We start from the raw sequence: 57,671 nt of genomic DNA, 5'->3' as shown, positions 1-57,671 counted from the left end.
TCCCCAAAAGCAAGCTTTTTTAGCCCTGTTTGATCGCCGTTCCTTTGGCGAAAAGCTGGAATGTTTGCAAGAACTGGTGTCTTATCAACCGATGAATCCCAGCGATCGCCTGCGACGATTGATTGAGTTCCGTCATTTTCTCTCGGATTGGACGCTGGCTTGTTGTTTCCATTTAGCGCGGGGGAGTCATATCAGTTTGACACCAGCAGCAACGTTAGTCTGTCTGCGTCATCCCACGGGTTTTGTCCGAGAAGCGGTTTTAACCTATTTGAAAGCCGCATCGCCCCGTTCTTGTATCGAATTACTACCGATGCTCAAGCATGATTCCGATCGGTTGGTGGCGGCGGTAGCTCAACAGATGAGTAACGAATTTGGTCTGGTGAGCTGATGGAGCAGACAGAAAAGGGTTTATTGGCTTAATTTTCAGGGATATCAAGCAAATTGGTGTGTTTATGGTTCCCCAATTCCTCTATTATCAGTCAAAGTGGGATAAAGTAAACTAGACCTTTGTTCGGCTATACTTAGCACCAATCCCCAGCAGCTACCCGCTAACCCCATGTTAACCAGCGTTGAGCGTTTACTTTTTGTCAGGGGCGTCCCTATTTTTCAGGAATTACGGGACGATTTTCTGGTGCGCGTTGCTTCGGTTATGGATGAGCTATCATTTCCGAGTGATCATACGATTGTTACCCAAGGGGAAGAAGGGCGATCGCTGTATATTGTGGTGTCCGGTTCCGTGCGGGTTCACATTGGCGATCGCGATTTGGCTTATCTGAAGCAAGGTGCTTGTTTTGGCGAGATGTCACTGTTTGATGCTGAACCGCGTTCGGCTTCGGTGACGACATTGGAAACCTGCGAATGTCTGATGCTGACTCAACTGCAATTGTATGACGCTATTGATGAGACGCCAGGAATTGCGATTAATATTATCCGCTTACTCTCCCGCCGCATTCGAGAACTAAATAATAAGTTGAATGCTTACGAAGTGAAACATCCGGCGTCTGATTTCAGCAAAACCAGCAGTAATTTTACGAGGTAGTTGAGGACGAATGGTATTACAAGCTTGTCGCTTGGTGGTTATAGTGGTTCTAAGCTCGGCTCTTCGGTACTGATGGTGAAAACTTGATGGGGTGACAAGAGACTTGAGGGTACTACTGGGTGTCGGGTGTCGGGTTTCTTACTTTTGGTCGGGATCTGGAAAACCTCTCTCCAAACCTCTCTCCTACAAGGAGAGAGGCTTTGAATTCTCCCCCTTCCGTGCAATAAAAGCGAAGCATCCTGTGACTTAGCTTGTCACCCCTTCAGGGTGAAAACCCTAGTTTTTGGGAACAGGGTAGAGGAAATGCCTTATCCAGCAAGCTTTTGTTCCTATTCAATATCTTTTCCTGATTACCATAAATACAGGAGAATCTCTTTTCAGGAGGTTAAGATGGCTTTCAGTCGTTATAAAGATATCAGTTCAGTTCTCCAAGAATTTCAAATTACTTACACAGAAGCCAATTTCATGGGTGAACTTGAGTTTGCCATATCTGACTATTTCCGAGACGATTTAGAAACTGTACTCCAAGACGGAGTACCTAATGCTTCAGAATTTTCAATTTGTGAGAATCTAATTTATCCCGTTCTGAAAGAGGTTTGGAAATGCTATCGAAGTAACTTTGTTTTATGGGGTCATCATTCACTGATCTACGATGAAAACCTATCGGGTTTTCCTGAGTATATTTTGGCGAAACGTTCTCTTTTGGGAAAAATTGTGTTTGATCAGCCTTATTTTTTATTGGTTGAAGCCAAACAAGATAAGTTTACTGAGGGGTGGGGGCAGTGTCTTGCGGAAATGGTGGCGGCGCAAAAACTGAATGATGAATTAGGATTTACGGTTTTTGGCATTGTCTCGAATGGAAAGTATTGGGAATTTGGTAAGTTAGAAAATATGTCATTTACGCAAAATATTAACCGCTATCTCCTTCAGGATTTGGATCAGCTATTTGCGGCGGTTAACTATGTTTTTAAAGAATGTGAATTACAACTTGATGCAAAATTAACCGTTTAATTTCAACGTGTATTCAGCCTCTGGAGTGATAGGGAAACTGATAAATCCTCGCAAGACAGGCAGGTTTAACAACGTTATTGGTAAAACCCGCCCCTACCCCTGCCCTCGCGATCGCGTGAATAAATTACCGGGAATTCATGCCAGGAATGCGACCATTGACATAGTAGTCTCGGGTTCCTTTAGCATTAAGGGCTTCCCCTAAGCGATTCAACGCATGAACATAAGCGGCGGTTCGCAGGGAAACCGCTAACTCTTTGGCAATTGACCAAATATATTGGCTTTCTTCCACCATTTTCTGCTTCAGATTTTCATTCACTTTTGCCATTTTCCAATAGAGTCCACTGCGGTTTTGTACCCATTCAAAATAGCTCACTGTCACCCCACCCGCATTAACCAAAATATCGGGAAATACGAGAATTCCTTTGCTGTCTAAAACCTTATCCGCCTCTGAAGTAATCGGACCATTGGCGACTTCAAAAATATAGCGGGCGCGGACATCGTTAACATTCTCGTGGGTAATTTGATTCTCCAACGCCGCCGGAATTAGAATGTCTACATCTAAGGCTAAGAGTTCGGCATTGGTTAACTGTTCATGTTCAACAATATTACAAACCGTGTCTTGACAGTAAACCGCTTGCAGACTTTGACTTGACATTTTATACTGGCGAATACTGGGAATATCTAAGCCTTTTTTGGCATAAATTCCACCTTGAGAATCACTGATGGCAACAACTTTATACCCCGCTTTCGCCAGCAATTCTGCCAATACCGCCCCGGCTTTACCAAATCCCTGAATCGCGATTGTCGTATATTGGGGAATTAAATCCAGTTTAGGTGCCATGGATTCAATCACAAAGTAAGCCCCCGTACCGGTTGCGCCATCGCGCCCCACGCTTCCACCCATGGTGATAGGTTTACCCGTAACGACAGCGGGACTAATTTGACGCCGAATGATGCTATATTGATCCATCATCCACCCCATAATCATGGCATTGGTGTAAACATCAGGGGCGAGAATATCTACATCGGGTCCAATAAAATCGGCGATCGCGTCAATGTAGCCTCGACTGAGGCGTTCGAGTTCCAGTTTGGATAAGCCTTTGGGATTAACCGTGACTCCCCCCTTCGCACCACCAAACGGTAAATTTAATACCGCACATTTAAATGTCATCCAAAAGGCGAGGGATTGAACTTCATCCAGGGTAACGTTGGGATGATAGCGTACACCGCCTTTTCCGGGTCCCCTGGTGTCATCATATCGAACTCGATATCCTTGTAGCATGGTTAATGAGCCATCATCCATGCGAACCGGGATGGACACACTCAGGCTCATTTTAGGATGCTTTAAGCGTGCGATCGCATCTTCGGAAATCGAGACATGTTTCATCGCCGCTTGCAATCGGGTGCCAGCATCCGCTAATAATGAATCAGACATTCCATTGTTCCTCATAAAGATAAGGGATTAAACTAAAATTAGAGAGAATTTCATCGCAAGACAAATCGCCCCCTGGGATTGGGATTGAACCAGGAAACTCAATCACCAGCACAGCTTGCTTGGCGATTCAAGTCCCTAATGTCCAGACTCCAGCGCCAGTTGAGTAATTTTTGGTTCAAATTAAGCAAAACTTATATATAGGCGCGATCGCGCTTGTCGATGAACAAAACAACGGCTTAATCTCTCCTTGCTCTAGAAAAGATTAAAGTCGGTGCGATTTGTCCTTACTACGATTATTTCACGAGATTTGATTAAATTGCCAATAACGTGTAGTTTTCGTTACTTTTTTAACATAAAGTTTACATTTCGCTTGTAGTTGCGCTTTAGCGCCGGTATAACGTTGAGGTTAGTTCCTACGTTGAAGCGCTTATAGGCTCGCATCCCTGACTACAAACTCTAACCTTGCACAGTTAAATTATACAACTGTTAGTTCCTACGTTGAAGTGATGATAGGCTAAAGCCCTTACTACAAACTACAAACAGGACGACTAAACACTGGTGAATAGTCGCCCGGTGAACTTTTTAACTGGGGAACTTCAGTTGCGTTTAATCGTTGTTTGTTAGCCCTTCAATCATATCTTTCGCTTTTTCTAACACATTCTTGTCGGGCTGAGATTCTTCATACTTTTTCTTTTCCTCCTCGTAAAGTTTTTCCACCCCTTTTTTCGGATCTTTCGACAGTGCTTCTTTGGCTTCTTCGTAGGCTTTTTCTTTCTCTTGCTGTGGCAATCCTAATTCGGTCTTTTCTGTTTTTGGTGGAGTCGTCAAGGGTGTATCAGAGTCAGCTAATGCGGCTTGATTGCTCAGGAGTAATAAACCCCCTAGATTGATTAAAGTAATTAAACTTAAAGCCCAAAGCATTTTGCCAATCCGTCGCTGAAAATTGATTAAAAATTGTAACATTGCCATCTCCTTTAAAGTGTCAAACCGAAATTGGCTTGAAATGCTAATCATAGCGGCTAATGATAACCTTATCTTCTGCCCATGGATAGATATACTAATTTTATAATTGCTGCCAATCCTCAGGTCAAGCAATTATTACTAGCTAGGCTTGATTGAATAGCTAAACCCATCCTACCCATTGAATTATTACTTATTATTTATGAATCTTTACTAATCCAGCCAAGAGCATTTTTTTTAACTCCTGATTGAGCGCCTGATACCCCCTAGGATTGATATGTAACGTATCGTAAACGTACTGGCTTTTAACCTGCTGCTCCTTTACCAAAAGTGAATAGGCATCTAAAATTAAGACATTTTTGGCTTTTAGCGAGTAGAGGTAAGCATTGACATCCTCAACTGCTTTGGCGACATCAGGTGACCAAAACGGTTGACGAATCAGGGGAACCGGACCAATGGGAAAAATGGTGGTTAAAATAACGGTGGCATCCTGTTTGACTGCACGAGCGACAATCTTGTGAATATTAGTCTTACAGTTACTGATAATGGTGGCTTTTTGCTTAGGGAATAGCGGGATTGTTTTCAAGTCGTTAATTCCAACTTGCACAACGATAATATCGGGATGTAAGGGTAAAATATGTTGATCAAAACGTCCCCATACCTGAGTGGATGTTTGACTACCAATGCCACGATTAATAAAAGAAACATCGTTGATATTGTCTGGCTCAACCCACATTGCTGCTCGCGAGTCACCAAAGAAGACAACGGTTACTGGAGAGTCACTCGATGAACGATCAGCTAACGAATCCCCACTAAAGGTTTGTAGTCCGAGGGGATCGAGATTGGTTTTATTCAGTTGCAGGTAGTACGATTTGGCTTGGGAGAAGAGGAAGATATTGACAACCAGTGACACAGCTAATGCGATCAGAGATAAGAATAATGCCAACTGAAATAAACGTTTTTGTTTCTGCATTTTGTAAATGTATTTGTTTCGAGTATGCTCCTGTAACACGCCAAAATTTAATTACTTCGCTTGCGAAATCTACCTCAATGCGACCTTATACTGAATGGATAATAATTTCAGTCTGGTTTAATTCTTAACCTTAAGCTTAATTAATACATTAAGCTTAAGTGAGTGGGATTAAAATTAAGTGCATGACAGCTCATCAGAGGGTTGGATTGACTCGAAAGTCGTCAGAATCTCTTTAGGAATTCCCCGTGGGCGCATCGTAACCCCATCCACCCACACCCAGATTGCTTCGGCAATGACTAAGGGTTGCACTTCTCCCAATCGATGAATTTCATAGCGTCTAATCGCCCGGGTTCCTTTCATTTGCTGTAGCCAAGTGGTGATTTCGAGGGTATCATCTGCCATTGCTGGACGCAGATAGTCAATTTCAATCCGACGCATGACAAACACACCTCCTAGATTTCGGCATTGTGCCAAAGAGTAACCCAGCAGTTGGGCGTGTTCCACGGCGGCTTGTTCAAGATAATTCTGGTAAACACCATTGTTGACATGTCCGAGGACATCAATTTCATAATGCCGCACCCGCAATTGCCTGGTATAGATTTGCATGGGCTTTCACTGTCGTCGAGGATTCTCAGGGTTGAGGATACGCGCTTTTGCGAATCCCTAGCTAAGTTAGCATACTGAAAACTCTGGCACAGCCACGTCTATGACTGTCTTGATTTAGCCCAGATAGCGCCGCCGAGTATTTCAATAGCGTGCTTGATCGTTTATTATAGAAATTAAGCTGTTCTATTTTTTCTCACCTTGCCATTAACCTGGAGGAATCATTAATAAACGAATTCTGAAGTGGGTAGCGGCAAAATAGCTGAATGTCTAGAACCCGACTAATCGCTTTCAGTCAGATTAGGCACAATCAAGAGACGGCTTGCCACTCTCGATTTTTGTTGCTGCATTGAGTGGTAAATTCCTCTAGAAAAACTACAAACTATTTGACTTTTTTGCCATTTAATGCTGGTATTAGAATTTATTGATTTGCTAATCAATACGTAAATTTTTTTTAATTTTTTTTGCAGTTTAGCCCGACAAATCAGGAAAAGCTACACAGAGCTTTGCAGTCTAGTTGTGGGTAGATAAACTAATTAAGTGTTCAACTCTATGCATGGCAGATATAACCGACCCGCTTTTGCAACAGGGATGTTTCTAAAGTCAGAAAAAATCGTAACTTTGACTCTGGGATATGGGGAGGGAAACTGTCACTGCATTACCCTAGTACCGCACGATCTTGGACATCAAACGTCAAAAGCATTTTGCCATGACTAGATTCACTGATTTGAATAGTCGGTTTTCCTGACGTCCGCGTGTGCTACCCTGAATCCTTATGTTCAGTCCCTTTATCGTTATCGCTGACTGAAATAAGTCCAAGTTTCTCCGCTCGGTAGAGTTTGTATGTTTCCCTTTTTCAATCGACTGTTAATCGATGGGTTGATTCATTGGTGTAATTTAACGGGTTGGCTTTTGGATTCCAGCCCAATTCCCCCAGTGCTAATGTATGGCGGTGTCTTCGCTGTCATGGGGTTACTGGCTATAGGTTTAGTCGGCTTAAGACAAACTCAACGAAAAATAAATGCTACCGCTTTTGCCAATTCCCCAGAACAGTTGACTAAAACAATACCAATCGACTTCGCCCTATTGTTTCAAGCGATTCCTCAGGCAGTAGTTGTTACGGATACAGACGGTTTTATTGTTAAGGTTAACTCCGCTTTTAATCAGCTTTTTGGGTATCAACCCGAATCCTTAGGGGGACAACCCTTATCGCAGTTGTATGCGAATCCTGAGGAGTTTGATTCACAGACAATGAATCCGGATTCGGCGGATTTTAATCAGTCCAAAGTGATAAACTATCAAAGCCAAACGGGGAATAGTTTCAGCAGCGAAACCCTCAATAGTGTGGTTAAAGATAGGGAAGGAAACGTTGTGGGAATTCTCTGGCTGATTCGCGATATTAGCGATCGCCAGCAAACCGAACTCGCCCTGCAAGCCAGTGATGAACGCTTAAACCTGCTGATTGACGGGATCAAAGACTATGCGATTTACCTGCTCGATACTGAGGGTCAGATTGTTAGCTGGAATGCAGGCGCTCAACGTCTGAAAGGGTATTCAGCATCAGAGATCATTGGTCAATCTTATCAGTGTTTTTTCCTCAAGGACGATCAAGAAAATGGTAAACCCGAACAATCCTTAAAAATTGCCGCCGAAACGGGTCGATTTGAGGATGAAGGGTGGCGCGTGCGGCGCGATGGTTCCCAGTTTTGGTGTACAACGATTATTACAGCGCTGCGCGATGAAACAGGATACCTGCGGGGGTTTGCCAAAGTCACCCGCGACATTACTGAATCCAAGCAGACTGAGGTGCGCTTACAACTTTTAGAACGGGCGATCGCAGCCAGTAGTAATGGTATCCTGATTACTGCTCCAAATGTACCCGATAACCCGATTATTTTCGTCAATCCCGGCTTTGAGCGAATTACTGGTTATTCAGCTCAAGAGGTTTTGGGAAAAAACTGTCGCTTCTTACAAGGAGATAATCAGCAACAACCTGGCTTAGATAAACTAAAAGCGGCGCTAAAAAACGAACAAGACTGTCACGTCATCCTGCAAAACACTCGCAAAGACGGGACACGCTTCTGGAATGAATTGTCCATTTCCCCCATCCGCGATCGCAATGGCAAACTTACCCACTATATTGGCATTCAAACTGATATTAGTGAACGTCGCCAAGCCGAACAAGAACGCGATCGCATCTTTGACTTGTCCGTTGATATGCTTTGTATTGCGGGGTTTGATGGCTATTTTAGACGCCTGAATCCCGCCTGGGAAAAAACTCTGGGGTGGAGTGAAGCCGAACTTTTAGCCCAACCTTATCTAGAATTGGTTCATCCCGATGATCGCGCCGTGACTCTGGCGGAAGCTGAACGACTGACAACCGGGAACGACTCTATTGCTTTTGAAAATCGCTATCGCTGTTCCGACGGTTCCTATCGCTGGCTGTTGTGGAATGCTAAAGCCTTAGTGGAAGAAGGATTAATTTATTGTGTCGCTCACGACGTAACTGAACGCAAGCAAGCCGAAGCCGCCTTACGGGAAAGTGAAGCTCGTTTCCGTACCATGGCAGATAGTGCGCCTGTACTGTTGTGGGTGGCTGGAACCGATGGACGCTGTACGTTTTTCAATCGCCCTTGGTTAGAATTTACCGGACGCCGTTTAGAAGATGAACTGGGCGAGGGATGGCTAGAGGCGGTACATCCAGAGGACAAGGAGAATTGTTTACAGATTTATAGTCATTCCTTTCACCAGCGCCAAACCTTTCGCATGGAGTACCGAATGCGACGCGCTGATGGGGAATATCGTTGGATTTTAGATACAGGTGTGCCGCGATTTGACACGAATCGGGGGTTTCTGGGATATATCGGTTCCTGTATAGATATCACGGATGTGAAAGAAAGTCAAGCGGCACTCGAATATTCCCAATCCCTGCTATCGGGGGTATTAAATAGTTCCCTGGATGGGGTAATGGCATTTGAAGCGGTTCGCGATCGCCAGGGCATAATTACTGATTTTAAATGGCTCCTGGTTAATCCGGCGGCGGAACGCATGGTGGGACGAACCCGTGAGCAACTCATGGGTCAGTATTTGCTCATGGAAATGCCAGGAAATCGCCAAGACGGACTCTTTGATTTCTATGTTCAGGTAACTGAAACCGGGATTCCGATTGAGCGAGAATTTCATTACCACCACGAAGGGATTCAGGCTTGGTTTCAAATCGCCGCCGTCAAATTAGGAGACGGATTTGCCGTTACCTTTGGTGATATTACTCATCGCAAACAAGCCGAGGAAGCCTTATATCAGAAAAACTCAGAACTGCAAGCGATTTTTAACGCCCTTCCCGATTTATATTTTCGCTTGAGTCAAGAGGGAACGATTCTCGACTATAAAGCCTCAAATGTGGGTGAATTATACGTTGAGCCAGAACAGTTTCTGGGAGAACCTGTACACAATGTTCTCCCTGCTGATGTGAGTGATAAAATTCAGGGGGCGATCGCGCAGGTAATTCAGAGCCAATCCCCAGTTAGTCTGGACTATTCCTTATCCTTAGAGACAGGGGAGCAAAACTATGAAGCCCGACTCGTGCCATTTTTGGACAATCAGATTATTGGGATTATCCGTAATATTACCGAGCGCAAACAGATTGAACAACAACAGCGCCAAGACGAAGCCGCGATTCGGGCTTTATATCGAGTGGCTGCTGCACCCAAACTCACGTTTGAGCAACGCCTACAAGGACTCTTAGCCTTAGGGCGGCGTCATTTTGGTCACGATGTCGGTATTGTGTCTCGGATTGAACAAGGGCGCTGTATGGTGATTGCGGCTCAAGTTCCGCCTAAATCACCTCGACAGGTGCAGGCGGGAGATACGTTTGAATTAGGACAGACGATTTGCAGCGAAACGATTCACGCCCAGGAACCGATCGCGTTCGAGTCGGCTGAAGATACAGAATGGGCAAATCATCAAGCCTGTCTTACATTTGGGATTAAATCCTATCTGGGTACGAGTGTCAAGGTAGCGGGGACTGTTTATGGGGCGCTGTGCTTCTTAAGTCTCCATCCACGTCGCACCACCCTCACCGCCAACAATCGCTCGGCGTCTCCTCAACTGCTCAAACTCATGGCACAGTGGGTGGGTCATGAGATCGAACGTCAACAAGCCAGAACCTTATTAGAGCGGCAATTGCAACGGATGTTGCTGCTCAAACAAATTACCCAAGAAATTCGCCAAAGCTTAGACAGTAAGCATATCTTTCAGACGGCGGCGACGCAAGTGGGTCAGGTTTTCGGTGTAAATCGTTGTCTGATTCATACCTATTTGGCAAAGCCTTGTCCGCAAATTCCGTTGGTGGCTGAGTATCTAGAACCCGGTTATGAGTCAACCCGACAGCAAACGATTCCCGTTGTAGGCAATCCTCACGCCCAAGCGGTGCTGGCGCAAGACCAAGCGGTGAGTTCCGAGAATGTTTATACTGATCCACAACTAGAGGGGGCGAATCAGCTTTGCCGTCAGATGGATCTCAAATCCATGCTTTCGGTGCGGACTTCGTATCAGGAGCAGACCAATGGTATTATTTGCCTGCATCAATGCGATCGCTTCCGTCAGTGGAGTGACGATGAAATTGAACTGTTAGAAGCGGTGGCGGCGCAAGTTGGGATTGCGTTAGCTCAAGCTCAACTCTTAGAACAGGAAAAGCAACGGCGGGAAGAATTGACGCTGAAGAATCTCGCCTTACATAAAGCGAAACGGGAAGCCGAAGTCGCTAATCGGGCAAAAAGTGAGTTTCTGGCAATGATGAGCCATGAAATCCGCACGCCGATGAATGCGGTAATTGGTATGGCTGGATTGTTGTTGGATACTGAGTTGACGCCCCAACAGCAAGACTTTGCCAATACGATTAGTAGCAGTGGTGAAGCGTTACTGACGATTATTAATGATATTCTGGACTTCTCGAAAATAGAATCCGGAAAATTGGAGTTAGAGGAACACCCCTTTGATGTGCATGTTTGTATTGAGGAAGCGTTGGATTTAGTTGCCTCTCAAACGGCGGCGAAGGGATTGGAACTCGCTTATTTAATTGAACCCTTCGGCTTCGCTCAGGGTCAACCCCAAACACCGACCACAGTTGTGGGTGATATTACCCGCCTGCGACAGATTCTGGTGAATTTGCTGAGTAATGCGGTGAAGTTTACGGAACAGGGGGAAGTGGTGGTATCGGTGATGAGTCGGGCAGTGTCTGGGGGAGCAGAGGGAGCAGAGGGAGCTGGGGAAGCAGAGGGAGCTGGGGGAGATGTTCCGGTGGAACGTCTGGAAGTCGAAGAAACCTACGAACTGCAATTTATGGTCAGAGATACGGGAATTGGCATTCCGCGCGATCGCATGAATCGGTTGTTTAAACCGTTCTCTCAGGTGGATGCGTCGATGACGCGCAATTATGGGGGGACAGGTTTGGGTTTAGCGATTAGTAAGCGCTTGAGTGAACGAATGGGCGGGCGCTTGTGGGCGGAAAGTGAGGTAGGGAAAGGTTCGACGTTTTATTTCACGATTGTAGTGAAATCAGACCCCAATTCGGTCACGGCGGAGTTGGATACACCCCAACCGGAGTTACGGGGAAAACGGTTACTGGTAGTGGATGATAATGCGACGAATCGGCAGATTATCACCCTACAGGCGCAGTCGTGGGGAATGGATGTGACAACAGCCGCATCAGGAGAGCAAGCGCTAAATTGGTTAGCCGACTCAGAACCCTTTGATCTGGTGGTTTTGGATTGGCAAATGCCAGAAATGGATGGTTTGACCTTAGCGTTACAAATCCAGGCGTTACCGAACAGTGAACAACTCCCCTTGGTCATGCTCAGTTCTGTGGGTCGGCAAACCCCCTATCAACCCCATGATATGCCAAACTTTGCGGCATTTCTGACCAAGCCGATTAAGCAATCCCAGCTTTATAATATTTTTGTGACAATTTTAGGACGTAGGCGGATTTCGGTGCGTCCAGGCGATCGCTCATCGGGACTGATTGAGGCTCAGTTTGCCCAGAGGCTACCGTTAAGTATTCTGCTAGTCGAAGATGTGGCGGTTAATCAAAAGGTGGCTCGCCAGATGTTGCAGCGCTTAGGATATCGCGCCGATGTGGCGAACAATGGACAAGAGGCGCTGGAATCCCTGCGTCGTAAGTCCTATCAGGTTGTTTTCATGGATGTGCAGATGCCAGAAATGGACGGATTGGAGGCAACTCGCCGCATCCGGGCTGAATGGTCGTCAGCTTGCCAACCCTGGATTATTGCCATGACGGCTCATGCGATGCAGGGAGACCGAGAACAATGTTTGCAAGTGGGCATGAATGACTATATCAGTAAACCGATTCGACCGGAAGCCCTGGTTCAAGTCTTAACCACTTATGCTCAAGTGCTGGATCAAGAAGGCAGAGATAGTATAACGGATTATTCAGAGGACGTATCTGTGCCAGAAATAACCTCAGACTCCAGTGCTACCCCTGCTTTGGATCAGCAAGTGCTGCAAGATTTAAGAGAAATTGCCGGAGACGATTATGAGGGGTTAATCGCGGAAGTGATTGACAGTTATCTGGAAGACTCCCCACCTAGGGTACAAGCAATTCGGAGTGCGATCGCTCATGATGATGCTAATGCTTTGCACCAATCTGCCCATGCATTGAAATCATCGAGTCTAACGATTGGAGCAACGGGTTTGGCGAAACTGTGTGCTGAGTTAGAAGCGTTGGGTCGCACGGGAAACCTAGAGGGTGCAGCCACTCTGATTTCCCAGTTTGATGCGGAGTATGAGCGAGTTGTCACTGCGTTGCAACAAGAGCATCCGAGGAAACTATAATGAATCAGCCTGACTTTCACCGTGACCCGCCCCTGATTTTGATTGTGGATGATGAAAAGACCCTACGCCTGGTGCTGCGTCGGGCGATGGAACAGGAGGGATATCGGGTGTCAGAAGTGGGGGATGGGCATCAATGTCTGGCGTTTTGCACCGAACAGTTACCGGATATTATTTTGTTGGATGCGATGATGCCTGTGATGGATGGGTTTACCTGTTGCGCTCAGTTGCAGGAACGATTTGGTCAGGAATGCCCACCTGTGTTGATGATTACGGGACTGAATAATCAGGAATCTGTAGACCGCGCTTTTGAAGCAGGCGCTACAGATTATATCACTAAACCGATTCATTGGGCGGTGCTGCGGCAACGAGTGCGGCGGTTACTGCACACCCATTGGGTGATGGCGGAGTTACACCGCAAAATTGAGCAAGAACGGGTGCTGAAGGCGAAGTTAGAGGAAATGAATCAGGAGTTGCAACGGTTGGTTGATTTGGATGGGTTGACTCAGATTGCCAATCGTCGGGCGTTTGATGAGGCGTTGCAGCAGGAGTGGAAACGATTGGCGCGGGAGCAAGCGCCTCTGTCGTTAATTTTGTGTGATATTGATTTTTTTAAGGCATATAACGACACGTATGGACATCAAGCGGGAGATGAGTGTCTTAAACAAGTTGCTGATATTTTGCGTAAAGCGGCAAAGCGTCCAGCGGATGTGGTAGCTCGATATGGGGGTGAGGAATTTGTGGTGATTTTACCGAATACATCTCTCAGAGGTGCCATGCAGGTGGCAGAATCGATTCGCTCGAAACTGAAGTCGCGGGCGATTGTGCATGAGGGGTCTAGGGTGAGTAAATTTGTCACCTTAAGTTGTGGTGTCGCTGGGGTGATTCCGCCGCCAAAAACGACTCCAGATCGGCTAATTGCGGAGGCAGATCAAGCGCTTTATAAAGCTAAGGTAGAAGGGCGCGATCGCGTGGTGGGAAATTTGGTTGAGGTTTGATTTTTATTTGTCATTGGTCATTTGTCATTTGTCATATTAAATTCGTTAGCATTGGAATTAGGCACTGCCCATCCGTATCAACTTAAACCACAAACCCCTCACCCCCAGCCCCTCTCCCACTCTGGGGAGAGGGGAGCAAGAAGGAAACGGTGTTCTTTTGCGTGATGCTAGAAGTGTCTTTATACAGCAAATTGCAGGTAAATGAAGTACACCTATATAGTGATAAGCTGTTCGGCATTTAAACCATAATGTCAAGAATTGCGAAATCCTTGTAGTGCGAGCATCTTGCTCGCTACCCATTCCCAATTTAAATGCGTGACAGCTTACTAATTGATCAGGGGGAAAATACTTTACCTCACGAACTTGTAATACGCTGTATGATGGTTTCCCAACTCCGTTTCCCTTTATTCCTCTCAATATTTACCCCCTTTCAAAGGGGGGTAGGGGGGATTTAAATATCTTAAACTAAAATTAACTTTACTCCCTTTCCAGAACTTATAATGTCAAAATACCCTTTCGTTTCTTTACGATTAGTTCCATACTATCTAACCACTGAGAACCGATTAAAATATCAGGTAGTCTTTCTCCAACGTGAACGAAAATGGTAAACTCTTGGTTATCGATCATTACCGTTCCTGCGTAGAGGTCAAAAAGCTCATTACCTCGCGCCGTTTTCATATCGATTTCATAGGCGATCGCAGACCACTGTAACGCCTCGATATCCTGAGCGTTAAGCGCTAGCCAACCTGTCGTAAAACCCGTATCGGGAAGTGCTTCAACGGCAAAACGTTCGCCATTTGCGGCTATCAGTTCAATCTCAAAGAACAACTCCCCATTTTCACCAAACCTGCCTACAATCATATCGTACCGCAGGTTCCGGTTTCATTGAGTCGAAAGATTGTTAACTTAACATCAGTATTGACATAACGTTCTTATCCTTTTTGAATCACTCCTTCTAGTTTTGGGTCAATTAAATAGTCGCCACTATCGGGTTCTATGGCAATGAACCAATTGTAGTATGAGTAGCGAGCAAGATGCTCACCCTACAAGAATGCTCGCCATCATCATAAAATTACACCTAAATTCTAACAGCACGAGAAATCCACACAGCATTATCCAAAAGTGCGATCGCAGATCTTGTAGGGTGCGTTAATGAAATGTAACGCACCATGTATAGGTTGATTGAATCTATGTCTGTTGTCCTGAGTCGGGGTTGAGTCTCAAAGCGCAAGTCGTCTATCCCCTCCTCCAGGAAAACCTGCATCTGTTGGATGATAACTTTGCTCGGATATTACGCGACTGGGCAACTGCAAAACTGGCAGAGGTGGAAGCCGAACAAGCCCAAGCTATTGCCGCCGTTATTGGTAATTTCAGTAATCTGATCAAGCAGTTCCCTCTAGGGAGTCAAGCAAATAATCTGGAAATCGCGATTTGGACTAATACCAAATTCGGGGAACGTTATCCCCGTTATAACCCAGTAGCAGCGATTTCAATCGCCTCCTCTTGCTTCTCGCCTAAGACAGACAAAAAATAGGGATGATATTCACCATCCCTACTCAATCAATCAATTAAACTGTCCGAAATTACAGCACAGGAACATACTGCTCCTTCTCCGGTACATGAGTATATTCCGCCACAATCTGACGAAACTCCTCGCCGTCAATCGTTTCCCTCTCAATCAACAGATCCACCAAGCGGTCAATTACGACGCGATTGTCGCGCATAATCCGCTTAGCATCGTCGTGACAATGTTCCACAATCCGGCGCACTTGTTCATCAATGCGAGATGCGACTTCTTCGGAATACTCCGCCCGATTCGTCAAGCCGCCACCGAGGAATACTTCTCCCTGTTGACTTTCTAGAGACAAAGGACCTAAATCGGACATGCCGAAACGGGTAACCATTTGTCGCGCCATTCCCGTCACCTGCTGTAAATCACCGCCAGCACCTGTGGTAACTTCAGAATGACCAAAAATCTCTTCTTCGGCAGCACGACCCCCTAATGCCCCAGTAATCCGGGCTTTAAGCTGTGCGCGGGTAATTAAGCCTTGTTCTTCACTGGGCGTAAACCAGGTTAATCCTTGCGCTTGACCCCGAGGAATTAAGGTCACTTTCTGCACTGGATCATGATCTTTTAACACTGTCCCCACGATCGCATGACCGACTTCATGATAGGCAATTAACCGCTTACTCTTGCTATCTACTAACGGTGTGCCTTCCATACCAGCCACAACCCGGTCAACAGCGTCGTTGATTTCCAGCATGGTAATCGCTTCTTTGCGACGACGGGCTGTCAGAATTGCCGCTTCATTCAACAAGTTGGCTAAATCTGCCCCAGTAAATCCAGGAGTACGCCGCGCGATCGCTTCAATGGAGATTTCCGATGCAAGTTTCTTATTCCGCGCATGGACTTCCAGGATACCAATCCGCCCTTTCAGATCCGGCGCATCGACAATTACCTGACGGTCAAATCGTCCGGGACGCAATAGGGCGGAGTCTAACACATCAGGACGGTTGGTTGCAGCAATAATGATAATCCCAGTATTGCCTTCAAATCCATCCATCTCTGTCAGCAACTGGTTCAACGTCTGCTCACGCTCATCGTTACCGCCGCCGATACCAGCACCCCGTTGTCGTCCTACGGCGTCAATCTCATCGATAAAGATCAGACAAGGTGCATTTTCCTTGGCTTTCTTGAACAAGTCACGGACACGGGACGCACCCACACCGACAAACATTTCTACGAATTCACTACCAGAGATACTAAAGAACGGAACTCCAGCTTCACCCGCGATCGCTTTCGCCAATAATGTTTTACCTGTTCCCGGAGGTCCAACTAACAGCACCCCTTTCGGAATCCGTGCGCCAACTGCCGTAAACCGTTCGGGCTGCTTCAGGAACGTAACCACTTCCTGCAATTCTTCCTTGGCTTCCTGAATTCCCGCCACATCATCGAAAAGAATTCCCGTTTTCGCTTCCATCTGGAACCGGGCGCGAGACTTACCAAAGTTCATCGCTTGACCGGGACCTCCGCCCATATTGCTGGAACGACGGAATAGGAAAAATAACCCACCAATTAATAAAATCGGAAAAATTAAATTCCCTAAGATTCCCCAAATCGCCCCATCTTGGCGTGCGGGATGGGTATCTAAAGCAATATCAGCCTCTCTCAGCTTAGTGATTAGCTCCGGAGAATTAGCAGGCAAATCGACGCGCCAGCGATTCGTTTTATTTAGCTCCGGGTCAGTCGCTTCTACAATTGCCGTTTGACCCCCATCATAGAGGTCAACACTCGTGACTCTCCCTTTCTCAACGTATTCTAAAAAGCGACCATAATTCATCCGGGTGCTGGCGGTATTTTGACTTAAATCACCAACAGCCGGAGAAAACGCTCCCTGCCATAGGAAAAACCCAATGACAAGAGCGGGTATTGTCCAAAGTAGGAGAATTCTCCAGGAAAATTTCATTGCTTATGAGCCTCTAGATATTTGTTTTCTGCTTTGGCTTTTGCTCTTAAAGAGCCTCTTGTTTAGCACAAAGCCTAGCTTAAACGGTGGTTTCAATAGGAAACTTTACTTCTGCTTAATTAAATTTAACGTAATTCTCAGGATTTGGGCAACTATCTTATAGTCATTCGTCATTTGTCATTTGTCATTTGTCATACTCGCTATCGCGAGAAGCAAGCTACGTCATTCATCCTTTGTCCATTAGTAATCCGCTTCCCCAGCTTCCCCAGCTTCCCCAGCTTCCCCAGCTTCCCCAGCTTCCCCAGCTTCCCCAGCTTCCCCATCTCCCCATCACGACACCCTACATCACGACACCCTAACCAAGAACGCGCCTACACTGGAGGATTCAATCCTCAACCTGTAGACGCGCTAATCTAAGCTAGACAAAAAACGTTTGACGTTTAGCTACCAAGGGAGCCGTATTAGTAGGTTTCAACGTGCCAGCGATGGGCTTTCTTCATAGATTTCTGGAAATCAGCCCAGTTCATCCCTTGCCGTTCAGCAGCAGCCGAAAGTGCTTCATCAATGCCATCTTCCATTCCCTTGAGTCCGCAAATATAGGTGTGGGTATTATCCTTCTGCATTAACTCAAACAGTTCATCGGCATGTTCATCCACCCGATGCTGGATATACATCTTGCCACCCTCTTTGTTCTTCTGTTCGCGGCTGATGGCATAAGTGAGACGGAAATTATCGGGAAACTCGTGCTGGAGTTTTTCCAATTCCTCTTTGTACAGAATGTTTGCCGTATAAGGGATACCAAAAATCAGCCACGCAAACCCTTTGAAATTGTAGTCTTCGTGCTTTTCTTTCAACATCCGCCATAGGTAAGCCCGGAACGGAGCAATTCCTGTACCTGTTGCCATCATCAGGATGGTAGCATCTGGATCTTCGGGAAGTAACATTTCTTTCCCAACCGGTCCTGTGATCTTGACATCATCGCTGCCAACTGGCAGATTGCACAAGTAGGTTGAGCAGACGCCATAGACGGTTTCCCCAGTTTCTGGGTGCTTGTACTCCAGTTGTCTAACACAAAGGGAAACTGTCTTATCATCCTCGTGATCTCCATGACGAGTGGAGGCAATGGAGTAGAGTCTGAGTTTATGCGGTTTACCCCTTTCGTCTTCCCCCGGTGGGATAATGCCGATACTCTGACCTTCCAAGTACCACATATCCCCGTCAGAGATGTCAAAGGTGACATGGCGAACTGTCCCTGATCCCCCTTCTGCAACCAGTTCGTAGTTTTCAATACATTTGCCTAGATAGGGTTTTTTGGGCTTGTACAGATTGACAGGAACACCCTCTTTTGAGGATTTTTTATGAACGATAGTTTCCGGCGACGGCGCTGCATGAGCTTCAGTGGCTTTGCCATTCATTCCATTCTTGGCATTCATCACACCATCAAGAGGTTGAATGCTGACGATTTTGCCACCCATGCGGGTGATTCGTTGCATTTCTTGATTCATTCGACTGTATGGCACCGTAATATACGTATTACCACTGCGACGAATGGGATAATCCATTTTGTCGGTTTCGGTGTTCTGACTTAGACCTGTCACTTCGTAAAGAAACAGACGATTCTTGGGTGTGGTGTTACTAGACATTGCGTTATTTCTCTCTAAACCAATCGATTACGATATATTGCTCAGTAAAACATTTCATCAATTCGCAACGAATGAAGCAACCTCCCAATCAGGGTTTCAGTCGCTTCATCCCGTAGAGTTGATGGCAGGTCGTTGACCTTGATACCTGGCTGTGGACTCCCGTTATTTCCCCGTTAGCTAATCCGGCAATAGATGTCCCACGCTGTAACTTTTATTCAGTGTGGGATGAATTCCCAGTAATGCAAATCCGAGTGGCATTGTATCCAATCGCTGTTTGGGCAACAGACTTGGCTTCCAGCCCACACGCTCACGACAAAGCGGAGCGTGTACAGTCGTTAACTCGGCTCAACTGGGTGGGGAATGAAGTAGGTTCAATGTATACTCTAGAATACGTCTAATTGATTGAGTTGGCAAAGTTCCGACTCTTATGACTCCTGTGGGCATCTGGTAGGAGGCAATTCTCAGCAGGTGGCTCCGGTGGAGAACTCGGTCATTGACCGACAAACAGTCAAAATCGAGTCAATTTGAAATTTTTTGATCCAATTTGCACAACTCACTTTAGGATTATGTTAAGGAATTGAGGAGAAACGTTAAGACTTGTAGACATAATCTCATTTTGGTAGAATCCACAAACAGCCGTTAGTATTAAATACTTACCCCGTGTCTGGTTGGAGTCTTATCCGCTGGGGAAGACTCACACCTGTCGCCAATCTGTGACGGGTTAAAGGCACGCGATCAACAAACGGGTTGACCCTAGACTTAGGACTTGGATTGCTGGAAACTCTATTTGAAACTATTTTTTGCGTTAGAGGGAAACTATGACCACTCAGTTAGACCGCGTGGTACTAATAGCCGTTGCTGGAGACTCTGGATGCGGGAAGTCCACATTTCTGCATCGCTTAGCCGACTTGTTTGGTGAAGAGTTTATGACGGTCATCTGCTTAGATGACTATCACAGCTTAGACCGTAAAGGGCGTAAAGCGGCAGGGGTAACAGCACTTAACCCCAAGGCGAATAATTTTGACCTGATGTATGAGCAAATCAAAGCGCTCAAAAATGGTCAGGCAATTGATAAGCCAATTTATAACCACGAGACTGGTGAACTTGATCCACCGGAACGGGTAGAACCCAATAAAGTCGTGGTAATCGAAGGATTGCACCCGTTGTACGATGAGCGCGTGCGATCGCTGGTTGATTTCGGTGTTTATCTCGATATCAGTGATGAGGTCAAGATTAACTGGAAAATCCAGCGGGACATGGCAGAACGGGGACATACCTACGAAGATATTCTAGCGTCGATTAACGCTAGACGCCCTGACTTCAGTGCTTACATCGAACCCCAAAAAGAGTTTGCTGATGTCGTGATTCAGATATTACCGACTCAGTTGCTCAAAGACGACAAGGAATGCAAGATCCTGCGGGTGCGCTTGGTTCAGAAGGAAGGTGTAGAAGGATTTGAGCCAGTCTATCTGTTTGATGAAGGGTCTACCATTGACTGGAGACCTTGTGGTCGTAAGTTGACCTGTGCTTATCCTGGGATCAAGCTGTACTATGGTCCGGATAGTTACTTCGGTCATGATGTTTCCGTCTTGGAAGTGGATGGTCAATTTGACAATCTAGAGGAGATGATTTACATCGAAAGTCACCTCAGCAACACCTCCACGAAATACTATGGTGAGATGACCGAACTGTTGCTCAAGCATAAGGACTATCCCGGTTCTAACAATGGTTCTGGGTTGTTCCAGATTCTGGTGGGGCTGAAGATGCGATCCACTTACGAACGGTTAACATCTAAGGCGCAAGTACCCGCGAATGTGTAACTGATGGAAACCGCGTCTACGTTGAAACCTGTAGTTTTTCCCGAAGATAATCTCCAGTTTTCAACTTGGACGCGATAGGGGTGGTTGTATATTGCCGATGCCATACTCTTTGATGTGGCGTGGGTTAACGATTAATCTAAGCAAGATCCCCGACTTCTTGGAGAAGTCGGGGATCTGTCTGTATGTGTCAAAATTGATAGGCGTGGCAAAATCACTCGATGGAAACCCAAACTAAAAGGAGTGCATAGCATAAATGTGTGGTATTGCTGGAATATGGGGGCAAATTGATCAAACCAGCGTTAAAAAGATGATGGATACTTTAATCCATCGAGGTCCAGACGCTGAAGGAATGTTTGTATCTCCGACTAAGGCAGGTGTTCTGGGACATCGACGGTTGAGTATTATGGACCCGCAAGGGGGAAACCAACCGATATACGGCGATCGCCAAGCGCGAGTGATTGTCGGAAATGGCGAAATTTATAACTTTCCCCAGTTACTTCCCCAGTTAGCGGAACGATTTAAGTTCCGGACTAAAAGTGATACAGAGGCAATTTTGCATCTGTACGAAGATCAGGGAATCGAGTCTGTTGACCAACTCGATGGCATGTACGCCTTTGCGATCGCGGATGGGGATAAATTCTTTGCTGCCCGTGATCCCATTGGCATCAAACCCCTATACTATGGCAAAAAAGACAATGCGTTTGTTTTTGCCTCAGAACTCAAAGCGATCGCGAATTTTTGCGACAATGTTCAGGAATTCCCAGCCGGAACCTTTTTCTCCTCAGAAACCGGGTTTTCGACGTTCTACCAAGTGCCAGATATTCAGCCAGAGGTAGACGCAGATGCAGACGCTTTAATTCGCGAAGTGCGGGAAACCGTGGAAGCGTCTGTTGTCAAGCGCCTGATGAGTGATGTTCCCCTCGGTTGCTTCCTCTCCGGTGGCTTAGACAGCAGTATCACCACGGCGGTAGCCAGACAGCATATCGAGAAACTGCATACCTTCTCGGTGGGGATTGAAGGGAGTAAAGACATAAAAGCTGCCCGTTTAGTCTCCCAGTATCTGGATACGATTCACCATGAATATCTAATTACACCCAAAGAAGTTCAGGAGAAGCTACCCGAAATAATTTATTCCTTGGAATCCTTTGACCAAGACTTAGTTCGTAGTGCGATTCCTTGTTACTTTACCTCACGACTCGCCGCCGAGTATGTCAAGGTGATTCTCACGGGCGAGGGGGCTGATGAACTGTTTGCGGGTTACACCTACTACAAAGGCATTCCTGATAACGATACACTACATCGCGAATTGCGTCGCTCAGTGACGAGCCTGCACAATATTAACTTACAGCGAGTTGACCGTTTAACCATGGCTCACTCCCTGGAAGGACGAGTTCCCTTTTTAGATCTGAAAATGATTGAACTCGGTCAAAGAATTCCCGCCCATTTAAAACTCGCGGGTGATCCATTAGTAGAAAAATGGATTTTGCGAAAAGCCTTTGAGGATCTGCTACCTTCTGAAATTGTTTGGCGCACGAAAGAGCAGTTTGATGAAGGCAGTGGCACAGTGGATTTATTAACGCAAATGCTGGCAAAGGGAATGAGTGAAGACGAAGCCCAAGCCTATCGCCAGAAACATCCAGAAGCGCGATTACGTTCTGCGGAAGAGTGCTATTATCATCAGATCTTTATGGATGTATTTGAGCAGCCGGAATCAATTCTGGCGAATGTTGCTCGTTGGTCAGAACGACCCGTTTAGGGGAGCTGGGGGAGCAGGGGAAGCAGATGGGAGCAGGGGGAGCAGGGGGAGCAGGGGAAGCAGGGGAAGCAGATGGGAGCAGGGGGAGCAGGGGGAGCAGGGGAAGCAGGGGAAGCAGGGGGAGCAATGTAGAGACGTGCCATGGCACGTCTGGGAGCCGGGGGAGAAGGAGGGGCAAATCTTTAAGATTGAAAGATGTGTAAGCCGAAGCGCCTCGATAGTTCCTCACACACTTTAATCCCTCGGATACTGTTCCCCCGCTTATCCAAGGGCGGTGAAAAGACGGCAATTCCCATTACACCGGGAACAACGCCAATAATGCCGCCACCGACACCACTCTTAGCCGGAAATCCGACTTTGTACACCCATTCCCCCGCAAAGTCATACATGCCACAGGTAAACATAATACTCAGTAAGTCCTTAACATAGGGGGAATGAATCGCTTGTTCTCCCGTCATTGGATTGATCCCATTGTTGGCAAGGGTGGCTCCCATCACCGCTAAATCGTGGCAGTTGATAATGACCGAACACTGCTGGAGATAGAGATCAAGGGTTTGTTTAATGTCCCCAGAAATCATGCCAAAGTTCCGTAGCAAGTACGCAATTGCCCAGTTGCGATCGCCTGCTGTCTGTTCGGAGACTAAGGTGGGTGTATCGACAAAGACACGGTGACCAATATAGCGGCGATACATTTCCAGGATGCGATTGAGCCGATGGGCGGGTCTTTTTCCCTCAATTAAATTGGTAATCGCGATCGCACCTGTATTTACCATGGGATTGTAGGGGCGCTTGGAGTTCTCCTCAACCTTGATTAGCGAGTTATAGGCATCTCCGGTTGGTTCCACATCCACTCGGCTGACCACATAATCCCGTCCCCAATCCGAAAGTGCCATTCCATAGGCAAACACTTTCGAGATGGACTGAATTAAGAACGGTTGCTCCCAATCGCCAACCGTGTAAACTTGACCATCGACGGTAACAATACAGATACCAAACCAATCGGGGTTAATTTCCACCAGATCCGGTTCGCTTACATAAATTTTCCCTTGTTTGATGGGAAGATACTGGCGATGCAGTTCCCGCAAATCGGTAATAAAGGACGTGGGACTCACATGCAACTGAGCGATCATGGCTGCTGAGTTGAGTTTTGGCATAACCTTGGGGAGGGCTTCTCGCATCGGTAGCGTGTTCGTTGTGCCTTCATCAACTGCCCGCGACTGGGGATAGGACGGTGTTTGGGACATCGCCAATGGGTCATTTTTAATCGGCATACCGTTGTTACTGTCTAGGTCAATCCTGTCTGGGAAATCACCTGACATCTCAACGACTTTATCAAAGACATGAAGTCGCAAGTGCTTAGAGAGGGCTTCAAATACCTTGACCCCTCGCAGGCTTTTACTGTGTTCCCCTAGGGGAGGAGAAAACACAGCAATTCCCATTTGGTTGGGAACGACGCCAATAATTGCCCCAGATAGACCACTTTTGGCAGGAAGACCGACTTTATACGCCCATTGACCGGAGAAGTCATAGAGACCACAGGTGTACATGATGCTGATTAAGTTTTTCACATAATCGGCTTTCAAGGCGCTTTCTCCTGTAATTGGATTGATGCCAGCATTTGCCAGAGTACCCGCCATCACCGCTAAGTCCTGGCAATTGACCATTAAGGCGCACTGCTGGAAGTAAAGGTCGAGAATGTCATCAATCTTGCCTTCGAGCAAGCCAAAATTCTGCATGATGTAGGCGATCGCTCGATTCAGGTTATCGGTTTTCTTCTTGGACTGGAAAACAGCCTGATCCACTTGCACGTCTCGACCGATATAGCGGTGGAACATACGCAGTAAGCGAGTTTGCCGCTCAAATAAATCTAATCCTTTAATCAGGCTGGTGGTGGCGATCGCGCCCGCATTCACCATCGGATTATATTTTCGCTCTTGGATCTCCTCATGTTCGATAATTTCATTAAAGGGTTCTCCGGTTGGTTCAACCCCAATTCGTTCCAAAACATAGTCCAGTCCGCGATCTTCGAGAGCCAGTCCATAGACAAACGGTTTTGAAATTGACTGAATCGTAAACGGGATCGACGTATCACCAACGGTATAAACCTGACCATCCACCGTCACCACCGTAATCCCAAACCAATCCGGATTCGCTTGTGCCAACTCTGGGATATAGTCGGCGACTGATCCGGCTTTCAGAGGCTGATATAAGCGATGCAAATCTTGGAGGATATCGGGTAACTGCTCCGTTATTTTGGCTCGTGTTTGCAACTCGTTGGTGTTGATCATCCTGGTCTGCTGTTTCCGAACTGGCTTAATTTTTATTCATAAAGTAATTTATCTTGGGTCAAGGCTGATAAACAGCACACAATGAACAATCAATCGGGCAAAGTCAGAGCGTGGTAAGATTAACTGGCTTTTGCTGTATCTGAGGCGACGCTGGGATCAATCCCAGTCGTTTATAGAATCAGGCATTGATGAATGTCCCTAATTAGCAACAATCTCAACCGCATGAAGCAACTCGACGTTCTTAAAAATTACGCCAAAGCTGTAGCGATTGGTGCTTATGACCATCATTCTCCCGGTCTATTTGGTAAACATGACAATGTGAGACGGTTATGGGAAGACCGCTTTAACCGTAATGTCATGAGTCATTTTCTCAGTCCCCTCGTTATCCAGAAGCAAGACGAAGGAACTGATCTGCGGGTGATGGATTTGGGCTGTGGTGCGGGAGAAGGCTTAGGTATTCTGACGAGTTTACCCCAAACTCCGCCAACACTTGATGCTCAGATTAAGACTGTGCTGGATTATCAGGATATTGGTCACTACAAGGGTGTGGATATCAGTCCAGCGATGATTGAGAAAGCCGCAACTCTCCATGCTGACCACCCGCAAACCAAGTTTGAAGTCGCGGATTTGAATGAAGGGCTACCCATTGCTGTAGGGGAACCTGCCTACGATATCTACTTTTCTTCTTATGGGGCATTGTCACACCTCAACGATCGCTCATTAGCCAGAGTGATTGGCGATATTTGCGACCATATAGGAGACAAAGCCATTTTTGTGGGTGATTTTCTGGGTCGTTATTCCTATGAGTGGCCCCGCTACTGGGGAGAATCGGCTGGGAAGCAATCCACGATGAATACCTACTCAATGTCCTACATCTATCCCCCAGATGCTAGGGGCGAAATTGAGGTGGAACGATTTGAGATTCGGTATTGGGGTGGCGAGGAGTTCGATCAGTTTATCCACGCCGTAGCGGAGAGTAAAGGGGTAAAGATTTCCCGACGACGATTGTGCGATCGCTCGATTTTGGTGGGTCGCCACATGAATACCCGTGAATTTAATCCGGAAGCGCCTCCAATTCGGGCGGCGATTAACTCTCTACATGAAATTAACTGTCGCACCGATTTGTCTCAGTTAATTTTTGAGTATCGTCCCCATCCGGATCATCCTCACATCAATCGCTTCTTCTCGAATTTTCAAGAGGCTTGGAATGTAGTCGTTTATGCCTGCATTGAGGCTCTAGATCAGTGGCGCAACCCTCATAAGTTACTCGCTGAACCGCAAGCGGGTTATCCCCCTGTTGTCCAAGACGCGATCCGCACAATTCGCAACGTGGTACGCACAGCACCGACACTGTGTTTTGAAGACCCTAGAGCCAATTTAGTTGAACCCCAACTTGCCTATTTGTTGCGGAATCTAGAGTGGAACTTCCAGCAAGGTTTAGGAACTGCCCATGGACTTTTGGTCGTCTATGAGTTTTCCAGATAATGCTTAACAGTGTTACGTTTTCAGGGTAACAAACCAGTAGAGATGTTCCAATACAACGTCTCTACTAAACTCATTCAATCACTAAGTCAGGGTTCTAAATAGGGTCTGCTGAATAAGGGTTGTGGTGGGGTTAGGGAGCAGGGGTAAGCTGTTCGGAATTTAAACCTTAATGTCAATAATAGCGAAAGCCGTGTAGTGCGAGCATCTTGCTCGCTACTAATACCCAATTTAAATGCATGACAGCTTAGTAGAAACGTTCTGGTAGAACGTCTGGAAGCAGAGGAAACAGACAGAAGATCTTGATGGCTAGAAGATGTATACTTAGGGATATAGGCATTTATCTACTCATTTAATCCCAAAGGAGACCTCATATTAGCTTGGCAGCTTCGCTACAATTTGTTGGCTTCAGACAATTGGCTCTGAGCGACGAATAGTCAGGACTTTGCGACCAAGCCCAGCCCTAGTTTAGAGAAATTTTATGCGGCTTTTTTATGTAAATGAGCCGCAAATTATCTATAAATTTACAGAAAATTTATGGTTAAAGTTAGATCCTCATCTTCAACTCCGCTTTGGTTTTTCCACTTAGTTCCGTACAAAATAGGGGAATGCTTTTTCATTAACCTGCTTCCCCTTTTTATCGTGCAAGTCTTTGGTGGGAGTATCACCGATGTAGGTAAAACCAATTCCTTAGTCTCCCTGGCTGGTGTGGTTGCTTTTATCCTGTGGGGAAATCTCTCTGACCGATTAGGATACCGTCGCCCGTTTCTAATTCTAGGATATGTTGGATTTGCGTTGTGTATGTGGCGGATTGGTGTGGCAGACAATTTGGTTCAAGTGCAGCAATTCAGTATATTGGCAGGATTTGTGATGGCAGCCATTATTCCTGTATCCACTGCCCTCGTATTAGACACTATTCCCGAAAAACAATGGTCTCAATCATTTGGTCGGTTTTATCTGATTGGGGGTTGGAGTTTTGTTATCGCTTTAATTGGCGGCGGGATTTGGCAAGAACTTGTCTCGGATTCGTGGGGTACTGTCTCAGCGATGCGAAGTTTATTTGTTTTTGCATCTGGGGCAACATTTCTCAGCTTAATTCTCTGTTTAATCTGGGTAAAGGAACCGCCGCAGGTTCGTCCAAATCGCCTATTTAGCCCATCGTTACTGGGACGACTCTCTGTCGGTGTGATTGAACGGCGAGTGCTGTTTTATCCATCCCGGATGATTTACTTTATCCTGCGTCCAGAGTGGTTAAATCAGGCGCATCAAAAACTCTATAGTCCCCTTAATCTTTATTACCTTTGTTCGGCTCTATTTTTTCTAGCGGTTCAAATTGTCTATCTTCCCTTCCCGATTTTTCTGGCTGAGGTTTTGGGAGCGACCAATTCCTTGATTTTCTTAATTATTTTTGGCAAGGCGTTGATTGAGGCATTTCTCTATTTTCCCATCGGTCGGTTTGTACAAAACCATGACAGCCTTAGATGGCAAACGCTGGGAACAGCCGTGCGGGTGGCAGTTTTTATTGTTTTTACCCTTCTGGCACTTTTAAAGCCAACACCAGCGAGTTTAGTTATGATTGGATTTGCTCATCTGTTTACGGGTGTAACCTGGGCTGTGATTAATGTTGCCAGTACCCTTTCAGTCGCAAGTTTGGCAACCAAAGGTGAGGAAGGAATGGCGCTGGGAGTCTATAATTCAATTATTGGGGTGGCAACAATGGTGGGTTCTCTTGTCAGCGGCTATATAGCGGCGAGTTTTGGATATAGTTGGTGTTTTGCCACGGGTACAGTTTTGACGGGGTTAACGGTTGTTTGTTTTTGGTTACTTGAATTAATTATGCAAAACGACAGTAAAAAAGTTCTGTCATTCCCTTAAATGGGTATTCTATTTTAGGAATTACAACGGAAATAATAGAAATAGCAGAGAACTAAAGTTCTGGCTAAAAGCTAAAACCCGTTAAAACGGGTTCAAAGACTTAAATTGTCATACAGCGGTAACAGCTATATTAACACACCCTGCTACCGTTAAAGTCCCTCTTCAGATCCCCTTGTCGATCCCCCTCCCGTCCCCCTTCAAAAGGGGGAAGCCAAAGGCATCGAACTTTTAAAATTACATATCTTGATATATCGTAGGGTGGGCATCGCCCACCAGCCAAAATTTCAGTATCATTCGACTAGATTGCCAGGAAAGATGAACGATGAACGTGAAATTATCTATCTCCCCTCACACAATGCCCTAAAATCCTGGGAATTGGCATTATTAAGGGTTAACGACTCTGAATGATTTTGTAAATAATCCTCCAACCAATAACAACTGCGTTCGACTAAATCCGTTAAATCTAAATTCCACAAAATAACCGTCGTGTCTTGAGACGCTGATGCCAAAATATTACCATCAGGACTGAAACTGACGCCAAACACAGCATCCTGATGACCGATAAAGGAGTTAATTAAATGACCGGTTTGCCTACTCCAAAGATTAACGGTTTTGTCATCACTTCCTGAGGCAATAAAGTTGCCATCGGGACTAAAGCTTACCCAATTAACTGATCCATTATGTCCCTTCAAGGGACGCACTAACTTTCCCTCTCGATTCCAGAGATTCACCGTTCCATCATTGCTGGCTGAGGCAATAAACTCGCCATCGGGACTAAAGGTTACCCAATTTACCGAATCTGTATGCCCCCTCAATGTTTTGATAAACCTGCCGTTACGACTCCAAAGTTTCACCGTTGTATCTTCAGATGCGGATGCAATTAAAGACCCATCAGGACTAAAACTTACGCCCCACACTGTCCCTTGATGACCGCTTAAGGTTTTCTCCAATTTGCCATCAATTTGCCATAGTTTGACTGTTTGATCCGCGCTACTGGATACGAGTCGCTGACCATCGGGACTAAAATTAACACTGGTTACCCCATCCTTATGTCCGGACAGGGTTTTCTGCCAGGTTCCATCTTGATTCCAGATTTTAATTGTCTTATCGTCACTGCCTGTGGCTAGGGTCTCACCGTTATCTGAAAAACTAACACTATTGACCGAATCTTGATGTGCTGCAATTGTTTTTAACAATTGCCCCTGACGAGTCCAAAGTTTCACCGTATTATCCCAGCTAGCGGTAGCAATTCTCTGACCATTGGCGGAAAAACTGACACTGCTGATGGGTTGGCTATGTCCAGGAATCGGTTGCAACATACCTCCCTCAACTTGCCAGAGTTTGATGGTATTATCGGCACTGGCAGAGGCTAATATTTTGCCATTGGGACTGAATCCTAATCCCAGAATTGCTTTACCATGTCCCTGTAATGTGTCAATTAATGTACCATCGGGACGCCAGAGTTTAATCGTATTGTCGTCACTCCCAGAGGCTATCATCTGACCATCTGGACTATAAGTAACGGTAATTACAGCATCTTGATGTCCGGATAGGGTGTTGAGTAATTTGCCATCAGTTCGCCACAGTTTGACGGTTTTATCTGCACTGGCAGAGACGAGATATTGTCCATCGGGACTAAAACTGATGTCGAGTACAGGTTGATTGTGGGCGGTTAAGGTTTTGAGTAATGTACCATCAGATTGCCACAGTTTAATTGTTTTATCACGACTGGCTGAAGCAATCAACTGACCATTGGTAGAAAAACTTACATCTAACACCCAATGATTATGACCGGAAAGGGTTTTCAGCAGCTTTCCGTCATCGATACGCCAGAGTTTAACCGTATTATCCTCACTCGCAGAGACAAGTCGTTGACCATCGGGACTAAAGCTGATACTGTGGACACGATCGCGATGTCCAATTAAGGTTCTTAATAATCGACCCTCTCGACTCCAAAGTTTAATCGTATTATCCTCACTCGCAGAGGCTAATATCTCACCCTGAGGACTGAAGCGAACCGCATACACCCCCTGATTATGTCTCCCTACTTCATTCAACCATTCCCCTTGCTGACTCCACAGTTGAATCGTTTTATCCCTAGACGCCGATGCAATTAATTTCCCATCGGGACTAAAGCTAACGCTACTTACCCAATCATTATGTTTGGTTAAACGGTTGCGTTCTTTCACGCCATATACCACCTGTTGCAATGTAGAAATCACCCGCATCCGGGTTTCCTGTGTCACTCCCAGGGCTTGTTTTAATTCTTTAGCGGCGGATAAACTTTTCAGTAAAGCGTCAAATTTACGGTTGGACGCAACCAAGGCTTCGGCTGAAGCATTTAGGGCAATTAATCGGGCATTGGTTTCACTAAATACTGCCCGAAATACCAGTCCGACGGCAATCACTGCCAATGTTGCTAATGTCACGCCCGCAATTCGGGCTTCTTGCAAACGGCGTCGTAGAACTTGATTCAATTTCCCCTCGGCTTGCTGTTGCTTTTCCACAGCAGCGGCATGTTTTTTCGTCGCCGCTGATAATTTAGACCGCAGGCTTTTTTCCCGAATCAGTTGTTGGATCTTATTTTGACTCTCTTTATCTTTTTGTCGCAGTGCTTCGAGTTCTTTTCGCAAACTATTTTGTTCGTTTTGGCGGATAAATTCTACCAGGTAATCGTGAACCAATTGATAGCGATGAGTAGGAATTTCGGGTAACAGGAAGACTAAGCCAGATTTCTCTAATATTTCTAAGATTAAATCCAGAGGCTGGGCGTCAATATCCGATTCAATGACTAATTCGGCACGGGTTTTTAAGGGACGATTATTATTTTCATCGGTGAGAAGTTGCAACACCAGCCAAGCCGCCTGTTCGTTTTCTGCGCCACAGTCTTTTAGGGCTTTTTCCAGGAAGCGTTCCGCCAGCTTTTCCACCGGACCTCGTTGCCGATATTGTGCCAGCGTGGTGATATTTTCAGCTTGTAACTGCGCCCCAACCACTTGCAATTCAATCGGACGAACTTCTCCCAGTTCTCGACCTAAATCTTGAACTAAGGCATCAATTAATGCGGGTTCTAGGTAAAAATGGGCGCGTTCGGTGAGGCTTTGGATTACCGCCCGGGCATCGGGACGGGAAAAGTTACCTAACGGGTAGCGATTTTTGCGATCTAATATGTTATTGTCGATTGCCTCTAGATTCAGTTTCTCGAAGTCTAATAAGTAGTGTAAGAAGTCTTCGCGAATGGAAATAATAACTTTGACAAAGGAGAGATTTAAACAAGTCTGGAAAAACTGATGAAATAAGCGCGTTTGCTGGGCAGAAGCATGTCCCAGGAAAAATTCCTCAAACTGGTCAAAGATTAACACGGTTAAGATATTGCGATCGGCGTTATCTCGTAACAGTGCCAGCAGTTGATTGAGAATGGCTGCATCGGAACCGTCGTCACCTAGGGCTTCTGAGGGGGTATAAGCCTCAGATTTAGGCGGGGTTAACCCAGATAGGGCGGTTCTGACGCCTTTATCCAGTTCCTTAATCCAATCGGTATACACTTGCAGTACCACAGGTAACACTAAGCGATCGCCTAATGCTCTATGCTTTAGGGCAGGAACTAAGCCAGCGGAAACGATGGAACTCTTACCCACACCAGAAGGTCCATGAATCACCGTTAATTGGCAATCCGCCCGGCTTAAGCGTTCAATTAAACGTTGTACATCCTGTTGACGCCCGGATGTGGCTATTTCTTGTGCCACAATTTCTTGCTGTTCAACCGGGCTTAAGGTAGGATTAGATACGGCTCGTCGAGGCTGGAGACGAGCCGCACCAATGAAGGCACGAAATCCATAGAGTTGTTCGACTGCCCCTTGTTCTTGCTTAATCTGAAAGGCTTCTAAGTAACGGTGTTGCTCAAAGTACAGCCGCCGTAAGCTTTCCAGGAGATATAAGTAACGTTGGGGTTCGTAGCGATAATCGCTGTTGGCAATCGCATCCGTTAAGTCTTGACTCGCCCGTTTCAGGTGCTGGGTGGCTTCTGCTGATTGACGCAACTGATGATAGGATTTGACAACGATGAGTTGATAGAGTTGAGTCAATAAATAGGGATGTAAGCCTTGGTAGTTTTGAAGTTGATCCGAGACCGACTCTAACCGAGAGAGGGCTTGCCGCGCCCAGTGATTGGCATCATTCCAGCGCCGTTTCACGAGGGCGACTTCAGCTAAAAAGCCGTAATCTTGCGCCAGTTGCACCGGAGAACCGTAGTGTTGATGGACTCGTAAGCACTGTTGGGCGACGTGTTGCAGGGAGTCCCAGCCTTCCAAATGTTGCAACACTTCCGCCTGTTGGGTAATAAACTGCGCCACTAAATCCGGACGTTCCGCCCGTTCAAACGCCTCAACCGCTTGCTGAAGATAGGGCCAAGCTTCTTCCCAGTTGCGGTGTCGTTGCGCCCGATGCAAGTCTGCATTCCGGCAATAACATAAGCCTAAATGAAATAGGAGAACACCTTGACGTTCTAAGTTATTGGTGACGCGCCAATACCAAAGGCTTTTTTGATAACGGATAACGGCGGCATCGATATAATCATTGGCATAATCATATTGCCCTAAAACAAATTGCAGACTCGCTTCTAGTTCCGGAGTAATCGTTTCTTGGCGCTGTTCTAAGTCATGGAGGGCGCAGTCAAGTTCGGCGCGGGAGCGACATCCTGTGGCTAAATTGAGATGGGCATGGTGGGTACAGATACGCCACGGCGCATATCGTCCCGGAGTTCCTTTTAGTACAGTTTTAAATAGGGAGTCTGCTTTTTGTTGCAGCAAATCGAGGAGTTCATCGGTAGCAATTTCAAACTTAATTGGAGTTGCCGCCCAACTGCTAAAATCGGGAGCAGAGCGGACGAGTTTGTGCAATACTTCGTCATTCACCCATAAGACTAGGGGGAAGGGTAAGCGTTTGCGAAATTCATCCCGCACTTGATTGGTGGAGGTGAGCAAGTCATCCAGGGCTTCGACGGATTCGAGTCCCAGGATAATTAGAGCGGGAGGGGGATCAATACGGCTCGAATCAGCTCTAATTTTAATTTCTTCTCCCAGACGTTCCACCGGAACGTCTCTACAAGCTTCCCCTGCTTCTCTATCTTGAGGAAGGTAGGGGCGGGGTTCACCATTATTGTTGGTTGTTACCCTGATGTGACTAAACCCACCCCCTTCTTGGAGAGGTTCCACCGAGAGACTTTCCGGTGGAACCTCCCTATCATCTTCTTGATTTTCCTGTTTTTTCGCCTCCCCCAGTAGAGTGGGTTTGGTTAAGCTATGGGTTGTGTCGGAAATGTTATCGTTAAAAGCTGTCCCTACAACCTTATTGCCAGACGCGCCATGGCGCGTCTCTACCGGCTGATTCCTGTCCACATAATTCTGAATCGTGGTGTAAAGGGTGGTGACGGATTCGGGGAGAACTAATTCCTGAATTTGATATCGACCTTGAGCGCGTTCGTGCAGTTGGTGTAATATACGCTTCTGTAGCCGCTTGTAATTACAGCGCACTAGGACAAGGGAAAATTCACCCTGAGAAAAGGCGATCGCGCGATCGAGGGCGTTCAATGAACTCTGGTTATAGTCGGCTACGTCTTCGGGTTGTTTGGTTTCAATCATTGGGAAACGTTGTTCCTGGTTCGTCCCGCATGGGATTGATGGCAACTGGATGACAAGGTAAAACAGCAGTGAACTTGACTTTCTTCTTATAGTGTGATACATCACGACCGGAAACAACAACGTCCGCTCCGATTGGTTATCCGAATAGGGGATATCTTGGCGTTAAATGTATTGAGGGTTAAGGTGTGCTCAAGGTTCCTTTGGCGACTATAACCCAACCCATTTAAAATATAGGCAAATATGCGATGGGCAACCTGAGTAAGAGTGACCCGAGTAAATTGAATAGACGGGTATTATTAAGTAATGCAAGGACGTCGCCACTACCGATTATTAATTTGACCAAACGGATGATCAGAGAAATTGACATGATCACAATTGTAGGGGCGAGTCGCTGCTTAAATGTGGAGGTATGAGAATTAACCTAACTCGACTCGCCTCAATCTAAATGTAGGCGGTGTCAGAGAATGACCGAGAATAGGGAATGAATCCAATGAAGTGGAGTTAACAGGTAAAAATAAAATGACGGCTTATACCATAGATTTTAACCCAGTTATTCAGTTAACTGATGACCAATTTTATCAGTTATGTCGGGCTAATCCTGATCTGAAATTTGAACGCAATTCCCACGGAGAATTAATTATTATGCCCCCCACTGGCGGAGAAACCGGGAATCAAAACTTTGAACTTGTCATTGATTTTGGGTTATGGAATCGCCAAACTCGATTAGGGGTTGGGTTTGACTCCTCTACCTGCTTTAAACTTCCTAATGGTGCCAATCGTTCTCCTGATCTGGCTTGGGTGAGACAGGAACGGTGGGATGCTTTGTCTCCAGAACAACGCACCAAGTTTCCGCCAATTTGCCCCGATTTTGTTGTGGAACTGATGTCTCCTTCCGATACGTTAAAAGCCACCCAAGATAAAATGAAGGAATATATTGACAATGGCGTCCGTTTGGGCTGGTTAATTGCGCCGGAACAGAGGCGAGTAGAAATTTATCGTTCCCAGCAAGCTGTTGAAATTTTAGAGGCTCCAGATACTCTTTCGGGAGAAGAGGTGTTACCCGGATTTACCCTGAATTTACGCCCTCTTTGGTGAAAATTCGTAGTTCGTAGTAAGGGCTTTAGCCCTCAACAAGCCTAGGCGAAGAGAATTCACGGAACTCGACCCACTCACCTATAACCTACACCAACTGGATTATACACATTAATGGTTGGGAGCAGGGCGGGTTTATTGAATTAGGGGGTTTGTCGCCCCAGGTAACGGTAAAACCCGCCCCTACAAGTTCATTTGATTATCATAACGCGGCTCAAGCCGTCTTCACCCTTTGCACTCTCTCAACTACCTGTTCGCGCACATAGTTTCCCGCCGTTACTGCAATCCGTTCCCAATCCTCTGGTGTTAAAATATCCCGTAATACTTCGGGCAAACCAGCTCGAAGTGTCTGGCTATCTCCTGGTGAGGTGGTTAAATCTTCCTCTAATACAGCCAACAACTGCTCCTGCACGTTTGGAGTAGGATGAAGCAACCGCTCCATGAGTAATTCTCGTCCACAAACCAGTGCCGCATCAGCTCCTACTCCTAAATTCCAATCTGCCAAAAGTTCCTTAAAAGCTTGCAGTACAATTGAGCGTAACCGAACCAATTGGCTATAGTTTTCTGGATTTGCCATTACTGCTCCCAGATTAGCTCCCCAGTCAAACCCCGCACTGATATCACAATCCGCTTCCGCTTCCAAACGCACGGCTTCCCTGAGCCATTCTTCATCATAAGTGAATGTTTGCCAATCAAACTGCATCTAAAATTGCCTCCCCTCAATTTACTATCGTCTGAGCCGTCCATACTCGAAGTAAATCAAATCCTCTTTATCCGCATCAGCTCCAAAGTTCATCATATTCCTGGAATCGTAGAATCGTTCTGCTCCGGGTAATGCATGGAGAGCCACTCTACCTTCATATCCTAAGTTTAAACTCCTAAACCGGGCAAAATTTAATAACACAGTTCCCACACCCTTCAACTCAGGAGGTTGTTGAATTGCCCTTCGATTCCAAGGTGCTGAGGCTAAAGCTTCAATGTAGACCAGTCTTTGTCCGATTTCAACCTGAGAACGATGTTGCTGAGTTTCCAACCATAATAGTCCTTGGGTTTTTTCCTGATACTCAATCGCATAACTTTCATAGTTATCCCAAGAACCAGAAATGCGTTTCTTAAATAGCCAATCCCAATACTTATCATCTTGACGATATAGCCTTAGCTGTTCTCTCCACAAATTCTCAACGTCATCAATGTGGTTCTGGGTGAGAGTAAGTAGAACCGCCTCAACGATTTGATTATCAATTCCTTGAATAAGCTGTACAGAGCGCCGCAAACGTATATCTCCTGATTCGACTTATCCATTAACTGACAATTCGAGGTTATAGGCAGGCACATTTTTCCATAATGAAAAGTATACCAGAAAATCGTGTGATTAAACCCTTACAAATGAAGGACGACGTAACTTGCTCCGTGTCGGGAGCGAGTATGACGAATGACAATCTCCACCGTTAACTTTTATTGTGCCGACCTACTTAAGTTCTACCTTAGAGGCTTCTGCGTTTAAACGGCTTGAGACTCTAATGAACAAACCCGCTCATTCAGGCGTGATACGATCCTTAACTCGTGGGGATAGCGGGGACGTGGATCATCCACTAACCAAATCGGGGGAACCATCATGGGTTCATAAAAGTCAATACGATGTGTGGTTCCTGGTTGTGCTTTCAATTCCACCAGAGAACCGGGTAGATATTCAAAGGCTTCATCCCAATCGATCGCTGTCTCGACATCCATAAGATTATATCAATGTGATTACCGCAACCTACCCACCGATCCACTGCACTGATCTGAGTCAAAACTCTCAGGTAGATTCTATTTCTGTATCTAATGATACTTTTTTGCGGTAATGATCGTCTATTTCTGGAGGAATAAATTTACAAATCCTGACATTCTCAGGTTTTGATGACAAGACAGCAGAACTGACATAAGGCAGAAATAACGCCAACCGCTAACATCTCCCCCATCTGACACACCGAGCGAAGTCGAGGTGTTCCCCAGCTTTCCCAGCTTTCCCAGCTTTCCCAGCTTCGCCAGCTTTCCTTGACCAAACGAACTGAGTCATCTACCCCTATGGGGGGAATTGGCGTATTCTAGTATCCGTCTATAGTAAAAAACTAAGCCTTCCCTGACTGAACATTAGCTAGCGATCGCACTCACCCAGCAACCTAACCCCCTTCTCTTTCCCGGCGTGAATTAAGGACTATGACCAATGTACCCCCTCCCAGTAATGAACCGGAATCCAATTCCAATCCGCAACCGGAATCTCCACCTCCCAGGCGCTCGCGGCGTCGGCGTTGGTTAATTGGGATCAGTATCATCCTGCTGGTGGGAATCGCTGGGGGGATGGGTTTTGCGTGGTATTTTATCCAACAGATGTTGGCACCCTTGGTGGCGAGAAACCTCACCCAACTCCTGCAACGCCCCGTGGAAATTGGCGAGGTTGAACGCTTTTCTCTGAATGGGTTGCGGTTTGATAGCGCCGCCTTACCCCCTACGGATACTGAACCCGATCGCGCCTCCATTGAAGCGGTGGAAGTTCAGTATGATTTACTTCCCCTGATATTCGACCGTCGGTTAGAATTAAAGGTTACCCTAATTGAACCTGATGTCTATATCGAACAAGCCGTCGATGGATCATGGATGCCCTTGGAACTTAAAGAGCAAGGAGAACCGGGTCCAATTGAGGTAGATTTGCAACAGTTAGGGGTACGGAATGCTGATGTACAGCTTGTGCCTCGATCCACGGAAGGCAAACAGCAATCCCCCGTCGCGATCGCAATTCCCCAAGGAAGTAGTCAATTCTTACAGGATAATGAGATTATTCGCTTCGATGTCCAAGGTGAAATCGCTAGTGGCGGAACCTTTAACCTGAAAGGGGAACAGCTTTTCCCGACTAGCACCACTCATTTACAGGTTAATGGGCAGAATGTCAATGCCAGTACCTTAAATCGCCTAATTCCCCTCCCCCTAGACGTAAAAGCAGGTAACGTCGGCGGGGACTTAGAAATCACGGTTAAACCCGATCAACCCCTCCAGTTTCTGGGAAACGCCACCCTCAACAACGTAACCGCCCAAGTTCCCCAACTTCCCCAAGCCTTTGCCAATACCAATGGACGACTACGCTTCAAAGAAACAACCATTCGCTTAGAAGATGTCACCACCCAATTCGGGCAAATTCCCGCCACTGCCAATGGTAGTGTGGATCTAGAGACAGGATTTAATCTCACCGCCCAAACCCAAGCGATACAGATTAAGCCTGTTTTGCAAACCTTTAATCTGGAAGACACGCCCGTTCCCCTGTCCGGAGAAGTCAAAGCCGCCCTGCTAGTCACAGGTTCGTTGACTCAACCTGTGGTTAAGGGAGAAGCCGTCACCACGAAACCGACTCAGATTGATCGCGTCACCTTCAGCACGATCAGTACCGATTTTACCCTCACCACACCCGCCCAACCGCAAGATCCCACCCGCCTCGCCGTTCGCAACCTGCAAGCCCAACCCGCCATCGGCGGCAAAATTACTGGAGAAGGTGTCATTGAACTAGGGGAAAAGGGAGGGTTACAATTTACCCTGCAAGCCAATAACCTGCCAACCACTGCACTGGCAAAAACCTACAACACCACCCTACCCATTCCCGTCGGTAATCTATCCGGAACCGCCAGAATTTTCGGTCCCTTGGATAATCCGCAAAACATCCGCGCCACAGGAAGGGCGACGGTGCAAGCGGCTGGGGGTACAGTAACAGCGACGAATTTGCAAGTTCTGGATAATCGTCTCACCGCCTTAGTCCAAGCCCAAGGGGTGGAACTGTCTCAACTGGCTGATGTGCCATCGCAATTTCAGGGGACGGTAGCGGGTCAGTTTACCCTATCAACCCCTTTGGATCAGTTTGCCTTATCCCAGATTCGCGCCCAGGGTAGGGGACGCCTAAATCTGGCAGGGGGAACGATTGGCGTCGAGAATATCCAACTGTCCCAAGGGCGCTGGCGGGCTAATGTTGATGCCAATGGGGTGCAGTTGGGAGAGTTAGCCCCGCAAATTCCGGACGCCCTACAAGAACCGATCAACGCCACGTTTGCCCTGTCTGGTTCTCTGGCAGATCCCTCGATTTCTGGGATTAGTGGAATCGGTCAAGTGACGCTGACGGCGGCTGGGGGACGGATTAATCTGGAGGAGGTGACTCTGGACAAGGGGCGTTGGCAAGCCCGGATAGACGCGAATCGGATTCAGTTGGCAGAATTTGTGCCTCAATTACCGCCTCAATTGGAGTCGCCTTTTAGTGGTACGTTTGTGGCGTCGGGTTCCTTGGATGAGTTTTCCCCATCAGCGATTAATGTAGCCGGTGAGGGACAACTGAATGTGGGTGGGGGAACCGTTCAGGTGTCGAATTTAGATGTAAATGCTGGTCGTTGGCAAGCTACAGTGGCGGCGAATCGGGTGGGATTGGCGGGGGTTGTGCCTCAGCTACCGTCACAATTGTCAGGGAATTTAACCGGAATCATGAATCTGTCTGGGAGTCTGGATCAGTTAGCGCTGGAAACGATTCGGGGGGATGGGAATGCCCTGGTTAATTTGGCAGGAGGTGTGATCCGGGCAAGGGAGATTAATCTCGCCGCCGGACGTTGGCAGGCAGATGTGCAAGCAGCGGGGCTGGAGTTGGCGAGGTTAGCGCCGGAATTACCGCCCCAATTTGCTGGGGTGTTTGCCGGGAATTTTGACCTGTCGGGGTCTCTTGAGAAGGTGGCACTGGATCAGATTCAAGCCCAAGGTCAGGGCAGATTAGCCGTGGCGGGAGGTACGGTGAGGGCGACGGGGGTACAGTTAAATAATGGAACGCTACAAGCCCAGTTAAACCCGGACGGGATAGAATTAGCACGGTTTGGGGAACAGTTGACAGGAACCTTAAGCGGCAATGTGGATGTCTCCACCAGTTTAGAGACATTAACCCCGGAAGCGATCGCGCGATCGCTAACGGCGGCGGGTCAACTGCGATTTAGTCAAGGATTTGCCCTGATCGACCGTCCTGTCGATACCACATTTCGCTGGACAGGTCAAGGGATAGACCTGCAACAGTTAACCGCCGAGGGACTCTCTGCTAGTGGGTTTATTGGGGTGAATCCTGCCCAGTTGGATCAGGGAATTGGGGCGGTGGGGAATTTTAACCTGGATGTGGCAGCAAATAACTTAGAGTTAACCGAACTCTCGGCGTATTTACCCCCAGCCGCAGCGGATGTGGATGTGGCGGGATTGGCAGATTTTACGGGTACAATTGCCGGGACAGTGACGAATCCTCGTGTTCAGGGGAATTTGGAACTGGAAGACTTTGCCGTCAGTGGTTTGACATTTGAAGAGGAACTCGCTGGTCCAGTGAGGGTGATACCCGGAGAGGGTGTGGAACTCGATCTACAAGGTGAGACCGATCAGATTGAAGTAGCCCTGGGATCGGATTATCTTCCTGTTTCCTTTAACATTCGTCGCGGGGATGCGATCGCAACGGGGACACGCCAGGGTAATGTGCTACGGGTGAATACAGAAAATATTCCCATCGCCTTGATTAAAGATATCGCCCCGGTGCCTGCCGCCCTGCAGACTCAACCCTTGGTGGGTGATATTTCTGGGGAAGTCGCAATTAATTTGAATACCTTTGACGTGGCGTTAGACCAAGTGGAATTAACCGGTCCAATTTTTGGCAGTCGTTTGCCAGGGGAAGCGACACCAGGGGAAAATCTGTATAGCCTATCGGGTCGAATTCAACAAACACCCACGGGTCCTCAGTTTCAAGGGACGCTGAATATTGAACAGGGGCAACTAGAAACCCTGGTGGGGGGCCTACAGTTAATCAACTTGACCACAACACCACCCACCACCCCCACCGCACCCTTGGATATTGCCCAAGTGGGAATGCCCCAAGCCAAATTACACACCCAACTGCGCCGTCTCTCGGAAATTGAAACCCTGCTGCGACAGCAGCAACAGGCGGAGGAAGAAGCAGAGATTCTGCCTGATTTAGAGGAGTTAGATGGCATCTTTAGTGGTACGGTACGAATTAGTGGCTCGTTGGCATCGGGAATTAATGCCAAATTTGACATCGAGGGACAAGACTGGGAATGGGGTGATTATCAGGTTAACCAGGCAACGCTTCAAGGCAGCTTCCAAGAGGGGGTACTGACGCTACTTCCGGTTACCTTGCGATCGGGAGAGAGTTTTGCTACATTTTCCGGGACGATTGGTGGTGAAACCCAATCGGGTCAGTTACGCCTAGAAAACTTCCCCATCGCCCTAATCCGAGACGTGGTGGATTTACCACCTGCGATCGGCTTTGTTACTGGCAATCTGGACGCCACAGCCACGCTTTCGGGGAGTTTAGCGAATCCCCAAGCCAGAGGATCAGTGACGGTAACCGATGCGACGCTGAATCAAGAAGCGATTGAAACCTTGCAGGGGAGTTTCAGTTACAGTGATGCCCGATTGCGGTTCTTAGCCGAAAGTATACCCACAGACGAGGGTGAACCTCAATTGGTGGTTCAGGGGAGTATCCCTTACCAGTTACCTGTTCCAGACGCGATCGCCCCAGAGAGTGAGGAACTCCGCCTGAGTGTGAATGTGGAAGACGAGGGGTTGGCTTTATTAAATATCCTTACCCGCCAGCAAGTTGTCTGGAGGGGGGGAAGCGGAAGCGTGAATTTGGATATTCAAGGCAGCTTTGATCAAGAAGAAGGTCGTCCCAGAGGAGTGAGGGCACAGGGAACTGCGATCGTAGAAGGGGCGACGATTGCCTCACAAACCCTACCTGAACCGCTGACTGATGTGACGGGGGAAATTGAGTTCAACTTTGACCGGGTTGATGTGAATAGCTTGACGGCGAACTATGGTGGCGGTCAAATTACGGCAGCCGGAACCCTGCCCATCTCTCAGCCCATTCCTCAGCCAAATCCACTAACTGTGAATATTGGGCAACTGGCAATTAACCTGAAAGCCCTATATCGAGGTCAGATTCAACAAAGTCAGGTGGTGTTGACTGGGACAGCATTGAATCCCACGATTGGTGGTGAAATTAACTTAGTTGATGGTACTGTACCACTACCTGAGCAAGATGGCGGTGCGGGAACTGCTGTAGGAACTGGGGGTAATACGGAGGAGGGTATTGTTTTCGAGTTTAATGACTTAAAAATTACCCTGGTGGAAGATATTCAAATTAGAAAGGCACCGATTTTGAATTTCCTTGCCGAAGGGACTCTAATAGTGAATGGAACCTTAGAAGATTTGAGACCCAATGGGGTGATTCGGTTAACCCGGGGTCAGGTGAATTTATTTACCACTCAATTCCGGTTGGCGCGGGGGTATGAAAATACAGCGGAATTTATTTCCGGTCAAGGACTTGATCCTTATTTAGATGTGCGTTTAGTCACATCAGTTGCCGAAGCCACCCAACGGCGACTACCTACAGACGCTGAGTCCGCCGAAATTGCTGATGTGCCTGATTTTGAGTTGGGCGCAGTGCAAACGGTTCGGGTTGTCGCCCAGGTGGAAGGACCAGCGTCTCAACTGGAGGATCGGTTGGAATTGACGAGTACACCGGCACGCAGCGAAGCGGAAATTGTGGCGATGTTGGGTGGGGGATTTGTGGATACCTTAGGGCGAGGGGATAGTACGTTGGGGTTGGCGAATCTGGCGGGTTCAGCGGTGTTGGGACCGGTGGGTAATTTTATTGCGGATGCGTTACCGTTGAGTGAGTTTCGCCTATTTCCGACGATTATTCCTGATGATGAAGAACGGGCTTCGAGTTTGGGATTTGCGGCTGAGGCGGGGGTTGATATCACGCAAAATTTCTCGGTGTCGGTGTTGAAGGAGTTAACCACTGGGGAACCGTTCCAATACAATCTGCGTTATCGGCTGAATGATAATGTTTTATTGCGAGGGGGAACTGATTTTTCTGGGGATAGTCGGGCGATTATTGAATACAGGCGGCGATTTTAGCGCGGGGGTGTAGGGGCGGGTTTTACCGTTGGCGTTAGCCTGTCTAAGGTGGAAGCGCTATCAGTATTGTTTTCAATCTGGCACAATAGCGTAGGGATTAAATTTACAGATAAATATGGCAACTTATTTAGTAACAGGCGCAAACCGAGGTATCGGCTTAGAGTATTGCCGACAGCTAACCGAACGAGGAGAAACCGCGATCGCAGTTTGTCGAAAAACGTCTGAAGCCCTCGACAGCTTGGGCATCCGGGTGGAGACGGGGATTGATATCACCTCAGATGACTCTGTTGCTGACTTAGCATCTCGTTTAAAGAATACTCCTCTCGATGTATTGATTAACAATGCCGGAATTTTGCGGAAAAATACCCTCCCCCAGCTTGACTTTGATGCCATTCGGCAGCAGTTTGAGGTCAATGCGTTGGGCGCGTTGCGTGTCACCCAAGCGTTACTCCCCAATTTGGGTACGGGTACTAAGGTTGCAATTATGACTAGCCGCATGGGTTCTATTGAAGACAACACTTCTGGTAATTCTTATGGCTACCGCATGTCTAAAGTCGCCGTTTCCATGGCGGGTAAGTCTCTATCAATTGATTTAAAACCCCGTCAAATTGCCGTGGCTATTCTCCATCCGGGTATGGTGAGTACAGATATGACAGGTCATAATGGTATTCCTACCCAGGAAGCCGTTCAGGGACTTTTAGCCCGCATTGATCAGCTCAACTTGGAAAATTCTGGTACGTTTTGGCACGCGAAGGGGGAAGTATTACCGTGGTAAGCTCAGTTCAGTCGCTCGAAAAGTTTTCGGTTGAGATCGCTCCAGGAGCCGGGTTGTAGGGGCGGGTTTTACCGATAGCATTTTGGAGACAACCTCTAAATGAACTAAACCCGCCCTTCTGTGGGAGCAGGGGATGGATGTTCCAAATGCGCCATGGTGCGTCTGGGGAGAAGACAATAAAAAGAGGGGCATATATATAAGGATGCGATCGCGTGACCAAAAATCCCGTCCTTTGGTGATTGCTCACCGAGGCGCAAGTGGCTATCGTCCCGAACATACCCTCGCGGCTTATGAGTTAGCGATACAGATGGGGGCGGATTATATTGAACCCGATTTGGTGATGACACAGGATGGGGTATTGGTGGCGCGTCACGAGAATGAAATTTCGGGTACTACCGATGTGGCGACTCGTCCAGAATTTCGCGATCGCCAAACCACTAAAATGATTGATGGGCAAACTGTCACGGGTTGGTTTGCTGAGGACTTTACTCTGGCAGAACTAAAAACCCTACGAGTCAAAGAACGATTACCTCACCTGCGTTCGCCAGAATTCGATGGGTTGTTTGATATCCCTACTCTGGTAGATATTATTGAGCTAGTTCAACGTCAAAGTGCAGCAACTGGACGCATGATTGGCATTTATCCAGAAACCAAGCATCCCACCTACTTTAACGCGATCGGACTCTCGTTAGAAGAACCGTTGGTAAATATCCTCAACCAGTACGGATTGGGCGATCGCACTTCCCCTGTGTTCATCCAATCCTTTGAAACGGCGAACTTGAAAGCGCTCAAGCAAATCACCGATGTATCCTTGGTACAGTTAGTGAATGACATCGGTCAACCCTACGATTTTATTGCTCATCCTCAACACCATGACAATAGCAATCGGACGTATCGAGATCTGGTAACGCCTCAGGGGTTAAGGGAAATTGCTGATTATGCAGATGCGATCGGAGTTAACAAACGTTTAATTGTACCCACGGGGGCGGATGGTTACTTATTACCCCCCACCTCGTTACTCGATGACGCTCATGCTCAGGGTTTGCAGGTTCATGGTTGGACATTCCGCAATGAAGAGGTTTTTCTCGCCCCCGACTATCAAGGTAATCCTGAATTGGAGTATCAGCAATTCTATCGGCTAGGAATTGATGGACTTTTCAGCGATTTTCCAGACACGGCGCTTCGCGCTGGGCAATAGGCAATAGGCAACACCTCGGACTTCGGCGTGAGCGCGGCAACTGAGCCTGTCGAAGTTCAGTCGAACGCTTACCTCGACTTCGCTCGGTAACACGCTCGGTGTGTCATAGGCAATAGGGGGGAGAAATACTGATTATATAGGGCTTTTAGCAGTTATTCAGCCTTTTGATTTGTAAATAGACCAGCGCGACCTGCTGTAACTGAAATGCTTACTAGAGTTGGATTGTAGCGATTTATGGTTCAAGGCTCATTGGGAAAATAGTCTCTTGAGATGGCTGCCCACTTGATCAGATGAGACTGAGTTGACTTCCCTTTCACCGAATTTTCACGATTGAGATCTTTAATGCGGGTGGATGTGAGTTCAAGGTAAGCGTGTTGCTCAATCAAGGCAATGGAGTTAAGTATCTTTCCGCCCAAAATAAACTTAAAGGCAAGATTCATGGGATTTTCCCGCTATACAGATGTAAGGGGTATGTCTGGAACAACCTGCGAGGGAAAGAGTTCTATCTTCAGGAGGCTGAGTAAAATTACTTACTTGTAACTCAGTATGGTGGGAGATGTGAAGCGAAACCATGTCAGTAATTCTATAGTAAGTTTAAAGTTACGAATTATTGCGTCATAATCCTTAATATAAGCAAATATAAGCAAATCTTACATTACAACTCTTAACATAAACTTACTTTGTTAAAAAACTCTGACAAAAGAATAAAAAGCAACCCATGTACCATAAGGATTTCACGGTTGCAACCCTCCAGCGAAGAATCGATATATCTCACTTGCACGGAAAAGAGAAGTCCCATCCGGCTCGACGAATAATTTAATCTGATTCAACGGATAACCGTAAATCAAACACCACTAAACCCAGGATGTATTTCAAATGTATTTCGGTTCGACTACAGTCATAGCCTATAGTCTAGAGTTTTGGGTATTACGTTTAATTGCATCTAACGCCGTAACTTCGGTGTACTCCTTACTCCAGAACTTATGTAAAGAAAACTTAAGCCATAAGATACGCTTATTAAGGGTGTATGAACTCTCAATGAAGCTTTGATAAAGATCACAGATTCTGTCTTTTCTCTTGCTATAGTTTAATTATAGAGCAGTGGCAGAAAAAGATTTCTCTCAAACTTCTACTAATCGGGTGCGCCACTGATAGGGTAACTCCAACAACTGAATAAAAAGTCTCTGATAAGAGCAATTTATCTCTCAAAATTTTAGGGCTAGGTGAATCAGCACCAAGTTCACAGGTTCGTACATCTACTCGGAGAAAAGAAAAATGAAACTCGTTGCATCTACCGCGATCGCTCTCAGTCTAACATTTTCTACTCAAGTTGGAGTAGCTCCTGTTTCCGCTAATGACAGCATGGAGAATAGAGTTAGGCAAGACCAGCCTGTGAGTCCTCAACAGCAGATAGAGGATGCGACCACAACAAATGCTTGCTATCCTGTTTTATGGTTTTGCCTTAGGGGTGTATAGTCTTATAAAATTTTAAGAAAGAAAGCGTCTGTTACGATTCAAACCTAATGGTAGCCTAAAATTTAGGAGTGTGATTTGCTAGACTTCTATTATGAACCATGAGGTCTTGGTATGATACAACGCAGTTACTTAGACTGGCTTTTGTCGGTAATTTTATTTTACTGTATAATTCCAGTCAGCTCGGTTCAAGGGCAAATTATCCCGGATGAGACGTTACCCACTACAGTTAATACTTCCGATAATTTGAAATTCACGATTACTGGGGGGAGTCAAATCGGAGGTAATCTTTTTCATAGCTTTAGTGAATTTTCTGTGCCATCGAATGGGTCAGCTTTGTTTGACAACAATTTAGATGTTCAGAATATCATCAGCCGTGTAACCGATCAATCAATCTCAAAGATTGATGGCTTACTTCAAGCCAAAGGGACTGCAAATCTATTTCTCCTCAATCCTAACGGCATTGTATTTGGTTATAATGCTTCACTAGATTTAGGTGGTTCTTTTGTTGCCACTACAGCCAATAGTATAAAATTTGCCGATAGTACAGAGTTCAGTGCGACTAACTTATCAGCTTCACCTATACTGACTGTCAGTGTTCCGGTAGGACTACAATTTGGAGACACTATTGGGCAGATTGTAAATCGCTCTCAAGCTAGTCCAGAGGGAGCTATTAACGCGAGCAGAAGACCTGTTGGTCTACAAGTATCAACAGGTCAAACCTTAGCCATTTTAGGTGGTGATGTCCTTTTAGAGGGTGGCAATTTAACTGCACCTGGAGGTCGGATTGAGATAGGTAGTGTTGCTAGTCCAAGTCTGGTTAAACTGCGATTCACCAGCCAAGGTTTAGCTTTCAGCTATGAAGAAATACAAGATTTTCAAAATATTTATCTATCCCGGCTAGCTACCATTGATGTGACAGATCTCAGTCCTTTATTGGGTAGTGGTGATATCGGTAGTGGTGATATTAATGTGCAAGGTGAAATCGTAAGACTCACTGATGGTTCGACGATTTCATCTAATACTTTCGGTTCTGTATCAGCAGGTACTGTGGCGGTTACAGCTTCGGAGTCAGTAGAAATTATAGGGACTTCAGATGATGGCTTTTCGAGTAACTTAAACACTTTGACAGTGGGTAATGGCAATGCAGGAGACTTGGATATTACTACTAAGCGATTAATAATCCGAGATGGGGCGGGAATATCCACTGGTTCTTTTGTCTTTCCCATGCAAGATCCTAGCTCTGTTAACGGTCGGAGTGGAAACTTGACAATAAATGCATCAGAGTTAGTACAAGTCAGTGGTAGATCCCCATCCATTGGATCGAGTGAATTAACTGTTGGCACTCTAACCAATGGAAATGCTGGAAATTTGCAAATTAATACAGCTCGGCTGATTATTCAGGATGGAGGAAAAGTATCAGCCGCAACTTCTGGTCAAGGTCGGGGGGGGATTTTAACGGTAAATGCTTCGGATTCTGTGGAAGTAATTGGCACAGTTATTGATAAAGACGCTCTGGTTATTCCCAGTACCTTGGAAGTTTCCAGTGAAGGAACGGGTGATGCAGGAAATTTAGCGATCACAACCAACAACTTGAGACTCCGAGACGGAGGCGAGATTAGGGCGACCTCAGATCAAGCAGGAGGAGGTAACATCGACATCACGGCTGAAGATATTCGCCTACGCGACGGTAGCTTGATTAGTAGCAGCGTTTTTGAGAGTGTTGGCGGCGGCGGCAATATCACGATTGACTCCGATGTTTTTATCGCCCTAGAAGATAGTGATATTCTGGCAAATGCTGTTGATGGCAGGGGCGGCAATATCACCATTATCTCTCCCGTATTTCTGGCAGACTTTTTCTCCAGTGGTCAAGGGACAGCCGTAGGTCGCAACCCAGGTTCGTTCGAGCCATTTCGGAGTAATGATCGGGTTGATATCTCAGTTGACGCATTAGGTAGCGGTGATACGGGTAATTTATTTATATCCTCGCTAAATTTGAATCAAGATTCCCTCTCGCCACTATCGACCAATTTTCTGCCGCCGGAACAAGTGATTGCCGATAGTTGCCTTACCCATCGCAATAAGGAGCAAGGTAGCTTTATCGTTACAGGTACGGGTGGTTTACCGAATAACCCCTATGAGCCGTTACAGGGTCGCTATTCCGTTACTCAGGTTCAGGGAATTACTGGCGATGCTGGACAACAAGCTACTGCACCAACCGTCAATTCTCAATCCTCAACCCCCAGTTTCTGGAAACCCGGCGACTCAATTCAAGAAGCTCAAGGTATGATAGTAACGTCTGATGGACGTGTCGTCGTGGGTACGGCTCCTGAACTGGTGGCGATCGCGAATGCTGATGATTTAATCTGCTATCAGGCTGCATCACAAGAGGAATAGGCTGCGCGATCGTTTTACCCAACCGACTGGAACTTATGGGCAAAACTGACAGGCTCCCGGAGTCGGGGCGGGTTTAGTCAAGTTATCGGTTTGTGAAAAAATGTTATCGGTAAAACCTGCCCCTACACCCTTTGCTTTCAGCGTCAGTTGACACCAATGATAGCGATGCGCCTTGATCAGGGATAATTTTCCAAAAATGGTATTCCAGAGAGCGCAAATTTAAAGTTTTTGTAATAATTTATTCCTTCAAACCTAATTTTTCGGTTCTAATTACTTCGCCCTTGAATAAGGTTAAGGAGAGAGATCTAGCTTTCTAACCATCAAGGAGCGCTAAAAAATAAGATGTGGAAAGACCTTAAACAAAAAATTTGGGCAGGGCGAGGCGTCTGGACGGTTGCTCCTGGTGTGGCTGGACTCGTTATTCTATTGCGACTTCTCGGCTTTTTACAGACTTGGGAATGGGCAGCTCTTGACCAATATTTTCGTTGGCGTCCTCAAGAACCTGTGGATGAACGAATTCTGATTGTGGGAATTAGTGAGGCGGATCTAAAAAAGGTCGGACAGTGGCCCATTCCGGATAATGTGCTAGCTGAACTCCTCAAAAAAATTAAAGCGCAAAACCCGAGAGTGATTGGTCTTGACCTGTATAGAGATTTACCGGTTTTGCCCGGTCATGACGAATTAGTCAATGTTTTTGAAACGACTCCCAATTTAATCGGGATAGAAAAAATTAATCAGCAAGATCCTAGCGCTAGTGTAGCTCCTCCACCCGTGCTAGATCAACGCGAACAAGTTGGGTTTAATAACGTGGTGATTGATGCGGATGGTAAACTGCGTCGATCATTGCTTTATATGCTAGACAACGATCAAGTCAGCTTCTCTTTTAGTATGAGATTGGCATTGATGTATTTAGCAGAGCAAGACATCATATCTCAACCCTCCCAAACAAATCCCCTAATGATTCATTTAGGAAAGGGGACGTTTCAACCTTTTTCAGCCAACGATGGTGGTTATGTGAGTGCTGATGACGGGGGATACCAGATTTTGTTAAACTATAAGGGTCCGGCTCGTACCTTTCCCAGGGTGTCATTGACAGAGGTACTCGAAGACCGGATACCACCAGACTTAATGCGCGATCGCCTCGTTTTAATTGGGGCAACGGCAACTAGCCTGAATGATTTCTTCTACACCCCCTATAGTGGTGATAAAATTGCCACCCAAGAGCGCACACCTGGGATAGAAGTTCAGGCTAACATGATTAGTCAATTGCTGAGTTCAGCCCTAGAAGGGCGTTCTGGACTGAAAACTTGGTCGGAACCAATCGAAGGGATCTGGATTTTTCTCTGGTCTTTGACGGGTGCAACCCTGTGTTGGGTGTTGCGAGATGCAGGAGGTTTAGCTAAATTACTCCCTCGTTGGACAGTAATCAGCCTTTTGTTCGCACTTGTCGGTCTGGTCGGGAGCAGCTACTTAGTCTTTATCATCAGCAGTTGGTGGATTCCTGTGATTCCCCCAGCTTTGGCGTTATTGGGTGCCGCTACAGCAACGACAGGGTACATCGGCAACTTCGAGCGTGAAGAGCGACACATCGTTATGAATTTATTCGGTCGCCATGTCACCAAGCAAATCGCCGAAGCAATTTGGCGCGATCGCGAACAACTTCTCAAAGAAGGACGTCTACGTGGTCAGAAGATGACTGCCACGGTTCTGTTCTCAGACCTGAAAGGGTTTAGTACAGTAGCAGAAAATATGGGTTCAGAAGTGCTGATGGCTTGGCTGAATCAATATATGGATGCCATGGCGGGAACGGTGCTAGATCAGGGCGGTGTTGTGGATAAGTTTATCGGAGATGCAGTTATGGCTGTGTTTGGTGTACCGATTAAACGCACGACATCCGAGGAAATTGACCAGGATGCGATCGCGGCAGTAAACTGTGCGTTAGCCATGGCACAAAAACTGCAAACCCTGAATCAAGAATGGCAACGTCAAGGCTATCCGCAAACAGCAATGCGCGTGGGAATTGCCACCGGAGATGTCGTCACAGGTAGCTTGGGGAATGCTCAACGGCTTGACTACACCACCCTAGGAGATAGCGTAAATGTAGCGGCTCGATTAGAAAGTTACGATAAAACTCTCGATGGAGGAATTTGCCGGATTTTAATCAATGAAGAAACATACCAGCATCTACACAATCAATTCCCCACAAAACAAATCGGTCAGGTGAGACTCAAAGGGCGCGAACAGTTAACTGCCGTTTATCAAATTTTGCTGTAGTTGTTCAAAATGCCATGTATAATGATTTAGATTTTGTCAGCCAATAGCGCTATTGAGTCCAAAAGTCTTCAGGCAAAATTTTTCCACAGCTGGAGTAGGTGCATCACATCCCAACCCTTTGTAAAAGACCCTTATGAAACGAAGGACTTAATCTCATGAACACCACTCGGCAAAAATTAGTAACCATCATTGCCGGGACAGCTTCAATTGTTTCCCTGCAAATGTTCGGCTTTTTAGACCTACCTGAACTCCGGATTTTTTCGTCATCGAAGAATTTAGAAATTCTGACCTCGATTTGGAACGATTTACCTGCCAACGCAGAGTTAAACAAAACGTCAACCCATCGTTCGTCTAAACAATATATACCACCCGTGGCAAGTAATCCACGGCGGACAATAGGCTCGGGTTCACGCGGCTGTCGCCAATCGTTAACCAACGATTTAGTCACATTGTTGATCCCATCCGAAGAGTATGCTGGACAAACCACATCCGGTCATCCTACCTTTTTCTGGTACTTATCACAGCCTGTACCTGAAGGTGTACCGATGCGGTTTGCTCTCGTGGAACCTGGAGTTCCAGAACCGCTCTTTGAGAAACAGATAGACTCTCCCAAAGTCGGGATGATACAGTTGCAAGTGCCGAAAGACCGACCCGAATTGCAAACTGGACGAACCTACAAATGGTCAGTCACTCTGGTTTGTAATTCCAAGCATCCATCGGCTAATCCCGTATTCATTAGCTGGATTGAGCGGGTATCCACACCAACCGCTTTAGAACCACAACGGCTATCTACTCCTCCGGCTAAGAATAATATGCCAACACAGGTGTGGCGCGATCGCGCTTGGAGTTATGCTGAGGCTGGGCTTTGGTACGATGCCTTAGCCGCAATGTCCAAAGTTGAAACCGCGAATTCTAATGAGCTAGCCACCAACGATGATTTCCTGGCTCTGCTGGAGCAAGTTGGCTTGACTCAAGTGACGCAGCAAGAACGGCTTAACATTGCCAAAAGACCGTGACTGTCGAAGAGAAAGCGGATAAAGCGTGAACATTAGTGCAATACCGGGAGTAGGGATACACCATGTAACCCTGCTCCCTATTTTAGGGGCTGCTGAACTAACTCCAATTCCCAATCAGAATAAACGGCGACCAAACCCCTGGATGATTATAGTTGACATTAGAAATCATCTTTAGCTGCGCCTGTCTTAACGCTTCTGCCCGGGTAATATCCGGTTGGCGCAGTTGGCTATAAAATTCGGCAATCAGCGGTACAGTTGCTTCATCATTGATATACCACAGCGTCGCTACCGCACTCTCAACACCCGCTCGAACAGCGACACCCGCAATTCCTAAAGCGGAACGATTGTTCCCTGTCGCCGTTTGGCAAGCACTCAAGGTGAGCAATTTCACCGCTTCTCGACGACCGCGAGACCGTAAGAGATTGTCGAGTTCTTCAATACTAATTTGTTGATCATAACCCAGTATAAAGGTACTCTGGGAATCAACACCAAATTTTCCATGGGTTGCCATGTGAACCACGGGAAAATTGTTGCGTCGTAGTTTGGCTTGCAAGTTCGAGAATGTAAATTCCTGATCAATTAACTCTGTCCCGCCTAAGATTTCTTCAACCACATTTAACTCAGCTTCTACATTCGTCAGGGGGGCAAAGGGAGGTTTGGCAACAGTTAAACCCAGGCTCAGCGCTCTTAACTGATTGTGATCTAACGGTTGGCTGGTGGTTAATGACAGACTGGGAGTAATCGCAATGGGATATTTCTCAATCAAAAACGTTTGACCATCATGCAGCGCACTCATGGGTATCTGACGTAAGACGCCATCGTTGATGAAGACTAACGTCTTGGGTTGCATGACGGCTAAATCAGCTTCCATGGGGCGAATCAGCCGATTATAAATTTTCTGCGCTTGAGGGATATACTGCTCTGTGGTGCGTAGTTCCAGAAAGTAGCGTAACTGCTCGATCTCAACTTCCATCTCTTCCTTGCTGATCGGGATAGGATAGTTTTGCAGGGAACCATCAGGCGATCGCAGGATCATTTCGGTGCGATCGTTCAAAATGATGGAATAGATGACAGCAGCATTGGCATCCGCTAACCCTTCCTCATTTTGCGCTTTGTCTTTGGCGACTTGCACGCATTCATCGCCGAAAAAGTTTTCCAATTCTGCCAGTTTGAGCAGTTCGACGATATCAATTACCTCTTTGAGAGGTGAAACCCTTCGACTTCGCTCAGGGTTAACCGTTTCCTGGGAGTTGACTTCGCTCAAATCGCTACTGGAAGCATTGAGGAGCAAATCAATTAATTCTCGATAAATGGGTTCAACCTGTTCCCGGAAATCTAGTTGTAATTCTTTATTGGTGACTAAATCGCCGCGAATATTTTGCAACGTCGCGATCGCCCCTTCATAAGCAGAAATGGCGGAGGCGATGTTACCTCTGGCTTTCAGCATCCGCCCCGCTTGCCATTGCCAGCGATATAAACTATCAGAGGATTGAATTTGCTGGGCGCTAAATTCAGCTTGGCGGGTTAAATTCATTGCCGTGCTGTAGTCTCCGGCTGATTCATACACCTGTCCTAAGCTCCCTAGGGCAAAGGATTGGGCTTTGTCATCGCCAATTTTTTGGGCTACTGTTAACGCTTGGGTTAAAAGCTGGATCGACTCCTGAATTGAAGCCTCTGACTCGATCTGTTGAAAACTCTCGGCTAGGTGAATCAGGGTATAGGCTTTCTGTCGTGAATCAGGTATTCCAGGGAGGAGTTCTCTGACTCGTTGCCAATTGCTCTGAAGAAATGCCCGATCGCCCTCACTCAAGGGTTGGGCTGAATTGTCAGCGACAGTAGCGGAATGACGACTAATCACCCAGCGATTTAAATTCATTAAGGCTTTAATTTCGGTCAAACTGCCTAAAGCTTGAGCTGTTTCCAGACTTTGCTCAAAGAATAGTCTGGCTTGCGTCCAATCCTGAAGCGCCTCTTGGGTTAAGCGTGTCGCCTCTTGAATATCTCCTTCTAACTCAGCCACCTCCGCCTGATAACTGGATCGGCTGGCTCTGCTGACATAAACATTTCCCACGTTATTTAAAGCCGTGGCGATAAAACTGTTATTATTCAAGGCGCGGGCAATTTTTAGGCTCTGTTTGTGGGCAGAAATCGCCTGATCATAGTTGCCTAAACTCCAGTGGGCATTACCTAAAGCACCTTGAGCGGCAGCTTCTGCTAAGGAATCTTGGTATTCAGTGGCGAGTTCAATGGCTGACTCTAAGATAGTAATCGCTCGCGGATGTTGTCCCAAATCATTGTAAGCTTGGGCTTGTTCGGTTAATAGCCCAGCTATCCGTTTCTGGTTTTCGGCATCCGGTGAAGCCTGGTAAATTTGAATCGCCTTTTCCCAGTGCGCGATCGCCTGAGCCAGTTCCCCCGTTTGCCGATAGGCTAAAGCCAGGTTATTGTGAACAATTGCTCGATCATTTTCGTCGGTAATTTGAGGTAAGGCTTGTTCCCATAAGTTAATGGCTTGGGAAAATTCTCCGATTTGATAGGATGCAATTCCCTTGGACACGAGCTGTTTTTCAGAAGCCGGTGTGAGCAATTGCTGCTGTTGAATTTCTGTGGCGGGTTCGGCTTGCCCAGTGGACCAGGGATGAAAGCTGATACAAAAGACAAGGCTGGCTAAAGATAATCCAATAAATCGACGCCAAAACTGCCAACCGTGGGACATTTTTCGGAACAATGATAACAATTAACTCTATTTTATAAAATTTTTATCGGAACTGGGTGATCTGAATTTGAGAGTTTTTGGGTTTCTCAACGGATAAAAACAGGGGACAAAGCGTCTCCTAAGCTGCTACTATATTGTATTTCTTCCGGTCACTGATGCTGAAAGTAGAACAAGAAATAAAAGAATATTACCGAGTATGAATGCTATGGGGGATCAATTGAGGTTTTGGCTCACTAAATGCTTGATAGCGATCGTCAGAATAATTAGGACAGGATTAACGGCTCTGAGATACTCGAATCAACCGTTTATTCTCTGCTGCTTACCCTCTCCCTTTTGCGATCAACAGTCCGGGGTTTCTCTGCATCCTTGTCAACTGATGAGCTGGGCGCTACTGTTTTATGTTTAAATGCTTTCTTTGGGCTTTAAATTTGGTGTATTTGAGCTGGAGTGGTATCGCCTTCGCTCAGGGTTTACCATCGATGAGCCAAACGACTCCAGAGATTCCACCGGGTATCCTGGAACCCACTCGTCCCAATCTGCCTTCTTTGCCGACGACGCCCCCAGAGACGCCTCCATCACTTCCCCCCCTCACACCCACCCCAGAACCCTTTCTGACGCCAGTACCCGATTTGGAGGTTAATGTCACGGTTGAACGAGTTGAGGTATTAGGGAGTACGGTTTTTTCCCCGGCTGAATTGCAAGATGCTGTTGCACCCTTTATTGGTCAAAATGCTTCCTTTGAAGAACTCTTAGCAATTCGCACCGCAATTACTGAGTTATATACAGACAATGGCTACACTACCTCAGGTGCTTTTCTTCCGTCTCAGGATATTACCGATGGTGTGGTGAGTATTCAGGTGGTTGAAGGGGGCATTGAACGCATTGATATTCAAGGATTAGAGCGTTTGCGGGATGACTACGTGCGATCGCGGATTCAGTTGGCGACGCAAACCCCGGTGAATATTCGTCGCTTGGAGGAAGCGTTGCAACTGCTGCAACTTGATCCGGTACTCGATCAAATTCAAGCCGAGTTATCAGCCGGAACCATGGCGGGAACCAGTGTGTTAACCCTAGAGATAGAAGAAGCAAAACCTTGGACAAGTGCTGTAATTGTCGAGAATCGAGATTCTCCCAGTGTGGGTTCCTTGGGGGGAACCGTGAGAGTCGAGAATCGAAATCTCTTGGGATTAGGCGATCGCATCAGTGCCGATTATGGCATAACCGAAGGGGTGGATCAGTATAGTCTGAGCTATGAAATTCCCCTCAATCCCAGGGATGGTACGTTAAGTCTCAGCTATAACCGTAGCGATAGTGATATTGTTGAAGATCCGTTTTCGGTCTTAGATATTAACTCCAACTCAGAAACCTTTTCTGTTGGGTTTCGCCAACCGATTGTCCATACGCCAACGAGTGACTTTGCCTTATCCTTGTCCCTGGATTTGCGTCAAAGCCAAACCTTTGTCCTAGATGATATCCCCTTTTCCTTTTCCCTGGGACCCGAAGATGGGGAATCGAAAGTAACTGTGGTGCGGTTTAGTCAAGACTGGCTTAACCGTTCTACTGATCGCGTCTTAGCCGCGCGATCGCAGTTTAGTTTTGGCTTGGATGCCTTTGACGCCACCATCAATGACACGGGTACGGATGGGCGGTTTATGAGTTGGGTGGGACAGTTTCAGTGGGTGCAGGCTTTAGGGGCTGATAGTATCATTATTGCTCGCGCTGGGGCGCAATTATCGAATGATTCGCTCTTACCGCTAGAACAGTTCAGTATGGGTGGAATTGATACCGTGCGAGGGTATCGCCAAAATCAGCGCGTGGCTGACAATGGAATTGTTGGTTCTGTGGAAGTTCGTTTCCCGATTATCAGCCAACCGGAGGGAATTGGAATTGTGCAAATTGCTCCGTTTTTTGATATTGGCACAGTTTGGAATCACGAAGATGAGGTTACTAATCCTAACACCTTAGCCAGTCTTGGGTTAGGACTGTTGTGGCAACGTGATCCCTCGTGGTCCGCACAACTGTATTGGGGAATTCCCCTGAATAGCGTTGAGGATGAAGGCGGTTCTCTACAAGATAATGGGATTACTTTTTCTATTATTTTTCAACCCTTTTAACCGTTACTTTTCACGGGATCTGGAAAACCTCTTTCCAAACCTCTCTCCTGCAAGGAGAGAGGCTTTGAATTCTCCCTGCCAAAAAATTCATGTTCATACCAAATCCGCGTTTGAAACCGCCTTTATCCCTTTAGTATAGCGACCGCCAAGGCGGTTAGGACGCTAGAGAGTTTTACTATAACGCTTATATAGAGCTTCCATGAGTGAAAAATTATTTATTGATACTTGAGTAAAGGACTTTCAGACCGCTACGCTCGATTTTCCACTGCCCGCACGCGCCAATGCAAATTAGTAGTTTCCAGTATTAAATTGGTAATGGCGCGGCGGGCAGTCCGCTATCGCCGGAAAATCGCTGAAAGTCCTTACACCATACACCGTGCTTCCCGATTACCTATTACCTATATACAACAACCAGCAGAAAGCCTTACGGTGAGGCAGTGGGAGAGTGTTTGGCTACAGGGAACTTCAGTTTTACTTTAGTTGCGATCACGCCAATGTTTGGCTCAGTCTGTTCCCCTTCAGGAGGCAGTCGCTAAGTAGGGCTTGCTGAATAAGTCGGAGAAAAATAACCGATTGACTAATTAGTTATTTAACTATTAATAAACATAAATATTTCCAGCTTTATTTTCTCTTAATGATAAGGTTTGATCATGATTAAAGCCTGAAAAATACGGGTCTTCCGTACTTAGTGTGCTAAACCGTTAGGATAATGCCACAGAAGTAAAGCGCGTATTGTAAAATTATTAAAGTTCCTGAAGCCAAATCCACACCGTTTTAATAGTTTCAGCTTATTGTTAACTCCTTCAACTA

Annotated in this window: 34 protein-coding genes and 1 pseudogene (1 of these 35 running past the window's edge); 19 read left to right on the top strand and 16 right to left on the bottom strand. The window is 46.6% G+C overall.

Annotation, left to right across the window (positions count from 1 at the left end; genetic code table 11):
- The 3 genes from RIG66_RS32075 to RIG66_RS32065 form a co-directional block, all read left to right on the top strand.
- A protein-coding gene (locus tag RIG66_RS32075) for a HEAT repeat domain-containing protein (RefSeq protein WP_446383912.1) crosses the window boundary here: on the top strand, positions 1–388 show its end. Its footprint begins 2,627 nt before the window's first position; 388 of the gene's 3,015 nt are visible here — the last part of the coding sequence; its start codon lies off the left edge, out of view; its stop codon occupies positions 386–388.
- Between the two features lie 168 nt (positions 389–556).
- Positions 557–1,039, top strand: coding sequence for a Crp/Fnr family transcriptional regulator (locus tag RIG66_RS32070; RefSeq protein ID WP_006098974.1), 483 nt, complete (start codon positions 557–559; stop codon positions 1,037–1,039).
- 390 nt (positions 1,040–1,429) lie between these two features.
- Positions 1,430–2,050: a hypothetical protein gene (locus RIG66_RS32065; RefSeq protein ID WP_446383910.1), complete on the top strand. Its 621-nt coding sequence runs from the start codon at positions 1,430–1,432 to the stop codon at positions 2,048–2,050.
- A 124-nt stretch (positions 2,051–2,174) separates the two neighbouring features.
- On the opposite strand, the gene RIG66_RS32060 is transcribed toward RIG66_RS32065, so the two are convergent.
- From RIG66_RS32060 to RIG66_RS32045, 4 genes are all read right to left on the bottom strand, one after another.
- On the bottom strand, positions 2,175–3,485 hold the full coding sequence (locus RIG66_RS32060; RefSeq protein WP_446383908.1) for a Glu/Leu/Phe/Val family dehydrogenase: 1,311 nt from the start codon (positions 3,483–3,485) through the stop codon (positions 2,175–2,177).
- A gap of 606 nt (positions 3,486–4,091) precedes the next feature.
- The gene (locus RIG66_RS32055) at positions 4,092–4,448 is read right to left on the bottom strand and encodes a hypothetical protein (RefSeq protein WP_446383906.1); all 357 of its coding nucleotides are present in this window, start codon (positions 4,446–4,448) and stop codon (positions 4,092–4,094) included.
- Between the two features lie 193 nt (positions 4,449–4,641).
- The gene (locus RIG66_RS32050) at positions 4,642–5,418 is read right to left on the bottom strand and encodes an SGNH/GDSL hydrolase family protein (RefSeq protein WP_446383904.1); all 777 of its coding nucleotides are present in this window, start codon (positions 5,416–5,418) and stop codon (positions 4,642–4,644) included.
- Positions 5,419–5,592: 174 nt separating this feature from the next.
- On the bottom strand, positions 5,593–6,024 hold the full coding sequence (locus tag RIG66_RS32045; RefSeq protein WP_446383902.1) for an acyl-CoA thioesterase: 432 nt from the start codon (positions 6,022–6,024) through the stop codon (positions 5,593–5,595).
- 840 nt (positions 6,025–6,864) lie between these two features.
- On the opposite strand from RIG66_RS32045, the gene RIG66_RS32040 reads away from it, so the two are divergent.
- Positions 6,865–12,870 (top strand): PAS domain S-box protein, encoded by a 6,006-nt coding sequence (locus RIG66_RS32040; RefSeq protein WP_446383900.1) that lies wholly within the window; start codon positions 6,865–6,867, stop codon positions 12,868–12,870.
- On the top strand, positions 12,870–13,865 hold the full coding sequence (locus RIG66_RS32035) for a diguanylate cyclase domain-containing protein (protein ID WP_446383898.1): 996 nt from the start codon (positions 12,870–12,872) through the stop codon (positions 13,863–13,865). Before RIG66_RS32040 ends, RIG66_RS32035 begins: the two co-directional genes overlap by 1 nt.
- 495 nt (positions 13,866–14,360) lie before the next feature.
- Here the strand turns inward: RIG66_RS32035 and RIG66_RS32030 are convergent, their stop codons facing one another.
- Entirely contained in the window at positions 14,361–14,726 is a 366-nt protein-coding gene (locus RIG66_RS32030) for an aspartyl protease (RefSeq protein ID WP_446383896.1), read from the bottom strand.
- A gap of 352 nt (positions 14,727–15,078) precedes the next feature.
- Here RIG66_RS32030 and RIG66_RS32025 point away from each other — a divergent pair, with 352 nt between their 5' ends.
- Positions 15,079–15,399, top strand: a complete 321-nt coding sequence (locus RIG66_RS32025) for a hypothetical protein (RefSeq protein ID WP_446383894.1) — start codon at positions 15,079–15,081, stop codon at positions 15,397–15,399.
- 49 nt (positions 15,400–15,448) lie between these two features.
- On the opposite strand, the gene ftsH2 is transcribed toward RIG66_RS32025, so the two are convergent.
- On the bottom strand, positions 15,449–17,332 hold the full coding sequence (gene ftsH2, locus RIG66_RS32020) for an ATP-dependent zinc metalloprotease FtsH2 (protein ID WP_446383892.1): 1,884 nt from the start codon (positions 17,330–17,332) through the stop codon (positions 15,449–15,451).
- 461 nt (positions 17,333–17,793) lie between these two features.
- The gene (petH, locus tag RIG66_RS32015) at positions 17,794–18,975 is read right to left on the bottom strand and encodes a ferredoxin--NADP reductase (RefSeq protein ID WP_446383890.1); all 1,182 of its coding nucleotides are present in this window, start codon (positions 18,973–18,975) and stop codon (positions 17,794–17,796) included.
- A gap of 818 nt (positions 18,976–19,793) precedes the next feature.
- Here petH and RIG66_RS32010 point away from each other — a divergent pair.
- Positions 19,794–20,795 (top strand): phosphoribulokinase, encoded by a 1,002-nt coding sequence (locus RIG66_RS32010; protein WP_446383888.1) that lies wholly within the window; start codon positions 19,794–19,796, stop codon positions 20,793–20,795.
- A 253-nt stretch (positions 20,796–21,048) separates the two neighbouring features.
- Positions 21,049–22,551 (top strand): asparagine synthase B, encoded by a 1,503-nt coding sequence (asnB, locus tag RIG66_RS32005; RefSeq protein WP_446383886.1) that lies wholly within the window; start codon positions 21,049–21,051, stop codon positions 22,549–22,551.
- 182 nt (positions 22,552–22,733) lie between these two features.
- Here asnB and glsA (RIG66_RS32000) read toward each other — a convergent pair whose 3' ends face one another.
- Together glsA (RIG66_RS32000) and glsA (RIG66_RS31995) are read right to left on the bottom strand one after the other, a co-directional pair.
- Positions 22,734–23,681: a glutaminase A gene (gene glsA, locus RIG66_RS32000; protein ID WP_446383930.1), complete on the bottom strand. Its 948-nt coding sequence runs from the start codon at positions 23,679–23,681 to the stop codon at positions 22,734–22,736.
- A 264-nt stretch (positions 23,682–23,945) separates the two neighbouring features.
- Positions 23,946–24,839: pseudogene (glsA, locus tag RIG66_RS31995) on the bottom strand (glutaminase A); the annotation flags it as partial.
- 192 nt (positions 24,840–25,031) lie between these two features.
- Between glsA (RIG66_RS31995) and RIG66_RS31990 the strand changes: the two are divergent.
- Together RIG66_RS31990 and RIG66_RS31985 are read left to right on the top strand one after the other, a co-directional pair.
- Positions 25,032–26,324 carry a class I SAM-dependent methyltransferase gene (locus tag RIG66_RS31990; protein ID WP_446383884.1) on the top strand — a complete coding sequence of 431 codons (1,293 nt, stop codon included), beginning with the start codon at positions 25,032–25,034 and terminating at the stop codon, positions 26,322–26,324.
- Between the two features lie 534 nt (positions 26,325–26,858).
- Positions 26,859–28,196 (top strand): MFS transporter, encoded by a 1,338-nt coding sequence (locus RIG66_RS31985; RefSeq protein WP_446383882.1) that lies wholly within the window; start codon positions 26,859–26,861, stop codon positions 28,194–28,196.
- 338 nt (positions 28,197–28,534) lie between these two features.
- Here the strand turns inward: RIG66_RS31985 and RIG66_RS31980 are convergent, their stop codons facing one another.
- The gene (locus tag RIG66_RS31980; protein WP_446383880.1) at positions 28,535–33,835 is read right to left on the bottom strand and encodes a WD40 domain-containing protein; all 5,301 of its coding nucleotides are present in this window, start codon (positions 33,833–33,835) and stop codon (positions 28,535–28,537) included.
- A gap of 519 nt (positions 33,836–34,354) precedes the next feature.
- Here RIG66_RS31980 and RIG66_RS31975 point away from each other — a divergent pair.
- Positions 34,355–34,930 (top strand): Uma2 family endonuclease, encoded by a 576-nt coding sequence (locus tag RIG66_RS31975; protein ID WP_446383878.1) that lies wholly within the window; start codon positions 34,355–34,357, stop codon positions 34,928–34,930.
- Positions 34,931–35,141: 211 nt separating this feature from the next.
- Here the strand turns inward: RIG66_RS31975 and RIG66_RS31970 are convergent, their stop codons facing one another.
- The 3 genes from RIG66_RS31970 to RIG66_RS31960 all read right to left on the bottom strand — a co-directional run bounded on the left by RIG66_RS31970 (position 35,142) and on the right by RIG66_RS31960 (position 36,658).
- Positions 35,142–35,630 (bottom strand): hypothetical protein, encoded by a 489-nt coding sequence (locus RIG66_RS31970; protein ID WP_446383876.1) that lies wholly within the window; start codon positions 35,628–35,630, stop codon positions 35,142–35,144.
- 24 nt (positions 35,631–35,654) lie between these two features.
- Positions 35,655–36,200 carry a GNAT family N-acetyltransferase gene (locus tag RIG66_RS31965; RefSeq protein WP_446383874.1) on the bottom strand — a complete coding sequence of 182 codons (546 nt, stop codon included), beginning with the start codon at positions 36,198–36,200 and terminating at the stop codon, positions 35,655–35,657.
- A gap of 227 nt (positions 36,201–36,427) precedes the next feature.
- Positions 36,428–36,658, bottom strand: coding sequence for a hypothetical protein (locus RIG66_RS31960; RefSeq protein ID WP_006098794.1), 231 nt, complete (start codon positions 36,656–36,658; stop codon positions 36,428–36,430).
- Positions 36,659–37,126: 468 nt separating this feature from the next.
- On the opposite strand from RIG66_RS31960, the gene RIG66_RS31955 reads away from it, so the two are divergent.
- The 3 genes from RIG66_RS31955 to RIG66_RS31945 all read left to right on the top strand — a co-directional run bounded on the left by RIG66_RS31955 (position 37,127) and on the right by RIG66_RS31945 (position 44,871).
- Positions 37,127–42,898, top strand: a complete 5,772-nt coding sequence (locus RIG66_RS31955) for a translocation/assembly module TamB domain-containing protein (RefSeq protein ID WP_446383870.1) — start codon at positions 37,127–37,129, stop codon at positions 42,896–42,898.
- Positions 42,899–43,013: 115 nt separating this feature from the next.
- Positions 43,014–43,673 (top strand): SDR family oxidoreductase, encoded by a 660-nt coding sequence (locus RIG66_RS31950; protein WP_446383868.1) that lies wholly within the window; start codon positions 43,014–43,016, stop codon positions 43,671–43,673.
- Positions 43,674–43,875: 202 nt separating this feature from the next.
- Entirely contained in the window at positions 43,876–44,871 is a 996-nt protein-coding gene (locus tag RIG66_RS31945) for a glycerophosphodiester phosphodiesterase (protein ID WP_446383928.1), read from the top strand.
- A gap of 239 nt (positions 44,872–45,110) precedes the next feature.
- On the opposite strand, the gene RIG66_RS31940 is transcribed toward RIG66_RS31945, so the two are convergent.
- Positions 45,111–45,311, bottom strand: a complete 201-nt coding sequence (locus RIG66_RS31940) for a hypothetical protein (protein WP_446365367.1) — start codon at positions 45,309–45,311, stop codon at positions 45,111–45,113.
- A gap of 835 nt (positions 45,312–46,146) precedes the next feature.
- On the opposite strand from RIG66_RS31940, the gene RIG66_RS31935 reads away from it, so the two are divergent.
- From RIG66_RS31935 to RIG66_RS31920, 4 genes are all read left to right on the top strand, one after another.
- Complete coding sequence (locus tag RIG66_RS31935; protein WP_446383866.1) at positions 46,147–46,347, top strand: hypothetical protein; 201 nt, start codon at positions 46,147–46,149, stop codon at positions 46,345–46,347.
- A gap of 111 nt (positions 46,348–46,458) precedes the next feature.
- Entirely contained in the window at positions 46,459–48,741 is a 2,283-nt protein-coding gene (locus RIG66_RS31930) for a two-partner secretion domain-containing protein (protein ID WP_446383864.1), read from the top strand.
- A 342-nt stretch (positions 48,742–49,083) separates the two neighbouring features.
- Positions 49,084–51,015, top strand: coding sequence for a CHASE2 domain-containing protein (locus tag RIG66_RS31925; RefSeq protein ID WP_446383862.1), 1,932 nt, complete (start codon positions 49,084–49,086; stop codon positions 51,013–51,015).
- A gap of 155 nt (positions 51,016–51,170) precedes the next feature.
- Positions 51,171–52,031: a DUF928 domain-containing protein gene (locus RIG66_RS31920; protein ID WP_446383860.1), complete on the top strand. Its 861-nt coding sequence runs from the start codon at positions 51,171–51,173 to the stop codon at positions 52,029–52,031.
- A 97-nt stretch (positions 52,032–52,128) separates the two neighbouring features.
- Here the strand turns inward: RIG66_RS31920 and RIG66_RS31915 are convergent, their stop codons facing one another.
- Positions 52,129–54,747 (bottom strand): CHAT domain-containing protein, encoded by a 2,619-nt coding sequence (locus RIG66_RS31915; protein ID WP_446383858.1) that lies wholly within the window; start codon positions 54,745–54,747, stop codon positions 52,129–52,131.
- Positions 54,748–55,226: 479 nt separating this feature from the next.
- Between RIG66_RS31915 and RIG66_RS31910 the strand changes: the two genes are divergently transcribed.
- Complete coding sequence (locus RIG66_RS31910) at positions 55,227–56,861, top strand: ShlB/FhaC/HecB family hemolysin secretion/activation protein (protein WP_446383856.1); 1,635 nt, start codon at positions 55,227–55,229, stop codon at positions 56,859–56,861.
- 685 nt (positions 56,862–57,546) lie between these two features.
- Here RIG66_RS31910 and RIG66_RS31905 read toward each other — a convergent pair.
- A partial coding sequence (locus RIG66_RS31905; protein ID WP_446379313.1) for a transposase occupies positions 57,547–57,671 on the bottom strand: 125 nt, incomplete at its 5' end.

The organism is Coleofasciculus sp. E2-BRE-01 (assembly GCF_040221695.1).
Taxonomy (GTDB): Bacteria; Cyanobacteriota; Cyanobacteriia; order Cyanobacteriales; family Coleofasciculaceae; genus Coleofasciculus.
Note: the sequence above shows the minus strand (reverse complement) of the source record. Positions and strands in the feature narration are given on the sequence as shown.

What these genes read in the sequence shown, in the direction of transcription:
- ftsH2 (WP_446383892.1), bottom strand. Translation starts at nt 17,332, where the DNA reads ATGAAATTTTCCTGGAGAATTCTCCTACTTTGGACAATACCCGCTCTT.
- asnB (WP_446383886.1), top strand. Translation starts at nt 21,049, where the DNA reads ATGTGTGGTATTGCTGGAATATGGGGGCAAATTGATCAAACCAGCGTT.
- RIG66_RS31925 (WP_446383862.1), top strand. Translation starts at nt 49,084, where the DNA reads ATGTGGAAAGACCTTAAACAAAAAATTTGGGCAGGGCGAGGCGTCTGG.
- RIG66_RS31980 (WP_446383880.1), bottom strand. Translation starts at nt 33,835, where the DNA reads ATGATTGAAACCAAACAACCCGAAGACGTAGCCGACTATAACCAGAGT.
- RIG66_RS31915 (WP_446383858.1), bottom strand. Translation starts at nt 54,747, where the DNA reads ATGTCCCACGGTTGGCAGTTTTGGCGTCGATTTATTGGATTATCTTTA.
- RIG66_RS31930 (WP_446383864.1), top strand. Translation starts at nt 46,459, where the DNA reads ATGATACAACGCAGTTACTTAGACTGGCTTTTGTCGGTAATTTTATTT.
- glsA (WP_446383930.1), bottom strand. Translation starts at nt 23,681, where the DNA reads ATGATCGCTCAGTTGCATGTGAGTCCCACGTCCTTTATTACCGATTTG.
- RIG66_RS31955 (WP_446383870.1), top strand. Translation starts at nt 37,127, where the DNA reads ATGACCAATGTACCCCCTCCCAGTAATGAACCGGAATCCAATTCCAAT.
- RIG66_RS32060 (WP_446383908.1), bottom strand. Translation starts at nt 3,485, where the DNA reads ATGTCTGATTCATTATTAGCGGATGCTGGCACCCGATTGCAAGCGGCG.
- RIG66_RS31920 (WP_446383860.1), top strand. Translation starts at nt 51,171, where the DNA reads ATGAACACCACTCGGCAAAAATTAGTAACCATCATTGCCGGGACAGCT.
- RIG66_RS31970 (WP_446383876.1), bottom strand. Translation starts at nt 35,630, where the DNA reads ATGCAGTTTGATTGGCAAACATTCACTTATGATGAAGAATGGCTCAGG.
- RIG66_RS31945 (WP_446383928.1), top strand. Translation starts at nt 43,876, where the DNA reads ATGCGATCGCGTGACCAAAAATCCCGTCCTTTGGTGATTGCTCACCGA.
- RIG66_RS32050 (WP_446383904.1), bottom strand. Translation starts at nt 5,418, where the DNA reads ATGCAGAAACAAAAACGTTTATTTCAGTTGGCATTATTCTTATCTCTG.
- RIG66_RS31935 (WP_446383866.1), top strand. Translation starts at nt 46,147, where the DNA reads ATGAAACTCGTTGCATCTACCGCGATCGCTCTCAGTCTAACATTTTCT.
- RIG66_RS31985 (WP_446383882.1), top strand. Translation starts at nt 26,859, where the DNA reads ATGGTTAAAGTTAGATCCTCATCTTCAACTCCGCTTTGGTTTTTCCAC.
- RIG66_RS31940 (WP_446365367.1), bottom strand. Translation starts at nt 45,311, where the DNA reads ATGAATCTTGCCTTTAAGTTTATTTTGGGCGGAAAGATACTTAACTCC.
- petH (WP_446383890.1), bottom strand. Translation starts at nt 18,975, where the DNA reads ATGTCTAGTAACACCACACCCAAGAATCGTCTGTTTCTTTACGAAGTG.
- RIG66_RS31975 (WP_446383878.1), top strand. Translation starts at nt 34,355, where the DNA reads ATGACGGCTTATACCATAGATTTTAACCCAGTTATTCAGTTAACTGAT.
- RIG66_RS32010 (WP_446383888.1), top strand. Translation starts at nt 19,794, where the DNA reads ATGACCACTCAGTTAGACCGCGTGGTACTAATAGCCGTTGCTGGAGAC.
- RIG66_RS31910 (WP_446383856.1), top strand. Translation starts at nt 55,227, where the DNA reads ATGAGCCAAACGACTCCAGAGATTCCACCGGGTATCCTGGAACCCACT.
- RIG66_RS31950 (WP_446383868.1), top strand. Translation starts at nt 43,014, where the DNA reads ATGGCAACTTATTTAGTAACAGGCGCAAACCGAGGTATCGGCTTAGAG.
- RIG66_RS32045 (WP_446383902.1), bottom strand. Translation starts at nt 6,024, where the DNA reads ATGCAAATCTATACCAGGCAATTGCGGGTGCGGCATTATGAAATTGAT.
- RIG66_RS31990 (WP_446383884.1), top strand. Translation starts at nt 25,032, where the DNA reads ATGTCCCTAATTAGCAACAATCTCAACCGCATGAAGCAACTCGACGTT.
- RIG66_RS32035 (WP_446383898.1), top strand. Translation starts at nt 12,870, where the DNA reads ATGAATCAGCCTGACTTTCACCGTGACCCGCCCCTGATTTTGATTGTG.
- RIG66_RS32055 (WP_446383906.1), bottom strand. Translation starts at nt 4,448, where the DNA reads ATGTTACAATTTTTAATCAATTTTCAGCGACGGATTGGCAAAATGCTT.
- RIG66_RS32065 (WP_446383910.1), top strand. Translation starts at nt 1,430, where the DNA reads ATGGCTTTCAGTCGTTATAAAGATATCAGTTCAGTTCTCCAAGAATTT.
- RIG66_RS32040 (WP_446383900.1), top strand. Translation starts at nt 6,865, where the DNA reads ATGTTTCCCTTTTTCAATCGACTGTTAATCGATGGGTTGATTCATTGG.
- RIG66_RS31960 (WP_006098794.1), bottom strand. Translation starts at nt 36,658, where the DNA reads ATGGATGTCGAGACAGCGATCGATTGGGATGAAGCCTTTGAATATCTA.
- RIG66_RS32070 (WP_006098974.1), top strand. Translation starts at nt 557, where the DNA reads ATGTTAACCAGCGTTGAGCGTTTACTTTTTGTCAGGGGCGTCCCTATT.
- RIG66_RS32030 (WP_446383896.1), bottom strand. Translation starts at nt 14,726, where the DNA reads ATGATTGTAGGCAGGTTTGGTGAAAATGGGGAGTTGTTCTTTGAGATT.